Origin of the sequence: Nostoc sp. PA-18-2419 (assembly GCF_005869855.1) — a bacterium.
GTDB lineage: Bacteria > Cyanobacteriota > Cyanobacteriia > Cyanobacteriales > Nostocaceae > Nostoc.
Genome location: NZ_SZNH01000030.1, coordinates 1 through 57671 on the forward strand (window position 1 = coordinate 1; position 57671 = coordinate 57671).

The window sequence follows — 57671 nt, forward strand, 5'->3', positions numbered from 1 at the left end:
GTACATACAAATAGTCAGTTGCCTCACAAAAAACCTAGAGGAGGTAAGTTAACCAAAGAGCAAAAGCAATCTAACCGGACTTTAGCGAGTCGTCGAGTCCTGATTGAACATGTTAATCGGCAGTTAAAAGTTTTTCGGATTTTGAGTCAGCGCTACCGTAATCGCAGGAAACGTTTTGGATTGCGCTGTCATTTAATTGCTGGGCTTTATAACTACGAAATTCAAAAAGCCTAAATTCCTGTTGAATTTAACTCAATCCTCCACCATACCACAAAACTTTTTTGCAAGAGGTCTAATGTCTAAGCCCTATATTTTCCCCCTCAACCCTGGTCATATATGTTTTACTCACAATATGCTCTCCGGAATTAATAAATTGAGGGTAAACTTTCCATCCGTCTGTGACGTAGAAGTAGCATTGCCAGGAGGAGACGAATTCCCACAAAGGCTTAAATGTTTGTGCGCTATGGTCACCCAATAAGCTAATCAGCACTTAAGTTGCATCGTTGTTTTAATTCATCTACTGACCAATCTGAATTGGCTAAAAAATGATCTAATGACTGAGCTGAGTTTATACTTACCACCTTCACTATTTCTGGTAACGATTTTCTTTTTATCGTTGATATTATCCCCAAATGTAAATATTTAAAGCACTCATAATTTCTTACCTCTTTGAACAGGTCTTTATACTCTGTACAATATTCATCAATCATGGCAACTGTTGGGTGAGCATAAGAAAGCCAAATGTTTGAGAATTTGTAATTCTACATCCATTGCCCTGCCTACCTGAAGAGAGTTTTTTCTTTTAATCCTTTTATTCAGAATACTCGGAAACTCACATACAGCGGTTTTCAATTGAGTAGACTACAAAATGTATAAACTAGAAGAGTAATAAAAATACTCACAGTAATGCCTGCTGCCTACTCAAATGATCTACGCCAACGGGTAATTGATGCTTATACAGCCAAGGAAGGGTCACTTCGACAACTTGCAGACNGAATACTCGGAAACTCACATACAGCGGTTTTCAATTGAGTAGACTACAAAATGTATAAACTAGAAGAGTAATAAAAATACTCACAGTAATGCCTGCTGCCTACTCAAATGATCTACGCCAACGGGTAATTGATGCTTATACAGCCAAGGAAGGGTCACTTCGACAACTTGCAGACCGCTTTCAAGTAAGCTTATCGTTTGTCCAACGGTTAATTCGTCGCTACCGAAATATAGGACAAGTGACTCCAAAACCTCATGCAGGTGGAGCGATCGCTAAAATCACAGTCGAGAATTTATTAACAGTGCAGCAGCTAGTAGATGAACAACCAGATGCTTTACTAGAGGAATTGTGCGAGCGTTTGGCACAACGGAACGGGATTACCGTCAGTGTCCCAACCATGCATCGTGCAATTCAACGCTTAAGGTTGACCACTAAAAAAAACATTGTATGCCTGTGAGCAAGACAGCCGACGAGTCTGTTTGATGCGCTTTGAGTATAGGGATTGGGTATTGAACGTTGATCCACACAATTTAGTATTTGTAGACGAGTCAGGTCTAAACTTAGGAATGACACGGCTCTATGGACGTGCAAAACGTGGTGAGCGATTGTACGACTCTTGCCCCCGGAATCGAGGAAAAAACATCTCGTTAATTGGGGCGTTGAGTATGGATGGACTAATTGCCACTATGAGTATTCCTGGCAGCGTCAATACCGATGTATTCTTAACCTACATTCGAGAGATTCTGACACCTCAATTGTGGGTGGGAGCGGCTGTAGTCATGGATAATCTACCAGTACATCAAGCCCTAGTAATTCGAGAAGCTATTGAAGCTGTTGGTGCGCGGCTTGTCTTTTTACCTCCCTATTCGCCTGATTTGTCTCCTATCGAATTGTGTTGGTCAAAACTCAAACAGTGTTTACGTACTGCAAAAGCCCGTACTTGTGAGCAACTTAACCAAGTATTAACACAGATTGTGACTGAGCATATTTCCTCCGATGATGCTTGCGGCTGGTTTGCTCATTGTGGTCTATTCATTTGAAAACTGCTGTAACTTTTTCTGGATAGCGACGGCTATAGAGTAGCCCTAGTAATCCTCCTGTACTATGACCAATCAGGTGAACAGGTCGATTTGAAGATTTGAGGTGGTCATCAAGTAGAGCAACAGCATTATCTAGCGAACTTACTTCATCTTGGCTTTGGCTATATTTCCATTCTTGGATTGTCACTAAATCTGACAGGTAACAAAGTAGGGGTTGAGCAAAGTATTGCAAACTAGGGCTTGTATTTAACCAAAGAACATCCGGTAGTCTAGACATCCCGATTTTCCTGTAATTATAAAAATTCTTAATTTATAAATTAAGAATTTTTATAATTAATAATTACAAGCTGCTATATCGATTACAGCTAGAGTAACCACTATGTCAAACTTGCTGTAAATATTATTGAAAAATATATTCAATATGCTGGGAAAATCTTACAACATTACTCAAATTATTGCAAATTATTATTGTTAGTTCTTAAATAGGGTTTCTGGTTGAAATTCGTGAGTAGTATTTGGCTTTGATATAGCTTAACGTTGACTGCTAATGTTACATCTAGTATCGTTGAGCRGGGAAAAACCAACGTGAAAGCACAGGTATTTAGAGGTGTCAATCAACTGTCTTACGAAGATATCCCAGTTCCAATCCTGGAACCAGATGAAGTATTGGTACAAGTGCGGGTAGTGGGGTTGTGTCAGTCAGATATTAAAAAAATTCGTTATCCACTCTATGAACCGCCGCGCATTTTTGGGCATGAGACTGCTGGTACGATCGCAGCAGTAGGATCTCATGTACAAGGTTGGCAAGTTGGACAACGGGTAGCAGTAATGCACCACATCCCTTGTATGCATTGCGCCTACTGTCTAAATGATAATTTTTCCATGTGCAATGTCTACAAAAACATTTCCACAACCGCAGGCTTTAATGCTAGTGGTGGCGGTTTCGCCGATTATGTCAAAGTACCCGGACATATTGTCCAAAACGGCGGGTTAATTCCCATCCCCGACAATATTAGTTTTGAAGAAGCAAGTTTTGTTGAACCGACTAACTGCTGCTTGAAAGCAGTGAAAAAAGCCCAAATTGCTCCAGGACAAACTGTGTTAGTCACGGGTGCTGGGCCAATTGGATTAATGTTCATCATGTTGGTGAAGTATTTCGGAGCAAAAGCGATCGCCACGGATTTACTACCTTCTAGAATTGAAAAAGCTTTACATGTGGGTGCAGAGGCGGCTTTTGATGCCCGTGATACCGATTTAACCGCCAAAATTCATGCCTTGACTGGTGGACTAGGTGTTGATGTAACCCTGTTGGCTGTCCCTAGTGATAAAGCTTTCTTTCAAGCACTTGATTGCACGCGCAAAGGCGGTAAAATCTTATTTTTCGCTGAATTTCCTGATGAAGTAGAAATTCCGATCAACCCAAATATTCTCTACCGTCGAGAAATTGACTTAATGGGCAGTTACAGCTCATCTTATCGGCTTCAGAATTTGTCAGCTGATATTGTATTTAATCAGCTCATTGACGTGAAAGCATTAATAAGCGATCGCTATCCATTAAAAGATTTATCAGCAGCAGTAGAAGCGGCGATCGCACCTACGGCGGAAACTTATAAAATCTTGATTTATCCGTAAAAGCGAGATGAGGGGATGGGGAGATGCGGAGATAAGGAGGATGAGGAAGTGTTAAAACTAAAAGTTTAAAGTTCTGAGGTTCAACGACGAAGCTCAAAGGTTCAACGACAAAGCTTAAAGGTTCAACGACGAAGTTCACAGGTTCAATAATGAAGCTCACAGGTTTAAACTACTAATCTTAATACTCGCTCATCCGCCTTATCCCTCCATCTCCTCATCCCCCCATCCCTATATGCCCTATACTCTACTTTTCGTCGCTCTACTAGCTTTCTACGTCGCTTGGAATCTCGGAGCAAATGATGTTGCTAACGCGATGGGAACCTCTGTAGGTTCCAAAGCTATCACTCTCAAACAGGCACTAATAATTGCTGGGGTATTAGAGTTCACGGGTGCTGTCTTGTTTGGACATCAGGTAACGGAAACTCTGGCAACGAAAATTGCCAATCCCGGCTTATTTGCTGCTACACCCGAAATACTGGTTCTTGGGATGGCCACGGTGCTAGTTTCTTGTGGAGTGTGGTTGCAAATTGCTACATCACGCGGTTTACCAGTGTCATCTTCTCATGCAGTTGTAGGTGCGATCGCTGGATTTAGTTGGGTAGCTTTGGGAATAGACGCAATTGATTGGTCATCTATTGGCATGATTACCATTGGCTGGGTTTTAACGCCTGTAATCAGTGGTGCGATCGCAGCTTTATTCTATAGTCAAATCAAGTACTGGATTTTAGATCGACCGAATCAATTAGCGCAGTTACAAGAATGGATTCCCTGGTTGAGTACCGTACTACTGGGTATATTTGGTGTGATTGTTTTACCCTCGCTAACTCAACCTCTAACAAATTTTTTAATTGAGGAAGTTGGGTTCAACCTACCCGGTTATGACATTCCATTGTTAATCGGTGCTGTAGCAGCAGTTGGATTGACAATTGTTAGTTGGCGACAAATTGAACAGACGGGAGATGAAGGGCATAGGGACAGGGGGCAGGGAGATACAGGAGCGAATAATAATTCCTCGCTCAACAGTCCCCTAGAAAAACTATTTGCTCGATTCCAACTGCTAAGTGCTTGCTTTGTTGCTTTTGCTCATGGTTCTAATGATGTGGGAAATGCGATCGCTCCTTTAGCTGCGATCGTCTATATCAATACCACTGGTAGCGTACCCGTTGATGGTATCACTATCCCTATCTGGATTTTAATCCTTGGCGGTGCTGGTATTGTCGGGGGTTTAGCTGTCTGGGGGAAAAAAGTCATCGCTACCATTGGCGAAAACATCATTTCTTTGCAACCTAGTAGTGGATTTTGTGCAGAACTGGCTACTGCTACCACCATCTTGATTGCCTCGCGGCTTGGTTTGCCTGTCTCTACCTCCCACGCCCTTGTCGGTGGTGTAGTAGGTATTGGATTGGTGCAAAATATTAAATCGATTAAATTCAAAACTTTACAAGGTATTGCTGGTGCATGGCTAATTACAATCCCTGTTAGTGCCGTCCTTAGCGCTGCTATCTTCAGCATCGCTCGGATTTTATTTTTCTAAAAATTATTATATTTTCTTAATTTTTCCCTCTACTCGCTGTAAAACCTAAACTGCAACAACTTTAAAAAGCCTGTTTTTGCAGAATTGCTGCTCATTTATTAGAATGTTGTGCAGGGGATAGCGTAACTTAGAATTTCCACAGAAAGATACTTTAATCTCCATTAGAGATGTAAACTGTCACTCAAGTTACATTCCACAGTAATTTATAGCTCGTTTCGCAAGTCAGACAAATTTGTGGCGATCAGGCACTCACTTGTGAGTCTTTGATAATACTATTGCCACTAAAACAACAGGTATAGGACTTACACAATTGTAATGCGTGAATTTATTAAAAAACCTGAGGTCGGTTTTCGACCATCAGACGCTACTTGCTTTAACTCTCTTAACCAGAGCAATGCAGTGGCTCAAGTCTTGAGAACAAATTTTAAATTTCCTAAAGTGATAATGTTTTGCTAACCTTGTGTCCAGCATGACAAAATTACGTTGAAATGCGGAAGTGCTGTAACAGCATTTTTTGTTTATCTGACAAAATACAGGAAATCAGTATGATTGCCAATCAAGTCTACGAGAAGCAGCTTTATTGTCAAGGTGTTAGAGGTTAAAAGCTAATGGGGCGATTCGAGAAGCAACCAGAAAACCCGCGAGTCAGAGGCGAACTCTCCAGAGCAGCAGAAAATGCTCTCTGGGCTGTAGTTGAGGACTTAGAAAATCTCCAGCAGAATGTCCTTAGAACATTGCAAGAAGACATCAAGCGGCTTCAAGCAGAAAAAAATCGGTTATCTGACGACATTCAAAGCTTGCTAGATGAAAAAGAGCATTTGCAACAGGTGCGGCAAATTACTGAGCAACAAGCATTAATTCGTCAGTTGGCAGAAGTTCTGGCAAAGCATATATCTTCGCAACTGCAATCCTCTCTGGCAAATTTAGCTACGCAAAACATAGAGGGCAAATCTTACGAACAAGCTGCACTGAAATCTGCTGAGGTGAGCAGCAATGCAGTCAGTGAAATCAATGAAAAAGTCGAACACATGTTTGACAGTCTCGATGACACCGTTACTATCACTTTTAATTCCCTGCAACAAGAATTAAAAAATTATCAAAGCAATCTTTCCCAACAGCTGTCACGGATGTACAGCCAACAGCAGCAAGGGGAAGCAATTTTGACAGAGTTTGTGAATCGCTTGCATGGACGACTAGAAAAAACTATAGAAGAAAGTTCTCGCAAAGCATCAAAAACAGGTACACCTACTGTTTTGCAACCCAAGGAGCCAGAGAAGAATACTTTTTTCGAGAAATCCCCCCAGTTAGGTGAAGTAGTCAGAAATACCCCTGAGCCAATTTCTGTCCTCAGCAACGACTCGTCCCCAAAAACTCCACCCCAGCCAACTGCTGTACTTCTGACACCTCAGGAAAACACTACTGAGCCAACTTCTGTCCTCAGCAACGACTCGTCCCCAAAAACTCCACCCCAGCCAACTGCTGTACTTCTAACACCCCAGGAAAACACTACTGAGCCAACTTCTGTCCTCAGCAACGACTCGTCTCCAAAGACTCCACCCCAGCCAACTGCTGTACTTCTAACACCCCAGGAAAACACTACTGAGCCAACTTCTGTCCTCAGCAACGACTCGTCCCCAAAAACTCCACCCCAGCCAACTGCTGTACTTCTAACACCCCAGGAAAACACTACTGAGCCAATTTCTATCCTCAGCAACGACTCGTCTAAAAGCAAAACTAGATCAGAACCTCCTGCTGCATCAGTTCCACAGAGGGAAGCAACACAACCTTCATTAAAAATTAATGCTCCCGAACTAGCCTCTGTCCTGCGTAGAAGTGTGCCACAGAGCAAAACTAAATCCACACCTGTGACTACGCTAGATCTGCCTAAAGAAGCAAAACCGCCGCTACGCCGATCGCCTAACTCCTCGGGCTTATCCTCGATTCAAATCGGTTTATTGTTGATTGTGTTGTCCACAGTCATATCCTCGCTTTACAACGTAGCCATTAAGATAATTTTTCACGAAGGTTCCCAGATTTTTGGAGTACTTGAGGTAGAGCAGTTACTACCCCCCACTTTGGGCAATACTTTCTTAATTTTGACGATGCGATTTATGGTGGTAGTACCACTGTTAGTATTGTTGTCTCCCATACTGCATCCTAGACTGTGGCAAGATTTGGAAAACTTGGCTGATTCAGTCCGAGGAAATCCCACACCTACGAATGCAGCGACAAAGCAAATTTTGCTGTTATCAATTGTCAGTGGGTGCTTTTTATTTTTATCTCAAGTACTAATTTATATTGCCATCGCTCAAGTCCCCACTGGAATCGCGATCGCGCTTTTCTTTATCTATCCAATGATTACCGGTCTATTCTCCTGGTTTCTATTGGGCGATCGCCCAACCATATTTCGTGTAGGAGCGATCGCGGCTATTTGCTGCGGTGAATTATTGGTTTTAGGAGTTTCTCCTACCACTAGTATTGGTAATACTTCACTAGGAAGCAGTGCTGCGATTATTTCGGGTGTAGCTTTTGCTGCTTACATAATTCTGACGCGAGTCTGTGCTAGTAAACTACATCCGGTGACTTTTACTTTAATTAACTTCGCGACGATGTTGCTGTTAAGTTTTATTTGCTTGATGTTACCTTTACCAAGCAACTGGAACTTGCTAATTGACCCCACAAAAATGCTGGAACTGATTTTAAGTGCATTTATTTTGGGTGTGTTGACTCTTTCTGGCTATTTGCTCAACAATGCTGGGATTACCAAGCTAGGTGCCTCACGTTCAGCCCTCATCGGTGGTAGCATTCCAGTTTTAACCGTAATTTTCGCTGGGTTAATCATTCAAGAAAATTTGGATATTGTGCAAATTCTGGGAGTATTGTTCGTAACTTTTGGCGCCGCAGCCTTCAGCTTTGAAACAATGCGAAATCAAATTAAACCCTCTACTCCCACTAATTAAGGGACTGATAAATAAAAAATGCCCCATTGTTCGCAGTCATCAGTCAGCAGCAATATGATGGTAGCTAGTGTAGCTGCTGACTTTACGGGAAGTCCTAAAACCTCTGTCAAGAGGGAGGGTAGGGTGTAGGGAAAAGAAGAAAAGCTCACTACACCCTAACTACGTAACCCCACACCCTCACTCATCAATCCACATAACGTGAAAAGTCAGGTGTAGCTGCCATCAATTTCACCGTGAATGGTGACAGTATTTAATTCGTAAGTCATAATTCCTAATTTTTAAGATTCAAAGGGAATAGGCAATAGGGAAATCCTCGTCATTAAAATTAAGGAATTTCCAAAGGACGTATTAAAACATTACGGCTTGCTGTCTCATTTCAAATATTTAATTTTCTAGATTAGTAAATTCACACAAAAGTTGTAGCGTCAGCGTCCCGCAAGTCAAACTTACAAGGGCTTGTATTCAATTATGCGTGTGAGCTTCTATTGCTCTTTGCCTATTCCCAACGCGAAGGGCTTGGTGAGATTTATAGCGCTTTTGCACTAATTGAACTACATTACTCCCTACTCTCCACACCTATAGGGAAGTTGTATTTTTAGAAATTTAGCCTGATACAGATCAGAAAACACGTATATATGAGCAGTGTGAGTAGTACTGACTCAAGCAATTGAGCATGAGTACTTACCCACAAAGAAGACTTGCAAGGAGTTAAGACGATTGCAGCGCATTTTTGAAGTTAATAGCACCAATGTCTAGACTAACTTATTTTTTTAGCTTGGCAGCCTATTGTTACTACAGGAATATATACAGCGATCGCCCTTGATAAGCTACTAACAGATGTTTAAAAATCTACCGTTGTGATCGATATTCCCCATACCCTGCTTTTTCAGAAGGAAAACCTTCTTCAAGTCCTCGTTTTAAGGAGGATTTACCAGGGTATAAGGTTTTTAATACATCAGGTATCACTTTGAAAACATTCTCTAAGCTGTTCCTTGTTTATTGGACATAGGCAAGTTTCATAGTTTTCTTTCTAGAAGATGCTCACAATCAAAAATCAAGAGTTAAAAAAACTGGCTTTTGAACAATGACTATTGATCTCAAAATTACAATTTAAACTACTTTCATGAAAAAAATATAAATTAATCTCCAAAAAATCTCTAAAAAATTATCAAATACCATTCAATATGTTTTATTATATTTTTGAATAATTGCTAATTTTGGAGTTAAATCGAGCTTAATAGCTATCCAGTTAATTTTACTGTGTTGCTGCTTTAAGGTCATTTTTGTAACATACAACAATAAATTAAACTTCCAATTAGATATTTTTCAATATAAGTAAATATTGATTTTTTGAAAAGTCAATTATTTTAGTAAATCTTAGCTATTAATCTTAAAATATATGAATATATTCTCAAAGCAAAAAACAATGATACAATCATTAACGATGTTTGAAAAAGTAGGCATTTGGAAATTGAAATTGTTTATTTTACTTGATATCTACGATTTTTTATCAAGACAACGAACTATATTATCGAAATATCACTGGAGGTTGTGAACAAGATGATAGTTCGCAATGAGCTATTTAGCTCAAGTTGTGAATGTTGGGACACTTGGCAAACGCTTTCCTTCTAAATCGCTATTATTTCCGGTCAATTATGTACTACAAATAATTTATCAAAGCTAAACACAAACTATCTTTTTCAAGTTTTATAGATATCCCAGATGAACCCTGCAAACTAGTTTTATATCTTCGAGCTACATAATGTCATAATTAGCTATAAGCAGGTTGACGCTATTATCCTTGAAGTATAAAAAACTAGAAAAACCTAAAGAACTTAAAAAGCTTTGTAAATTACTTGCAACACAGTTGACTTTGAGGATATAAGTCACTCTCAAGCTAAACTTGGTGATGTCTTTTAATTTTCTGAACATATATATAGGAACAGTTGTAATAACAACACTTAATCTCCTTATGTACCAGAAAATATGCGATAATAGTAGGTTGAGTTACCACTAAGATTGTATTTATCGCATACGAATATAGTCTCAAGTGAAGACATTGTCTTCAGCCAGGTGTATACTACCTATTTTCAGTCGATTAAAAACTGTGTAAACGTGCTATTCAATTGTCTGTAATATGAGTAACGACATAGATCTGATCAAACGTCTTGACCCCAGTGCGATGGATCAGATCATGCTTTATCTGGCTTTCAGTGCCATGCGGACGAGTGGGCACAGGCATGGGGCATTTTTAGACGCAGCCGCAACAGCAGCCAAGTGTGCAATTTATATGACCTATCTAGAGCAGGGACAAAACCTGCGAATGACAGGGCATTTGCACCATTTAGAGCCGAAACGGGTAAAAATTATTGTAGAGGAAGTTAGACAAGCGCTAACTGAAGGGAAACTGCTGAAGATGCTTGGTTCTCAAGAACCTCGCTATCTAATTCAATTGCCTTATGTTTGGTTAGAAAAATACCCTTGGCAACCAGGGCGATCGCGCGTTCCTGGTACCAGTCTAACAAGTGAAGAAAAAAGACAAATAGAGCAAAAACTGCCAAGTAATCTACCTGATGCCCAGTTAGTCAGTTCTTTTGAGTTTCTGGATTTGATCGAGTTTTTGCACAAGCGATCGCAAGAAGACTTGCCACTCGAACATCAAATGCCTTTGAGTGAAGCTTTAGGTGAGCATATCAAGCGCCGTCTGCTGTATTCAGGTACGGTAACACGCGTTGATTCTCCTTGGGGAATGCCCTTCTACGCTCTTACCCGTCCTTTTTATGCTCCAGCAGACGATCAAGAACGTACTTACATTATGGTGGAAGATACCGCTCGGTATTTCCGGATGATGAAAAATTGGGCAGAACGGCGACGAAATGCCATGCGTTTATTGGAAGAACTTGATATCCTTCCAGAAAAAATGGAACAGGCTATGGAAGAATTGGATGAAGTTATTCGTGCTTGGGCAGATAAATACCACCAAGACGGAGGTATTGCAGTGATTTTACAGACAGCTTTTGGCGAAAGAGCCGATTAGTACAAATATACTAAATCGACAATTCCCAAAGCTGAATAACTAAAAGACTTCCAAATCAAAAATTATTCCACTGTTCACAAACGGTTAACACTCAACAGTCAGCAACTTCAAACGGGATAATTTATTTGTTAGAGTTTCCTAACCTGAGTTTGACTAACCTCTTTCGACTTCTCCGTGCATCAAAGAGGAGCATTGTAGTGTTTTGCATTTATTTGAACCAAAATACTTGGTAGGGTATTTTAATTACCTCAAAATTGCTCCGACATTCGATTTAAAGTCGGTTGAGTACACAATCGAAATCTCAAACCCTGGCATCAAGCCTATTTTACTTCCTAATTCTGATTTTTAACTTGTGACTACTGTAATTGAATAGAGTTGGTTATTAGCCAACTCTGTAGATAGTCACCCTCTATTTTAAATCAATTGCAAAGTACCTAATTTAATTAGTACCGGGCTGCACTGGAATAATCGGTTGTGTTGCAGGTGGCGTAGTCTCGAAACCAGGACTTGAACCGGCAGGTAATATAATGGGTGGTGTAGATGAAGATGAATCACCGATAACGCTGCTGTCGCTGCCATCAATACATGTATCTAAGGCCTGAGTCGGGGGAAGCTCAACTTTACTAAGTAAGCCGACTACACACTGACCAAAGCGCACCGGTAACAAACTGCGACCACAGTAATTTAGAACTGATGGATTAACTGCTTCCTTAGTCATGGAGCTGACACCAACTACACAGGTAGCTAACTCCTCAGGACGCCTAGCTCTGGCACAGTAAGAAAAAGCATCTGGAGCTGCAATTTGAGTTTGCTTGTTAATTTTGACGACGCAAGCACCAAAATCCCTGGGACGTAGTGCCTTTGCACAACCTTGTGATGCCGCTTGTTGTGTTATACCTACCTTTAGCAGGCCAGCCGCACACACACTGTAATCATTCCTGTAGGAGGCAGCGATCGCCATATCAGGTATCGTTGTCAACAATCCAGCTATTGCTAAAACTGGTACTGTTAAAATCCTCAAGGTAGAACTACTTTGTTTGTTCTCACCTTTGCTAACCGCTTTTTTGCTCTTTAACATTCCCATTCTCCAAACACCCAAAGTAATGCTAACTCAAATATTTTAAAAATCCTCAGTAATCAAGCACAATTGAGATGTCAGCATTCAAAATTCACCAATTAAGCAGTCACAATGCTTTTGGATTGAGCATTCAAACTAGTAATATCCAGACACGATTAATTATGCTCAAATTGTGTTAATATGAAAAATTGTGTTAATATGATGACTCTTTCAAAACAGAGCAGATTCAAGGAAAGTGAAGTACACAACCTGAGTTTAGTAGCCAAGCAAAAGGCTTGTTTTACTGCCGAGTTCTGAATTCACCAATTCTAAATTCTGCTCTAAGTAGGTAATGTCAAAAGTATTTCAGAGTAACAATACTGCGTAAACCAATTTAACGATTGAGTAACCTACTAAAACCAAATAAACACAAAAAACTAATTGGCAAGAATACGATACGGCACGTCGGAATTTACGCTTGGGGAGAGGATGCCTGTACTTTGATAAAATATGTCATACCACAAGCAACTTCGTAGAACCAAGAATCTCCTGATTTTTAATCAGTGGAGTGTCAAAATAAAATGTTTGGGTAAAGTTTAAATAGGATTAGATTAAGGAAACTCATGTCCCGATATAGAGGACCACGCCTCAGAATTATACGTCGCTTGGGCGACCTGCCAGGATTAACTCGTAAAAGTGCTAGACGCGCTTATCCGCCAGGTCAACATGGTCAGAACCGCAAGAAGCGCTCTGAGTATGCTATCCGTCTTGAAGAAAAGCAAAAGCTCCGCTTCAACTACGGTTTGACGGAAAAGCAACTGCTGCGTTATGTGCGGAAAGCTAGACGTGTTACTGGTTCTACCGGACAAGTGTTGCTGCAATTGCTAGAAATGCGTTTGGATAATACCGTTTTTCGCCTGGGTCTAGCTCCCACGATTCCAGCAGCCCGCCAATTGGTAAACCACGGTCACATCACTGTTAACGGTCGTGTCGTTAATATTGCCAGCTATCAGTGCCGTGCTGGTGAGGTAATTGCTGTCAGAGACCGGGAACAATCACGGAAGTTAGTAGAAAATAACTTGCAATATCCCGGTTTAGCCAATCTCCCCAGTCATCTGGAGTTTGACAAAAATAAATTGGTTGGTAAAGTCAACTCCATTATTGAGCGGGAATGGGTGGCACTGCAAATTAACGAACTGCTGGTGGTGGAGTACTACTCACGACAAGCGTAATAGTCATTTGTCTTTAATTATTTGCTTTAGGCAAGTCTCAAAGTTTGAGCGGAGGTTTTCTTTGCTCAGACTTTGTTGTAATATACCAGTCCTGAATAAGAAAGTGATATCAATTCAAAATTCAAAATTCAGGCATTAAGAAAGCGAGACAGAACAAAGGTATATTCGTATGTATCTCTCGCATTCTTTTTTCAAATTGGTATCAAATATCGCTGCTGTTAACAGTTGACCGTTGACTGTTAAGAATCAACAGCCACCACTGATATTTTTTATAACTTAAATAAATTGTTTTAGAGGGAAAATACCCTTAACTTCAGTTATTTCCAAAAGACAAACCGTAAAGTCTGAGCGCTGCTTTGGGGCGTAGAGGCTCGGAGGGCGGCTTGCTAGAGCTATGGCTGTATGATCTAGCCTTTGGGGGAGGGAACTAAGGTGTCAGGCTCCGTAGCAAGTGCGAGGATATTTGTGTGGCTATGACTTCAGGTTCTAGGTTTTGATTCTTGACAACGAGTAGATCGTAAAGAGTCCAATTAATCGTGCCAATAATGCTGTTGATAGCAATTTGAACATTGAGCACAGGTGGATTGAGAAATATCTCTTGAGCAATGCCATCCTCAATAATGGTCAATAAAATCTTGCGATAGTTTTGTCGCGCCGACTGAAGTTGTTCAGTTGCTGCCACATCACCATAACCGACTTGAATGAAGAATAGCTTGATTAGTCCTTGATGCTGATGGAAATAGCGCAACGTGAGCAAAACAACCATCTGGATTGACTCTTCTGGATGAGAACAGGCTTTGTGAGCTTGAGCAATTTGAAGATGTAATTTATTTAAATGCCTGACTATGATGGCGGTAAGCAATTCTTGCTTGCTTTTGAAATGCCGATAAAACAATCCAACTGATACACCATAAAAGTTCCTTTGGGTTCTCAATCACAAACACCCAAAGGCAAGATTGTCTGGCGCGAGGTGAAGATTGCCTTAGTAGCTCGCTTAGGTGAATATAAAAAGCGGTCTGGTGAAGAGGTATTGGAACTTTGTAAAGAGAACCAATCACCAATGACTATCCACCAATTTGGGACATAGTACGAATGTATGCATCTTTAGTACCAGAGTCGCGTGCCTTAAAATTAATTTCTGGCTTGATTGCTAGTAAACGCTTTACCTGCTCTTGTAGTTGAGCAGTACTAATACCAGAACGCAGAGCTGTTTTTAGGTCGAGTTGACCAATTTCATTCAATAAACACGGACGCAACCAACCATCAGCACTCAGGCGCATCCGGTTACAATGATCGCAAAAACATTCTGACATCTGACTAATAAATCCCACCGTTCCTTTAGCTCCAGGAATTTTAAACACATCAGCAGGCCCAAATCCACGAACTTGGGATTCTGTCAACCCCCAGCGTTCTCGGATACGTTGGCGTAATTCAGCTGAAGATACCCAACCGCGATCGCCAAATAAATTCAAATTGCCAATGGGCATAAACTCAATAAATCTAACATGCCACTGTCTATCAATTGTCAGGGCAGCTAAATCTAGAACTTCGCTATCGTTAATGCCAGGAATGACTACCACATTCAACTTCAGTGGGTCAAATCCAACTTCGTAGGCAACTTGAATTCCTTGCCAAACTTGTTGCCAACGAGAACGACCGCGATTGCCGATAATTCGATCAAATGTCTCGGGTTCGAGAGAGTCGAGACTAATATTAATTCGTCGCAGGCCTGCATCGTAGAGGTTTTGTGCCATCGAAGCCAGTAAAAACCCGTTAGTGGTCATTGACAAGTCTTGAGTTTGAGGAAAAGAAGCGATGGCGCTGACCAAATCTACCACGCGCGGACGTAATAATGGTTCACCGCCAGTCAAACGAAAGCGGCTAAAACCAAGAGGAATAAATACCTCTTGCACGAGAGTGAGCAGTTCTTCATCACTCAACATCTGTTGCTTAAGAATATAGTCCAGTTCTACTCCCTCTGGCATACAGTATTGACAACGGAAGTTGCAGCGATCGATTAAACTAATCCGGAGGTAGTCTACCTGGTTCATCATTTTATTTTTATTATCTTTGAATAAGAAAAATTTCACTGAGGTGGTTTACCCCTTTCTCAATTATTTTGTTGTAATTGTAAAWACCGTCTTACCCCTTAAGTTAGAATTCACAGATTGTGGCATAATAAGCCGGTCGTATATACTACTCTTTAGCCATCAATCGTGCAAGATACCGACTCCATCAACGACCTTGCTGCTGCTTTGCAACAGCCAGTAGATCTTACCTTTGAACTGCCCGATCCAGAAGATGAACAGATTCTAGAATCAGATTTTCAACAGCAGCTCGAAATAGCTTGGCAGGTATGCGATCGCTTCGATCTGCAAACTGAAATCTGGCGGGGGCGAATTTTACGGGCAATCCGCGACAGAGAGAAAGTTGGTGGTGACGGACGGGGTACGGGCTTTCTCAGATGGCTAAAAGAGCGAGAAATCAGCAAAAGTCAAGCTTATGCCTGGATTCAACTGGCTAATAGTGCTGATACCCTTTTAGAAGAAGGCAAACTAGACCCCAGTGCAGTGAATAACTTTAGCAAACGGGCATTTGTCGAAACCTCTAAAGCAGTCCCAGAAGTACAACACATGGTGAGTGAAGCTGCCCAAAAAGGCGATCGCATCACCAGGAGGGAAGTCCGACAACTGACTGATGAATGGACAGCTATGTCCTCGGAATTACTGCCCGAACCAGTCAAGGCAAAAGCCGCAGATAACACCCTTCCACCACGCTACATTGCTCCTCTGGTGAAGGAAATGGAAAAACTACCAGAATCGCACCAAAAGTTGATCCAAAAGGAAATAGCTGCCAATCCTGATGTAGATACTTTGAAACAGGTTACTACAGAAGCGCGTAACTTAGCAAAATACCTCAAAGGAGCAGCTCAAGTCCAAGCCTTAGTCCAAGAAAATATTGATATTGAAACAGCTTTAGAAGAAGCGCAAAGAGTCGGCTGTTTGAGCATTGCTGCTGATTTAGTCAATCAAGCATCTCAAATAGAACAAACCATCGCCAAACTCTACATGAGTTGGAAACGTATCGGCAATTTGGCAGATAGATTATATGTAGATACTGGTGCAAGTACACCCAACTTGCGATCGCTCCTCAATTGCTTAGAACCTCTAGGTGGTGAAATCATGGAATTGCAACTGAGTGGCACGACAGAACACACAGTACGTTTGCAAATTCAGGAGACGAATTAGGGCATCAGGTATGGAGTATTGAAAACAGGACACGAGGAAGCAAAGACGCGGGTAAGGAAGAAAATGGGCAAGGGGAAAAATCTATAGCAGCAAAGCTTTAGCAATTCTAATTAGCGGCGCAGGATCTAGAAGCAAGCAAGGCACTATGGGGTATCCCATCTGGGACTTCAGCAACCAAAACCACGTTACCATCGCTATCCATTATCCATCCTTGGGCTTCCACAATTTCAGTAGGTTCATTGATATAATTCACTTTTTGTGATGATTCTGTGTTTGGCTGCGATTGAACAACTACTTTACTCTTGATAGCCTCGGGATGATTCTCACTTTCTGAATTCGGTGTTATCCAATTTGCTAGCACTGCATCAGCCATCAACGGCTGTGTAGGATCGGCTGATATTCCTCCACGCCCAGTGTTAGTAAATGTACTCTTGGCCATTTTTGTACGAGAACCACAACCAGCAACAATTTGCTGGGAAGCATCAACTAGATTTACCGACAATTGCACTAATCCTTTACTAGGGTCAACATCTGGTGAGTTAATTTGTACTGTGCCACTTAATGAAGAGTTTTGCTGAGAAAATGCCGTGATGTCACTTGTTGGTAGATTATTCGGATTTACTTGTTGTGAATCTAACTTCTTTACGTCTGCACGGGTACGGGGTACAAATCCAAAAATATTTTTAGTAGTGATTGTAATTTTGCCACCAGAACCAGAGAAGCCATTAGCGGTGATATCGCTATTTCCAAAAATAGGGGTGACAAGAAAACCATTTGGTGCAGAGATAGTGATGTTACCACCAGTTTTGTCACCCCCACCATTAGTGGATATTTGACTGTTGCGGCGCATCAATAATAAGTCCCGCACCTGTAGCCCAATGTTACCACCTTTACCTGATTCACTATTAGATGTAAGTTTTCCTTGATTGTCCAGCAGAATAGAGTTAGCAGTTATATTTAAATCACCTGCTTTGCCGAGATTATTTGGATCTCCCACATAAATTACATTCTTTCGAGCTTGGCTGTTGACATTTATTGCAGCGCCATCTTTGACAATCAATTGCCCTGTAGTTGCTGTCAAGTTTCCTCCATCTCCTGGCCCTTGAGTGCCAGAAAACAAGCCACTAATCTTAGAACCATTTGGTGAGGTTCCAATTAGTTCTATAAACTCAGATGCGTTAACTGTTAAGTTTCCGCCTTTTCCGGCAGCTGGTGTAAACTGATTAACAAGAGACTCATAGAAGCCTTCAGTACTTGTTGATATTCTTGCCCCTCCCTGAATACGCAACTTTCCAGTGTTGATTATTATGTTGCCAGCATTTTGACTGCCATAAGTTTCACTAAATAGTCCGCTGGATACTATATCACTACCATCTGGTAACGGAGGAATGGGGATGCCGCTAATGAGTTCTACTGAATCTGAGGCGTTTATCGTCAATTCCCCTGGTAGTCCAGAGCCAAAATTGTACATTGATACTTGCGCTCCATCTTTGGCAATAAACTTTTTAGTTGTGATATTTATATTTCCAGAGTTTCCAGTGTTTAAAGTTCCAGTAAACAAAAATACATTTTCTCCAAGTTCTACAGACTCGGAAGCATTCACTGTCAAATTTCCTCCTGGTTGCCCTCCTAAGGTAATACCAAAGATATTTGAACCAGTAACCAGCACACGTTTGCCTTGCAAATTGATATTGCCGCCACTTTCACCACTAGTATCTATAGTGGTGAAAATTTGATTTAAATTGATTAGTTGGATATTCTGAAAATTTTTGACACCTTCATATCCAAATGTCCAAGCTTGATTAGTTGAACTCAGACTAACCAAACTATTCGGAGCAACGCTTCCTAACTCAATTATTCCTGCTTTTGCGGTTAAATTTCCCCCCTCTAGTGTTATGTCACCACCTATTAATGCTAAAGTTTTACCTGACTGCACCTGTAGACCAACACTTTGTCCAAAGAAGTTAGTTGCGCCTTCTGTGCTTGCTTGGGATTGATTGCGTATTGGAGCCGCAGTTGCTCCAAATTGTAAGCCAATGGGAGCACTTACTGTCAGCAGAGGTGCAGATTCAGGAGTCGTAGCACTAAACTTTATACCATCAGCAAAATTTAAGCTACTTGCTGTACTAGTGACAAATGAACCACCGATATTTAAAGAAGCATTTGCTCCAAAAATAATCCCATTAGGATTAATCAAAAATAGATTGGCGCTACCGTTAGCTTTCAAAATACCATCTATATTAGAAATAGAATTGCCGGTAACTCGAGCGATAATATTTTTAGTATCTATTGAATTGTTAAAATAGGCTGTGCTTCCTGTAGAGACAGAAAACTTGTCAAAGCTGTGAAACAAGTTTTCACCACGAATTGCCCCTCCATCAATCTGGTCTATAGGGTGACCATCGATTAACTTTGGTGTAATAATCGAACTTTCAGCTCCAAGGGTGGCATCTTTTTGAATTTGGGCTAAAGCATAATCCTGAAAGCAAGTAAGTACTCCAGCAATTGCTAGAGTACTCCCTATCCTCAAGTCCCAGTACCAACAGCTTCGATTTTGAGACATTACAAACTTGCGCTCAAAAAATCAGAGTCAATGACTAGGATAAACTTTTTACAGTAGAAAAATTAAATTATTTAGCGCTCTTCCATCACTCTGGTCAAAAAAATCTTAACCAACTTTTAAAGAAGATACAGAAACCGGGTTTAGAGCTTTATTTTCTAATATTATGCCTAAAATCAGCTTTTTTGGGGCTTAAAGTCTTGTATAATAAAGATTATTGGTTTTTTCTCCGGAGAGAGTGATTAGAGGATGTTTGAAAAGTCCTCTTGTCTGTATCAAAAGTTTTAGATCCCTCTAAATATCCCTTAAAAAGACAGAGTTTAATTCCGGCTCCCTCTTTTTAAGAGGAGTAGTGGGAAATCTAAAAGTGCTTAAAGTCACAGCAAAACACTTTTAWAACAACCTCTTAAAGAGTGTTAGCAGTTACAACCGAAAGGGCTGTTATTTGAAGGGCAAGGAACACACCATGCTTTTTTAACTAATACAATTTCTGGTATTGGAGCTTTTGGGGTTGTTGCCAACAATGTATTAGGTTGCTGTTCATCAGCTGCATTATCAGATTGGAGTTGATTTGGGTCAAGATTACACTGCCAATAAAGTCTCAAAACTCTATCTTCTAATATGCCGTATTTTTCAAGTACTGAATGTAAATCGGTATTTTCTAGAGTTTCAGCAAATTTTTGCTGAATCTCGTTTGTTAACTGCTCTAATATTTGAGGGTCTATGACTGCTTGAGAACTCATGATTGTTTGGTTTCCTTACGGAATATAGATGGATAATTATTTGTTCAAGTCGGCTTGTAAGAATTACGCAATCTGTAATAAAAGTTGACATTTTTATTCCGGATTTCTATTAACTATTAAAATTCGGAGAGTGGAGAGTAGGAGGAGTGCTTTTTTCTATGTTTAACGAGTGCCTAGCTACCTATGAGGCTTGGCATTCACAATGCAGTCCGATGCATTCACAATGCAGTCCGATGCATTCACAGATGAAACATCAGCCACCGCTAGCTGCACCGTCCTTAATTCTGTTCGGGTGGTAAACAGCGAAGGCTCAAACAAATCATTCCATTGGCTGATAAAAGCGAACAAAAACAGTGTTGACAACACCGGAGGCGCTAAAGGTAGGATTACTTCCTATAAAATTTATAGTTGGTTACCGTCATTTCTGGCTCCGGCTTGTTCTAACTTCAGGGAAATTGTCTAGAAATATTGATGTAAAAGGAAAATTCCAAAGCTGTCGAGTGCAGTGGGTAAAATTAGCACTCCATAAGTATTTATCATATGTTCCTACTTCAACACCAAAAAAATCACAATACCAACAATTGAAAGCAAATCACCAAAGTTGCCAAGACAACCAACAGCACTGCTGGGTGTCCCCAAAATTTCAGCCGTGGGAGGGAATAACTAGCCAAACTAAAAGTGAGAATCTCAAACGCCGTCACAGCGATCGCTACCAAGGTAGAATTAGCAAACGCCAGTAAAAATTTACCAGGCTGCATGGCAGCAAGGTAAATAGCTAAAGACCAGTTATTTTTCCATAAATCTTTTGGAGTTGCGATTGTCGGTGCAAAGGAGGTGACAAAAACTATAAATAGTGGTAGGACAACGATAAATGCTCCTAGCAGTAACACTACTAGGCTCACAAAATCGCCAAATTTGTAATTCTAGTTTGGTTTAGGCATGAGTTGCCAACGCAAAGCATTTGTTTCTCTAGTATTAGAGCATCTAGCCGAGCAACAGCTAATCTATAAACATAGTTATTTGTTAAGTTAAATTAAACCACAATAAATATTACCCTACCAACAGAGGGTAAATTGAATTGTGGTGTCAAATAATTCTTTCTTTACAGGAGAAAACATACCATGCAGCAGCTAAGAGACCAATTTTCAGAAATTGATTTCAAGAGCGAAAAATACAAAGACGCTTATAGCCGGATTAATGCGATCGTGATTGAAGGGGAACAAGAAGCCCATGAGAATTACATCCAACTAGCCCAACTGCTGCCAGAATCGGAAAAAGAATTGATTCGTTTATCTAAGATGGAAAGTCGTCACAAGAAAGGATTTGAAGCTTGTGGACGCAATTTGCAAGTCATCCCAGATTTAGTATTTGCCAAAGAATTTTTCTTGGGACTACACCAAAACTTCCAAACAGCAGCAGCTCAAGGCAAAGTCGTCACTTGTTTGTTGATTCAGTCTTTGATTATTGAATGTTTCGCGATCGCAGCATACAACATCTACAKTCCCGTTGCCGATGATTTTGCCCGCAAAATCACTGAGGGCGTAGTAAAAGATGAATATAGTCATCTCAACTTTGGAGAAGTTTGGTTGAAAGAACACTTTGGACAATCCAAAGCTGAATTAGAAGAAGCAAATCGCCAAAACCTGCCACTCGTTTGGAAAATGCTCAACCAAGTAGCGGATGATGCCAAAACTTTAGCAATGGAAAAAGATGCTTTAATAGAAGACTTTATGATTCAGTATGGTGAAGCATTGAGTAATATCGGGTTCAAAACTTTCGAGATTATGCGCTTGTCAGCCCACGGACTCACAGCCGCTTAGAAAAGTTTAGGAGTGATGGAATTATTAATTATACTCCCATCCTAATTCCTAACTCCGGACTCTCAATTCCCAACTTCCAACTTCCAACTAATTCTACGCGCTCAAGACAGCACAAGGCTAATAATCATTACATGTTTGGTCTAATTGGACATCTGACTAGTTTAGAACACGCTCAAGCGGTAGCTCAAGAATTGGGATACCCAGAATATGCCGATCAAGGGCTAGACTTTTGGTGCAGTGCCCCGCCACAAATTGTCGATAGCATTACTGTTACCAGTCTGACTGGACAGAAAATTGAAGGACGCTATGTAGAATCTTGCTTTTTGCCAGAGATGTTAGCTACTCGTCGCATCAAAGCAGCAACGCGTAAAGTGCTTAACGCTATGGCACATGCACAAAAACACGGTATTAATATTACGGCTTTAGGCGGATTTTCCTCGATTATTTTTGAAAATTTTAAGTTGGAACAGTTTAGCCAAGTCCGCAACATCAAACTGGAGTTTGAACGCTTCACCACGGGAAACACCCATACTGCTTATATTATTAGTCGGCAGGTAGAACAAGCATCAAAACAGCTAGGAATCGATCTCTCAAAAGCAACTGTTGCGATATGTGGTGCAACAGGCGATATTGGCAGTGCAGTTACACGTTGGCTAGATGCGAGAACAGATGTTAAAGAACTTCTACTAATAGCACGTGACCAAGAACGTCTCAAAGAGTTACAAAGCGAACTGGGGCGAGGAAAAGTCATGACTTTGAGCGAAGCATTACCCCAAGCTGATATTGTGGTTTGGGTTGCTAGTATGCCCAAAGGCATGGAAATTGAACCTACCGTTTTGAAACAACCATGTTTGTTAATTGATGGTGGTTATCCTAAAAATTTAGCAACAAAAATTCAGCATCCGGGCGTACATGTGTTAAATGGTGGAATTGTAGAGCATTCCCTGGATATTGACTGGAAAATTATGAAAATTGTCAATATGGACGTACCAGCACGCCAGTTGTTTGCTTGTTTTGCTGAATCGATGTTGCTGGAATTTGAGAAGTTGTACACGAACTTTTCATGGGGACGCAATCAGATTACCGTAGACAAAATGGAGCAGATTGGTCGGGTGTCAGTGAAGCATGGATTTAGACCGTTGTTGGTTTAATGATTGGTCATTGGTTATTGGTCATTGGTCATTTGCTTTACACAAAGCGCAAAGTCTGGGCGCTGGCTTCCGGCGTAGACGCCTGCAAGGCGGCTTGCCTGAGGCATCAGTTAGCGCCGCGTTAGCGACGCAGCGAAAAGTCGGAGCGGCGGCTTTTGCCCTTAGCACAGCGGTAGCAAGTCCGCGAGCGTCTCTGAACTTTTCAAGACAGGAGCGTCACTTTGTACGAGAGGACAAATGACTAATGACAAAAAATAGATATTTCATAACTCATAACTCCTACGATGGCAACTACTGAACGTAAACCGCTACTGTTGGATTTTGAAAAGCCCCTAGCAGAACTTGCAACCCGAATCGATCAAATTCGGCAACTTGCTGAAGAAAATGGCGTTGATGTTTCTGGTCAAATTCGTCAACTAGAAACACGCGCTATGCAACTGCGTGAGGAAATTTTTAGTAGTTTATCCCCAGCTCAGCGTTTGCAAGTCGCTCGTCATCCGCGTCGCCCCAGTACTCTCGATTACATTCAAGCAATTAGTGATGAATGGATGGAGTTGCATGGCGATCGCTGTGGCGGTGACGATCCGGCTTTAGTTGGTGGTGTTGGGCGTCTGAGTGGACAACCTGTGGTGATGTTGGGTCATCAAAAAGGCCGCGATACCAAAGATAATATTGCCCGCAATTTTGGTATGCCTTATCCTGGTGGCTATCGCAAAGCATTGCGGTTGATGGAACATGCCAATAAGTTTGGGATGCCGATTTTAACTTTTATCGACACGCCGGGGGCTTGGTCTGGGGTGGAAGCGGAACACCAAGGTCAAGGAGAAGCGATCGCCTATAATTTACGGGAAATGTTTTGCCTAGATGTGCCAATTATCTGCACAGTCATCGGTGAAGGCGGTTCCGGGGGCGCACTCGGCATCGGTGTTGGCGATCGTCTATTGATGTTTGAACACTCAGTTTATACTGTCGCTACGCCTGAAGCCTGTGCCGCCATTTTGTGGAAAGATGCTGCCAAAGCTCCCCAAGCCGCCGTCGCTCTCAAAATTATTTCCCACGACCTCAAAAATTTAGGAATTATTGACCAGATATTGCCTGAACCCATCGGTGGTGCTCATGCTGACCCCTTGAAAGCTGCTACCACGCTCAAGCAAGTGTTGTTAGAAAATTTGGAGGAACTTAACCGTTTAACCGCTCCCGAACGCCGCCAACTGCGCTACGAAAAATTCCGCAAAATTGGTATTTTTACAGAAGTTGCCTATTAGCAGTTGATAATGATTAATTAGCCGAATAGCAATGCTATAATTGCCTATGGTGCTTAAAGATTTTTTAACAATCTGATTAGCCATAGGCATTGGCATGTTTGGCAAATCTACTTAATTTGATTGAGTGGCTTTTTATATTATTAAGTAATTTACTTCGACTGTAGTGGGTGATTTCTCAGGTAATAATTTGTAGCCTTTACTGGGAAAACCCATAAAATAATAACTACTGCATAGCAAAGTAGCAGTTGCTCTCTAAAAATCTAATGATTTTTAAATTCCTTTAATCTATCGAAACTCAAAGATGAGAATAATTGGGTAGTAATAGAGTTTGGGAATTGCCAAAAAATTGAGAGACACCATGAGTGCTGAGCAAAAACGACGCGCCCTAATTACAGGGGCAAGTAGTGGAATTGGCAGAGCGGCGGCTTTAGCCTTTGCAAAGGCGGGAATCGATGTTGCTTTAGTTAGTCGTTCTTTGGATAAGTTGGAGGCGGTAAGAGAAGCTCTAGAGCATACTGGGGTAGAAGCAAAAGCTTACGTTTTAGATTTAGGGCAAATCTCCCAAGTAAAAGAAAAGATTCAAGCGATCGCCCTTGACTTTGGTGATATAGATATTTTAGTAAACAATGCTGGCATAGCGTATACAGGTAGTTTGAGTGAAACTCCCCTTTGCGAATGGCAGCAAGTAATTAACCTGAATCTCACCAGTGTATTTCAGTGTATTACGGGGATATTGCCATTAATGCGCGATCGGGGCAGAGGCACAATTATCAACGTCGCCTCCATTGCCGGCAAGCAACCATTTCCCTATTGGGGAGTATACAACGTCAGCAAAGCTGGTTTGATTGCTCTCTCCCAAACCTTGGCACAAGAAGAACGCACCTACGGCATTCGTGTCACAACCATCTGTCCTGGGGCAGTCAATACCGAAATTTGGGACACACAGACACTCAATGCCAATTTAGACCGTTCCAAAATGTTAACTGCGGAAACTGTAGCCCAGTCAATCCTCTACACAGTTGTGTTACCACAACAGGCAGTTATTGATGAATTGATCATAATGCCTAGTACAGGCACACTCTAACTTGTCATTTGTTCTTTGTATAAAGCAAATAACCAATGACAAATGACCAATGACCAATGACAAAATCATAACCAAGACTGAATCATGACTACCGCTAGTTCCAACGGTTCCAATTACTCTCAATCGCCTTTAATTCCCGACTTAGCAGAAGCCATAACTCCACGACCCGATCGCAATACCCACAATGGGAGACAGGTAGATCTATTCCCGCCAAAAGAGGAACAGATGGAGCAAATGATGGATGCTGTGCGGACACTTATATTGGGCGTTGGAGAAGATCCGGAACGTKAGGGACTCCTCAAAACACCAAAACGAGTAGCTGAGGCAATGCGATTTCTAACTAGCGGCTACAACCAATCCCTCGAAGAACTCGTTAACGATGCCATCTTTGATGAAGGGCATAACGAGATGGTACTAGTGCGAGATATTAATTTCTTTAGTCTGTGCGAACATCACATGTTGCCATTTATGGGTAGAGCGCACGTTGCTTATATTCCCAATCAAAAAGTTGTGGGACTGAGTAAATTAGCCAGGATTGTCGAGATGTATTCCCGCCGCCTCCAAGTCCAAGAAAGATTAACCCGCCAAATTGCTGAAGCGATTCAGACTATTCTCGAACCTAAAGGTGTTGCCGTTGTCATAGAAGCTACTCATATGTGCATGGTAATGCGGGGAGTCCAGAAACCAGGTTCTTCAACTGTCACTAGCGCAATGGTCGGTGTGTTTCAAGAAGAACACAAAACCCGTGAAGAATTGTTTAATTTGATTCGCCACCAAGCAACGTTTTTTTAGCAAATGGGGCATTGGGCTAAGAAGAAGTGTGGGGAGATGGGGTGATGAAATTCTCTCCCCATCTTCCTCATCCCCCTACTCTCTACTCCTTAGTCGCTCAAACAAGAGTGCTACTTTATCTAAATCCTTATCTCCAGGTGCGCTCTCTAGCCCACTAGATAAATCAATGCCGCTAGGATTTACCTGACTTAAAGCTTGGACAATATTATCTGCTGTTAATCCTCCAGCTAAAAACCAAGGGCAATTGGGATTAAATTGCTGTAGCATCGTCCAATCTAAGGTTTTGCCTGTACCACCGAGCTGTTGTGGATGGTAGGCATCAAGTAGTAAAGTATCTACGTATTGTAGGTAATCAGTCGTTGTTTGAAGATGCTCAAAATTACGAATTCTGAATGCTTTAAGTATTTCAATCTTAGGCAAAGCTTGACGTAATCTGTAGCAGAATGCTGGCGATTCATCTCCGTGTAACTGGACACCAGTTAACCCACAATCAACAACTATCTGCTTGATTTCGCCAAGAAGAATGTTGGCAAAAACGCCAATTTTGTCAATATTTTCGGGTAATTGTGCCACTAATGCTCGAATTTTGCTTGTGGTAACGTAGCGAGGGGAGGTAGGCACACAAATAAACCCTAGCGCCGTTGCGCCAAGAGAGGCGATCGCTATAGATTGCTCTGGTTGAGTGATACCGCAAATCTTAACGCGCATGAAAACTTCACAAATTTTAAATAATTATTAGAAAAGTCTAGACTATCTAAAAAACTTTTGTACCTGCTAATTTTATAATCTTGTAGGTCTAGATTAACTTTTCCATTTAGGAGACAAAAGGTTGATTTTATCTACTTTACTAGCAGTGGCGGCATCTGTTCCTCCAACACCCGCATGGACTCCCAAAACAGCGATCGCTATCAGCATTAGTAGCTTAGTAGTTCTTTTACTAAGTACTAAAATTGAAAAACCCCTAGTTGGCCCCAAATTCCCAATTCTGCCGATCAGTGTTCCAACATTCGTTGCTGCAATGGCTTTAGGTCACATTATCGGCATTGGCATCATTTTGGGATTGACTAACATCAGTGGTCGCCTGTAGGTAGTGAATCAAACAAGCCTTGTTTCTAAGTTGCATTCACGATTTTGGTTCTCTCTCCAGTAAAAAAGAGATGAGGGAGTGAAGAGTGTGGTGAATGTGGGGAGTGTGAGGGGGTGGGAGATGATAAAAAAGCTTCCTAGCAGCCCTGTGACGCTTCCCACTCACCTACCTCTTTCCCCTTCTCACAGTTCTACTCCCAGGCATAATTGTCTATTTTAGAAATTAGAGCATTTGATAACTCAGGATGAATTCAGGGACGTTTAGATATATCTAAGAAATTTTACAAAATATTACGGAGTTAAAGCTATTAGAAATATTTAGTTTTAGGACAATATAATGCAAACAAATTGGAAAATTGGGTCTTTATTTGGAATTCCCCTATTTTTAGACCCGTTGTGGTTTGTGATTTTGGCATTGGCAACTCTGAATTTTGGGGTAGCTTACCAAGAATGGGGGAGTGCTATAGCTTGGAGTGCAGGAATAGTCATGGCACTGCTGCTATTTGGTTCAGTGCTGTTGCATGAGTTGGGTCACAGCTTGGTAGCCCGATCGCAAGGAATTAAAGTTAACTCTATTACCTTGTTTTTGTTTGGCGGCATTGCGGCGATCGAAGAAGAATCTAAAACTCCAGCACAAGCGTTTCAAGTAGCGATCGCTGGTCCTTTGGTGAGTATCATACTCTTCTTCCTGCTGCGTTTAGTAGCTAGTGTTTTACCCGATACTAGTCCAGTCAGTATGATGGTAGGAGATTTGGCAAGAATTAACTTGGTAGTAGCGCTATTTAACATGATTCCCGGTTTACCTCTAGATGGAGGACAAGTGTTAAAAGCAGCACTATGGCAAGTAACAGGTAATCGTTTCCAAGCCGTACACTGGGCTGCAAGAGCAGGGCAAATTTTGGGATACGGGGCGATCGCTTTCGGATTTGTTATAGATTTTGTTACTAGGGAGTTAGTACTTGGTTTGTGGATTGCCCTGTTGGGTTGGTTTGCTGTTCGCAACGCCAGCACCTATGACAATGTGACCACATTGCAAGAAAGCTTGTTAAAGGTGGTAGCAGGCGATGCCATGACCCGCGACTATCGGGTAGTTGATGCTGACCAGACATTGCGTTCCTTTGCCGATTTATATCTATTAGAAACTGCCCCTTTACAAATTTATTTTGCTGCTTCTGATGGACGTTATCGGGGTTTGGTTTCTATCGACGATTTGCGTTTAATCGAAAGGAGTCAATGGGAAACCCAAACTGTACACAACATCGCGCGTCCCTTAACGGAAATACCTCATGTTGCCGAATCCACATCTTTAGCAGAGGTAATTAACAAGCTAGAAAATCAGCCCTTACCTTGGATTACCGTACTTTCTCCTGCTGGCGCCGTCGCTGGTGTCATTGACCGGGGAGATATTGTGTGGGCATTAGCGCAAAAATTAAATTTGCGGATAACCGATGCTGAAATCAAACGTATAAAACAAGAAGGTAGCTATCCGCCTGGATTGCAACTTGGATCGATTGCCAAATCCACTAAAAATTAACTGTCATACCTTTGTCATAGTTTTGCAATAGATTCGTCAAAAACCTGTGTGATATTTAATTTGGTATTTGGTTACAAAATGCTTTTTTTGGGTTCGAGGTAGGGTCACCTACCTTTTTTCATTTTTAACTAGCTTGAAAATAGGAAATGGGGAGTTTTGACCGTTAACTGTTGAGTGTTGAGTTAACGAGTTATTCTCTGCTCCAACTTCTCTTCCGCTCCCTGCCCCCTGCTCCTGCTCCCCCGACTCCCTGATATAACTTAAAGTAAGTAAAATGGAAGTACGTGATATACTACGTCTCTTACTTACCCTGGTTTTATGGGACTGCCAATTGTTGCTATTATCGGACGCCCAAATGTGGGCAAATCCACCCTAGTTAATCGTCTCGCCGGGGAACAAACGGCGATTGTCCATGATGAACCAGGAGTGACACGCGATCGCACTTACATCCGAGCTTATTGGAATGATCGCGACTTTTTGGTGGTAGACACTGGTGGTTTAGTTTTTAATGATGATACTGAATTTTTGCCACTGATTCGCCAACAGGCATTGACAGCCCTTACAGAAGCGAGTGCCGCTATCTTTGTAGTCGATGGTCAAATTGGCCCCACCTCAGCAGATCAGGAAATTGCTGAATGGTTGCGCCAACAACCTGTACCAGTCTTACTAGCTGTAAATAAATGTGAATCACCAGAACAAGGTTTAATCCAAGCTGCGGAATTTTGGGAATTGGGATTAAACGAACCGTACCCGGTCTCTGCCATTCATGGCAGTGGTACAGGAGATTTACTTGATGAGTTAATTAATCACATACCTCCCGTTGGGGAAGTCCCAGAAAATAACGAAATTAAAGTAGCAATTGTGGGACGCCCAAATGTAGGTAAGTCTAGTTTACTCAATGCTTTTGTGGGAAATGAAAGGGCAATTGTTAGCCCAATTTCTGGTACAACCCGCGATGCAATTGATACTGTAGTTGAGCGGGATGGACAAACCTATCGCTTGATTGACACTGCTGGCATTCGCAAAAAGAAACAAATAGAATACGGCACAGAATTTTTTAGTATTAACCGCGCTTTCAAAGCAATTCGCCGCGCTGACGTGGTTTTATTAGTACTAGATGCTTTAGATGGAGTCACTGAGCAAGACCAAAAATTAGCTGGACGGATTATCGAAGAAGGTCGAGCTTGCATCATCGTAGTTAATAAGTGGGATGCAGTGGAAAAAGATTCTTACACAATCTACGACTACGAAAAAAGTTTACAAGCGCGGTTACATTTTACTGAATGGGCAGAAACAATATTTGTCAGTGCTTTAAAAGGGCAACGGGTAGAAAAGATTTTAGATTTCGTCAAAACTGCGGCTGAATCACACAAACGCCGTGTTAGCACATCAGTGATTAATGAAGTTTTAACAGACGCATTAAGCTGGCATTCACCCCCAGCATCGCGTGGTGGGCGTCAAGGCAAAATTTATTATGGTACACAAGTAAGTACCCAACCACCCACCATCGCCTTATTTGTCAACGATGCCAAACGCTTTAACGACAACTACCGTCGCTACATTGAGCGACAATTTCGGCAACAGCTAGGATTTAAAGGTAGCCCCATTCGTTTACTCTGGCGGAGTAAAAAAGTTCGCGATTTTGAAAGTGGTAATGTCAATCGAGCAACACGCGTGTAATAATCGTCACTTGTCATTAGTCATTTTTTTGCCTAATGACTAATGACTAATGACTAATGACTAATGACAAAACATGGATTTACTGCGATCGCTGCCACTTGGACTATATTTAGAACAACCCCAAACTTGGTTACATAAAATCGATCCGCGAGTCAAGTTTGCCTGGTTGATGAGTTTTTTAACCAGTTATATATTAGCCAACAACTATTGGCGGGTGTTGCTGGTGGTAATATTAATCGTTACGACCTTATTTGCAAGGATTCCCCAACGAGTATGGCGGCAGCAAATGGGATGGTTATTGATGCTATCATTTTTTGTCTTAGCGATCGCAGCCATCAGTCCTGATGCAATGGGTATAGATTATCAGCCACGACTGCCAGCGAACGAACAAATATTAACCCAGCCAGCAAACTCGAATAATCCTATTCAACAAGCAAGCACTCATCAAAAATATAGCTATGTGCTATTTCAAAAAGGTGCACTTAGAATAACTCGCCACTCCTTAGATTTGGCGGTAAGCCTGAGTACGATTATATTTACTGTGATTTACAGCACCAACCTATATCTACTGACAACCGCGCCAGAAGAAATTACATCTGGCATAGAAAGCTTAATGCAACCCCTGCGGCGTTTGAAGCTGCCCGTTACAGAAATTATTTTAACTTTAACTTTATCTTTGCGCTTTATTCCCCTGGTTTTAGAAGAAGTACAAAACTTATTTCGCTCTGTAATGACAAGGGCAATTAATTGGAAAAAGCTGGGATTAAAAGGAGCATTTAAGCTTTGGATGACAGTTGCAGAAAGATTGTTAGATAATCTACTCTTACGAGCCGAACAAATGGCCAATGCAATGGTCGTAAGAGGTTTTACCACTCCCAACGAACATCGAGTGCAGTGGCATGATTTACGATTAAAAGCCCTTGACTGGTTTGCTATTGCGACTTTAGTCTTATTCTGGGGAATACGACTAGCTGTCGGAACTAAAGTCTAATTTGCCATCCTTGAAAATGGAAAGTTTCTAAATAGTATGATGAAGGCTTGGTATTGGCGATCGCTACCCTTAAAAAAGCGCACGGGTTCGGAAGTTTTTACTGCCTTGTTTGGCCCCACCACCGGAACGGGAATTGCTACCCTACTGGAAAGTCCCTACCCAACACCAATCGAACATCCCCAGCTGAGTCGATATTCTATCTGTGCAGGTGCTCCTCGCCTAGTGGATGGGGTTCCACAGATGTGGACACCAAAGCTAGGACAGGTTTTTCCTTTCTTAGAACAGTTGTTGGATGAAGGAGATAAGGAGATGAGGAGATGGGGAGATGAAAAAGATGAGGGAGATGAGGGAGTGTGGGGAAAGAGGGGGGAAAGATTTCTTCCCCATCCTCCCATACCTCCCACCCCTCCCACACTTCCAATGCCCAATGCCCCACCTCACCTTCCTTTTAGCGGTGGTTGGTTGGGTTGGCTGGGCTACGATGTCGCATGGGAAATCGAACAGCTACCCGTTAATAAAATTGATCCCTTGCCATTTCCTGTAGCTTTTTGGTATGAACCAGATTGTTTTACTGTTTTAGATCACGCAGAACAAATTCTTTGGTTAGCCGCCAGCGATCACAATGGACTCAATAAGTTACAGGAAAAATTGGATCACAGCCAAGCAGACAGCGACAACAACGTAGGATTGTCTCCCTCATCTGGCTCATGTGCTCCTCTGTTTTTGACATCAAAACCAGATTATGAGACAACTGTCAACCAGGTGAAAAAATATATTCAAGCTGGAGACATTTTTCAGGCAAATCTTTCATTACGATTTCAAGCGTCTACAGCAGCTTCTGGTTGGGAAATTTACCAAGCCTTGCAAAAAATCAATCCTTCTCCATTTGCCAGCTATTGGCAAACGCCTTGGGGGGAGGTGATGAGTTGTTCCCCGGAACGATTAGTATTGTTGCAAAATCGACAAGCACAAACCAGACCGATCGCTGGGACGCGATCGCGTGGTGCAAACCCAGAACAAGATAGCCAACTGGCACAAGATTTACTCAGCAACAGCAAAGAACGTGCAGAACACATCATGCTCGTGGATTTGGAACGCAATGATCTAGGGCGAGTTTGTGAATGGGGAAGCGTTGTTGTAGACGAATTGCTGACAATTGAGCGATATAGCCATGTGATGCATCTTGTCAGCAACATCATAGGCACTTTAAAAAACGAATCCCTACAGCACGGCGAAGCCGAACGCACCGTCATTGATTTGATTCGCGCCACCTTCCCAGGCGGCACAATTACAGGTTGTCCCAAAATCCGTTGCATGGAAATTATCGAAGAATTAGAACCCGTGCGACGCAGCTTATTCTACGGTTCCTGTGGCTATTTAGATTGGCGTGGTAATTTAGACTTAAATATCTTAATCCGTACCCTGCTACTAGCCCCTGAGAAGGAAGATGGAGGAGATGGGGCAATGGGGAGACGGCAAGAAAATTTCAGCTCATCTCCTCACCACCCCACCACCTCATCCCTCCCTCGCTCTCCACTCAACATTGTTTGGGGACAAGTTGGCGCGGGAATTGTTGCAGACAGCGATCCTGAGAGAGAATGGTATGAATGTCTGCATAAAGCTCAGGCGCAGTTGGCAGCGCTGAAAATATTGAATAATCAATCAGGCAATTCCGAGAAATAAGTAAGTCGGCACAATAAAACCAAACTATGTGAATAAAAATTAATTAGGCTAAAACCCTCTCTCCTCTTGCCTCCTGCCTCATCTCAACGATAAATTTTCCTACTCACGTACTTAAATTATCTTCTTTGAAGTTGCTCGCTGATGACTGATGGGTGTGAACAGTGGGATATTTTTTAGAAACGAAGTCCTTAAGGGAATGGAGAATAGGCAATACATAATAGGGCATTTTTCATTCTCTGCGTCAGAGTGTCTCCACTCCTCATTCCCCGTTCATATGACCTAATTTTGCTCCATTAAGCCACAGTTGTGGCAGTATGGAAAGAAGTTAGAAAGTTGGCTTTTGCCCTTGGGATGTTTATCGGGTGTTTTCCCATACTACGCCAAACTTTCAACAACCTCCGCCTCACTACCACTAGCTTAATTTGCTCCTTTAAAAATAGATCGAGGTCTTCAAAACCACAGTTTCGCATCTTAAGAAAATATTCTGACGAATGTTGATATTATCGTCTGAATGTTTGGAATCAACTGTGAAAGCATAAACATACTCCCACCTTGACTCTTAAATGAATCCAGAAAACGCAGAAACTTACATAAATCATCCAACTTGGGGTTTACTTTACAAAATCTGTATGGTTGATGAAAACCAGGATCTGTTCACGACACTTTATGCCCAACGGTTATTTTTTTTGGTAGCAAATGACATTAAAGGTATTAAGTTCCAGCCTATAGGACGCACCGAAGCTAGAATGATGTTGGAAAATCGCTTGCGTACTCTGCGTCGCGGTGGGCAATCTCAGGAGTACGATCAGCTTCAGAGTGTTTTCCAACGCACCTTCCAATGAACAGTTCGATTTACGAACGTATTGTTACCATTCGCTCCTCATTGCCAACTTCAGTCAGATTGATTGCTGTTAGCAAGCAAGTTTCTGCTGAAGCGATTCGGTCTGCCTATGCCGCAGGAATTCGTGATTTTGCAGAGAGTCGTATCCAAGAAGCCAGCATTAAGCAAGCCCAGTTGCAAGACTTATCGGATATTACTTGGCACTTTATTGGACATTTGCAAAGCAATAAAGCCAAAAAAGCCATTGAACAATTCCACTGGATTCACTCCGTAGATAATTTAAAGTTGGCAGTGCGCTTAGAACAATTGGCGCAACAGTTGGGAGTGAGTCCCCAAGTTTGCTTGCAAGTAAAAATTCTCCCAGATGCCAACAAGTCAGGTTGGAGTGTGCCAGAACTTTTGGCTGATTTACCCGCCCTGAATCAATGCAAAACTTTACAAATTCAAGGTTTGATGACAATTCCGCCTTCAGGATTGGATGAGGCGGAAATTCTGAGTGTGTTTAATCGATGTCGTCAACTGGCAAAAGAAATCCAAGAACAAAACTGGTCGCAGATAAAAATGCAGCACCTATCTATGGGTATGTCAGGAGACTACGAACTAGCAGTGCAAGCAGGCACAACGATGGTACGATTAGGAACCATCTTGTTTGGCGATCGCCTTTAGCATACTGGTCATCAGCCTTATAGTTGAGTATTAATTAGAGATCAGGATTTGATGACAAGAATTTTGTGACAGACTGGTGCAATTGGAAACAAAGGATATAGTATTGACAAGAGCAATCGCCAAGTAAAATTCGGGTGATAAAGAACTTTCCTTCGGACAAACCTTAGGATATAATCTTGACTCATTATTATGTTTAGGCGATCCACAGACCTTGCTACAAGTGTCCGTCTATTGCCAAAGCCCGTAGTACAGGCTACAAATAGCAATATATTTGCTGAAGTATCCACCCATGTAGCGATCGCAGATGGCTAAATTAATTTGAAGCCAAGTCAATACCGGCTATTCGCACCAGGAGAGTACACAATGAACAACATTTTTTCCAAACTCAGAGACTTTGTAGGTCTAAATGAGCAAGTGGAATACGAATACTACGAAGAAGAACCAGATACAGATAATAATTACCAAAATCTGTATCAGCAAGAAAATCCCCAATCAGTGCCACAAGAAACCCCAGCAACTCCAAATCGACGTTGGCGGGAACCAGTGCCTACAATGGGAGAAGAAATCGCAACAGGGTCAAAGCCAATGGGGAATGTGATTGGTATGCCAGGAGCAATTAACGGAATTTCGGAAGTTTTAGTACTCGAACCACGAACCTTTGAAGAAATGCCTCAGGCAATTCAAGCGCTGCGAGAACGCAAGTCAGTGGTATTAAACCTGACAATCATGGACCCAGATCAAGCTCAGCGAGCAGTCGATTTTGTCGCAGGTGGTACTTACGCCCTAGATGGACATCAAGAGCGCATCGGTGAGAGCATCTTTTTGTTTACGCCCAGCTGTGTACAAGTTAGCACCCAAGGTGGGGTTCTTCATGAAGTACCGCAACCACCAGCCCGTCCTTCTCGTCCCCCAAGTTCTTCATCTTCAAATCAAAATTGGGGCAACGAACCTAACCGGATGGCACAATAAAGTTAAATTAGTCTTTTGTCCTTCGTCCTTTGTCATTTGTTAGTTAACAATAAACAATGACTAATGACCAATGACAAATGACTAATGACCAATGACAAATGACTAATGACTATTAAATTTGGTTTAATTGGTGGCGGGGTAATGGGAGAATCGCTCTTATCCCGCCTTATCGCGCTTGGAATTTATCAATCCTCAGAAGTCATAGTTAGCGAACCGCTACCCTCACGCCAGAATTTTTTAAAACAGCACTATAATGTTGCTGTAACTACGGATAGTAGCGAAGTTTTCACCCAAGCCAAAGAAGTTATCTTTTTGGCAATAAAACCCCAAGTCTTGAGCACGATCGCTCAAGAATTAGCACACATTGAAATTCGGAATCCAGAACACTCACCGTTGATTATTTCCATCTTAGCGGGTGTACCTTTAAGTCAGTTAGAAGCTGCATTTTTGCAATTGCCAGTAATCAGAGCAATGCCCAACACGCCAGCAACAGTGGGAGCAGGAGTTACCGCGATTTGTTCGGGTGCATACACCAACTATAAGCATTACCAAATAGCACATCAAGTTTTTGAAGCGGTGGGGGAAGTCGTAGAAGTTCCAGAAGTGCTGATGGACGCAGTTACAGGGCTATCTGGTAGCGGCCCAGCTTACGTGGCACTCTTGATAGAAGCACTTGCTGACGGTGGAGTAGCCGCAGGTTTACCCAGAGTCATTGCCAATCAACTAGCTTTGCAAACTGTATTAGGAACAGCCAAACTGTTGCAGGAAACCAAAATACACCCAGCAGAACTTAAAGACCGCGTTACTAGTCCTGGCGGTACAACAATCGCTGGGGTTGCCAAGCTAGAACAAGCAGGATTTCGCTCAGGTTTAATTGAAGCAGTTAAAGCTGCTACAGAGCGATCGCAAGAACTGGGAAAATGAGGAGTCAGAAGTAGAAAGATGGGGAGATGGGCAGAGAATTTCAGCCCATCTCCCCACCCTTCCCACACTCCCAATCCCCAATACCCCTAACGAAGTTGACAAAAGACTCGTTAGTATAGTAGACAATCTGGTTGCAAATGTGATTGAGTGAATTATCCCGCGCCGTCTCCTGAACTTGACCTCAGGTCGATATTTCCCTTTGAACTGGATCTGTTCCAGAAAGATGCGATCGCATCCCTCAATGCTGGACGTTCCGTAGTAGTATGTGCGCCTACAGGTTCGGGCAAAACGTTAGTAGGGGAATATGCCATTTATCGCGCCCTATCGCGAGGAAAACGTGTGTTTTACACTACTCCCCTGAAGGCGCTGTCGAATCAAAAATTACGTGATTTTCGAGAAAAATTCGGATTTGATCTGGTGGGACTGTTAACTGGAGATGCTTCTATTAACAGAGATGCACCAATTTTGGTGATGACCACAGAAATTTTCCGAAATATGCTTTATGGTACGCCCATTGGGCAAGTCGGCATCTCATTAGTAGACGTTGAGGCAGTGGTGCTAGATGAGTGCCACTACATGAACGATCGCCAACGTGGTACAGTTTGGGAAGAATCAATCATTTACTGTCCCCGTGAAATTCAACTAGCAGCCCTTTCAGCCACGGTTGCCAATAGCGATCAACTCACCGACTGGCTCAATCGCGTTCACGGGCCAACAGACCTGATTTACTCAGATTTTCGCCCGGTACCTTTGGAATTCCACTTTTGCAATCCCAAAGGATTATTTCCTTTGTTGAATGATAGCAAAACCAAAATTAACCCCCGTTTGGCAAATCGTGGTAAAAGAAGACAAGGCGATCGGGGGAAAGCTGGTAGACCAGAAGCTCCTGGCATAATTTATACCTTGAGCCATTTGCAGCAACGGGATATGTTGCCAGCTATTTACTTTATCTTCAGCCGTCGAGGATGCGATAAAGCAGTAGCAGAAGTGGGTGATTTATGGTTGGTAAATAATGAAGAGTCCCAAATTTTACGGGAACAAATTGATGAGTTTTTAAACCGTAATCCCGAAGCAGGACGTTCTGGACAAATTGCTCCCTTGTACCGCGGAATTGCCGCCCACCACGCTGGGATTTTGCCTGCATGGAAAGCACTGGTAGAAGAACTATTTCAGCAAGGGCTGATTAAAGTCGTATTCGCTACTGAGACACTGGCAGCTGGAATTAATATGCCCGCCCGGACAACAGTAATTTCTACCCTTTCCAAGCGTACTGACACCGGACACCGCCTGCTGAACGCTTCCGAATTTCTGCAAATGGCGGGACGCGCCGGCCGCAGGGGAATGGATAAACAAGGTCATGTGGTGACAGTGCAAACTCCCTTTGAAGGAGCTAAAGAAGCTGCGTATTTAGCAACATCCAAGCCAGATCCCCTAGTCAGCCAGTTTACCCCCAGTTACGGCATGGTACTCAACTTGCTGCAAACCCATACCATAGAGCAAGCCAGGGAACTGATAGAACGCAGTTTTGGGCAGTACATGGCCACCTTACATTTAAGGCCAGAATACGATGAAATTGCAGAATTACAAGCGCAATTAGCCCAATTACACGAGCAAATCGCCGCTGTTGATGAAAATGAACTGGCTATTTATGAGAAATTGCGGCAACGCTTGAAAGTGGAACGCCAAATATTGAAAACCCTGCAACAACAAGCGCACTCAGATAGACAAGAACAATTGGCGATGATGTTGGGCTTTGCAGTTTCAGGAACTCTGTTGAGTCTCAAAGGTAAAAATATCCCAGTGTCTTCACCCATAACCGCAGTGTTAGTCGGAAAAACGCCTGATTCTGGTGAAGCTCCTTACTTGGTATGCTTAGGATACGATAACCGTTGGTATGTAGCAACCACAACAGATGTAGTCGATTTGTATGCGGAATTGCCACGAGTTGAAGTGCCTCCTGAAGTGCTACCACCAGCAGAAATGCCGTTGAAACCAGGACAGTCAATCCTTGGTAGTCAAGAAACATTTGCGATCGCCACCCAGATTCCCAATCCGGTAGAGTCTTTATATATGGCACCAGAAGTAGCCGAACAACTCAGTCGTGTTACTGCTATTCAAGAGCAAGTTGAAGCTCATCCGGTACATCAATCAGGTAATGTGGCAACGATTTTCAAACGCCGCGCCCGCTATGTCGAACTAGAAGCCGAACTCGAAGAGTTGCAAGGGGTTGTTGAGCAACAGTCACAACGTCATTGGGAAGAGTTTCTCAATTTAATTGCAATTCTGCAACACTTTGGTGCATTGGAGAACTTACTACCCACACAATTAGGACAAATCGCTGCTGCCATTCGCGGTGAAAATGAATTGTGGCTGGGTTTAGTATTCGCTAGTGGTGAATTGGACAACTTAGATCCGCATCATTTAGCGGCCGCCGCTGCCGCTTTGGTGACAGAAACTCCGCGCCCAGATAGTAAGGTTAACTTTGACCTCAGTAATGAAGTCACAGAAGCTTTAGCAAAATTGCGGGGAATTCGCCGCCAGATGTTCCAACTACAACGGCGGTATAACGTAGCATTACCTATATGGCTGGAGTTTGAGTTAATTGCCTTAGTGGAACAATGGGCGTTGGGTATCGAGTGGACACAACTGTGCCAAAACACCAGCTTGGATGAAGGTGATGTGGTGAGAATTTTACGCCGGACATTGGATTTGTTATCGCAGATACCCCATGTTCCCCATTTGCCAGACTCCTTCCAACGTAATGCTTATCGGGCAATGCAGCTGATTGATAGATTCCCTGTGAATGAAGTGGTTGAATGAAGAGGAGGTTGGGACGTGGAGACACGAGGATAAAAGGACACAAGGACATATTTAATCCCGTACTGTCTCTATTTTTGCGTCCCCGCGTCTTGTTCTCTCTGGTGTATAATTAAAAATGCTTTTTTGGTTTTTATATTTTATACCAAGATTAGGATAGGTAGTAGTGCTTTAAATTCCTGGAATAGCTTTGTGATTTAGGCTTTTAATCCAAAATCTCAAATCTCAAATCCCAAATTGGTATTAGATATAGTCACATCTATGAAGCTATCAAGATGTTGTTAACAGTCTTTTAGGAGTTATTGCCAGCCATCTACGCTTTTGAAGCCTAATACACTAAGTTTCCAGTACCGCGTAACTGACGTAAAGAATTGATGCAATATGGACAGTCACAACCAAATAATTTAATTGCTGCATCACTTTCCTCATCAGTAAAGTTCAACATGGCAATATTTTGATCTGACATTGAAGTGACAATGGTTGTGGAACGTTGTTTAGAAGTATAGGGTTGCTTTCTTTCTGAATCTCGAATGCATATAAAATCGGTTCCACCATGTGGGTTAGTGATACAGGTACGACCGTCTTGTGTATGCATTAATCGCTGACTGATACTAGCATGGGCAGGATGAAATACTCCTAGGGTGGAGATCAGCGAAGTAAAAATTGTGGAAGTGGAAAACAAATTGAGGATTAATTTTCTGTTCATCGGTTTCCCAATAAAATGTTTCTGAACGCTAAGGCTATCCGATTAATAGTTAGAGGTCAAGTGACCTTTTATCTATTTTTATCTCTACAATCAAAAATTTATCAGATTTTTAACTCTCAATTCATCAGAATTCGGGACTAGTATTTTTGCTTAGTGTTAGTACTTTCAAGTCAGAAGATAAAAGGTGATGATTTTACTGATTGAAATTTGACATTTAATTATGTTTATCTACTTAATTTTGTATGTTTATTATTCCCAGTTTTCACGTTTTTTTATCAAATAAATGCGTAATTTGATACTAAAAACGGGTATTACAAATAAGTGTTTGAGATAAAACAGGATTGTAATGATGATTTTAAGCTTGAGAAAGATTGCTGCTGTGTGTGCTCTATTTTCATTAGTCAGCGTTAGCGGCTTTCAAAAGTCAGCAGTAGCCACTCTCAACAATCAGTCCCAACTGATAGCACAAGGACAGGCTAGGATCCAGTCGCATCAAGTTTTTAAATCGATTTTGCCTAAACTAAAGCAAAAAACTCAAATCAAGATTTTATTACCGAAGTTTATTCCTGAGTCGAATGGTGAAAATCCAATTTACGCAATTATAGAAACTGCTAGCCCAAAAAAGTACGACATCTTAATTGGTTTCAGTCCTGACTGTAATGGTGGAACTGCTTGTCGTTTGGGTGTGCTTTCAGCTGAAGCGGTAACCCGCAAAACACCACGCCTGACTGGTAAACCTGTGTCTTTAGCTAAGGGCATTACTGGATACTTTGTAGATTTTAGTTGTGGTGCTAATTGTTCAGATGCTACCTTGACTTGGCGACAACAGGGTGTGCAATATACTGTGGGATTGAAAGCAGGCGATCGCACTTCTTTGATGAAAATGGCTAATTCTGCAATTAATCCGTGAATACGCACTATCAATTACTCAACAGCCGTAACAGTTGAGTTTCCTAGTGTTCTTGTATGAATATCTACCCCTGAACCGATAGCCCATTCTCCACTTTCTCACCCATCACCGTTTCATCTCCACTTATCCTCAAAAATTAGCCCCATCCTTGCTTGCAAGGAAAGGGCTGAACTTATCTAAGATATAATTCGTAATTTTTGGCTTAAATTACGAATTACGAATTACGAATTACGAATTACGAATTAGTTAATATCCGCCTTCTTCTTCGTATTCTGGCTGTCTTTCCTTGACTTTCTTGGGAATATTCACTGGCTTTGGGGCGTCTTCCCAAGCATCAGTCTCGAGGTCATCATAATCATCGTAATCATCAACGTATGGCTTGCTATAAGGCTGGGGTTCAGATTTTCGGGGTTGCGCTTGTTTATACCTGTCGCTACCTGTTGCTTCACTCCAGTTATCTTCTTCGTCGTCTTCTTCGTATTGAATAGACTCATACTGCTGCGCCTTCATCACTTGGCGCTGTGGTCTGACTTCTTCCACATAGTCTTCTGTCCATTCCTCTTCTTCCCGCGCTACGGGTTGGGGTGCGCGGACTCTCGGCTTAGGTGGCTGCAATGGCACTCCACTTGGCAGTTGATTGGGTGGTGCAATTGTCCGTGGTGGAGTATAGCCATATTCTTCTTCTGCATCGCGTTCCCAGGGTGCTTTGCCAATACCCAAACGCTCTAGTAAACCGACTGTCAACTGGTTCACCCGTTCTTCGGCTCCCTCAAACACAATCAATCGATTGGGGCCTGTACTGACAATTTCCTCGACTGAGAACTCGTAAGTACTTACAAATTGGTCAGGAATTTGGGGCAATCCTAAAGAGGCAATGAGTATGGAATCAAGTTTACCTGTTTCACCGTTGAACTTGAAGCCCCGAACTTTGCCTAATACTTCACCTGTTTCTGTAATTACTTCCCAGTTGATTAAGTTACTGAGAGATTCAACTTCAATATCTTCAATTACATCTTCATTATCAACCAGGATGACATCACCAATCTGGTTGATGTTGTTGAGGTACATATAGCGCGGTATGCCCGAAATAGAGATCAGGCTGTCTCGCAAACCAAGAGCCACAACCTCTCGTTGATCGATATCTACCCAGACTTGACTGACTATACCAAGCCGCTTGCCGTTGTCGCGGGTAATTACCTGAGTATTTAATATGTCGGAACGCCTAATTATTTGTTCAGAGGTCATTCTATACCGAGTCCTGATCTCGAATCCGGTTTGTCTATACACTATTATTAACAAAAACTCAAGCAGATGTATTGGATGATTATAATTTAATCCCCAAAACTTGAGTATAAGCTCCTCGTGCTTGAGTAACGCCAATTGTGCGTTCGGCTGATTCTATCATCGGACGACGCAAACTCACAACTATAAATTGTGCTTGTTGTGACTGTTGCTCGATCATTCTAGCTAATCGCTCGACGTTTGCCCCATCCAAAAACATATCTACTTCGTCAAACGCATAAAATGGCGATGGGCGGTAACGTTGCAAGGCAAAGATAAAACTCAAGGCTGTGAGTGATTTTTCTCCCCCAGACATGGAAGCTAGACGCTGTACTGGTTTACCTTTAGGATGGGCAACTAAATTTAAGCCACTACTAAATGGATCTTCGGGATTTTCTAGTTGTAGGTAGCCGTCACCGTCAGATAGGATGGCGAAAATCGATTGAAAGTTTTCATTGACGGCATCGAAAGCTTCTTTAAAAGCAAGTTGCCGCAATGTGGTAAAGTTTTCAATCCGCAAGAGTAATTCCGTGCGTTCGGCTTCTAACGTCTCTAATTTTTGCGTTAGTTCTTGAAGGCGGTTTTGGGTGCGTTCGTATTCTTCCAACGCCAACATATTCACAGGTTCCATCGCCTGCAAGCGTTTGGTAAGCGATCGCAATTCTTTCTGCAATTCTTCCAAGTCTACTTTATCTGGAACTTCTGGCAGCGGATTGGGTAATTCTGCTCCCATATCGCGCAGTTGACTTTGCAATGTAACTAGTTCTTCCCGCCGCTTTTCTTGGGTTTCCTGGAGTTTTTGGATTTCCCATTCTAATTGTTGTTGGCGCAAAAGTTGCGATCGCACTTCCTGTTCTGTGGTATCGCGTTTTTGTTTTTGTTCGCCTAATTTTTGCTCCATTTGGGTCAATGATAAACGGGTTTGGGCGATTTGGTCGTTTATCGTTGTGATCTGGCTGGAGACGTGATGAATCGCGTCTCTACAAGAGGTTTGTTGGGTTTCGTATTCTGTGATTCGGGTTTCGGCTTCTTGGGTTTTTTCTTGTAGGCGCTGTTGCTGGTTTTCTAAATTTTTTAATTTTTGTTCGGCTTCCCTTAAAGCTGCTTCACGTTGTTGTAATTGTTGCTCTTGAATTTTAATCGTTGCTTGGATTTGTTGCCATTCACTGGGGGTTTGGGAGGCTTCTAACTCTGCTAAGGCATGTCGTAATTGTTGCAGTTTAGTTTCTTGTCCTGGTAATTCCTGCTCCAAAACCTCTAGACGAGATTGAGCAACGGCTAATTTTTCCGTGTTTTGGATTAATTGCGATCGCGTCCCCTCTAATTGTCCAGTTAAATTCTTAATATCCTTGTGCAACTGTTCCAATTGCAACTGTTGTTCCCGCCGCGCCTGTCGCGTTTCTGTTAATTCTTGCGTCAATTGTTTGGTTTTAGTTGACAAAGTAGCGATCGCTTCAGTGCAACGCTGTAAAATTCGCTCAATGTCCAACAAACGATTTCTTAAACCAATAGCTTCATCAGATTCCGCCGCTTCCCCGGTACCAAACCGCAACGCCGAACGTTGAGTATTACTACCACCAGTCATTGCACCGCTGGTTTCCAACAATTCCCCGTCTAAAGTAACGATGCGATACAGTCCTAAATTTTTCCGCGCCGCCTCAAGGTTGGCAAACACCACCGTATTACCGAAAACATAGCTGAATACATCTTGATAACGGCGATCGCAATCAACTAAATTCACAGCGTAGTTAACAAAACCACTAGCAAAACGCAGCGTTGCATCTTGGGTAAATTTGGGAGCGTGAATTTTATTCAGCGGTAAAAAAGTCGCCCTCCCTGCACGTTTCTGTTTAAGCAGTTCAATACCCGCTGCGGCGATACTGTCATCTTCCACCACAATATGTCCCAAGCGTCCACCAGCAGCCATTTCCAAGGCTAGCTGATGGCGGGGTTCCACTAGTCCCAACTGCACAACTAAGCCGCAAACACCAGGCATTCCTGATTGTAAGATAACTTTACTAGCTTGGGTTCCTTGGACTTCTTGCTGTGCTTGCGCTTGCGCCTCGATTTTATCCAACTGGCGTTGTTTTTCTCGTTGTTCAGAAAGTAACCGTTTTTGGGTTTCTTGTTGGATTTGCAGTTCTTGTTCTGTGGCTGAGAGATTTTGGGCTAAATTTTGGATGGGTTCGCTAGAGGTGTTAAATTCCGTTTCAACTCCACTACACTGAGTTTGTTTTTCTGCTAATAGCGGTTCGTCGCGTTCAATTAACTGGGTTTGCTCTTGGATGAGTTGTTGTAACTGGTTATTGCGTTCCCTCAGTTGTGCTTGTTCCGTGCGTTGCGGTTCGAGAGTTTGCAGCAAAGTTTCAATTTGACGGTTATACGCCGTTTGTTGCTGCACCCAGGCCTCCGAAGCCGAGGCGATTTCTGCGGCTGCTTCGCGGGAGGTTTCTAAAGCTTGCTGTGCTTCATTTCTCTGCTGTTGTGAAGACGCGATGAATCGCGTCTCTACAAGTTGGGTTTCGGCAATTTCTTGGAGGGAATGGCGGTGTTGTTGAATCTCCTGCTGAGTTTGAGCTAGACGCTTAGCAGTTTCTTGGGAAGTTGTTTGTAATTCCGTTTGCTGACGCAATAATTGTTTGCGTTCTGCCTCTTGGGTAGCCAGGGTAGATTGTACCGCCAAAAGCTCATCTTCTCCCAAAGCCTTAACATGGGCATTGAGTTCTTCCAATTGGGCAGTTTTTTGAACAATCTCGGAATTCAAAGTTGTCAGTTGCGTATTCAGTTCCCCAGAATTGCGATCGCCACTTTGAATTTCACCAACCAACTTTTCTTGTTGTGCTTGCAGCGAACGCCAAGATAAAACAGCTTCCCAAGATTGCTTGGCGAGAAATTCTGCCCGAAGTTTTTGATACTTCTCAGCTTTAGCCCGATCTTGAGAAAGGCGATCGCGTTGTGCAGTTAATTCCGTCTCAATAATCCGACAGCTATCTTCCTTTTCCTTCACCTCATCTAAAGTGCCTTTGGCTTGATTAATCTTGCGATCAAACGCCGCCACCCCAGCCAATTCATCAATAATCTCTCGCCTCTCCCGCCCATTCATCGAGATAATACTGGTGACATCCCCCTGCAACACCACATTGTATCCTTCAGGATAAATCCGCAGATTATCTAATTCCTCGTGCAACTCGGTGAGCGTACAACTGACACCATTGATATAGTAATTCGACGTATAAGTTCCCTGGTGAGTTACTCGCAACTTCCGAGTCACACTCCACTCAGCCAACTTTGGATTTTGAACTTGAGATTTAAGAATCTCTTCCCCAATTTCCCCAACTTCCTCCTCTTCCTCCTCTTCTCCTCTCTGCGCCTCTGCGCCCACCGTTCGCGAAGCGTCTCCCTTAGGAGAAGTTTTAATCGGCACAAGCCCCCGCTCAAACTTTTCTCTGCGTGAAACTTCATCCGACAAATCAAACGTCACCGTAACACTAGCCTCAATCGCAGCCCGCCCCTTAGCTGTTTGAGTATTATTTACCAAATCCGGCAAGCGATCGGCTCGCATTCCCTTAGAACTAGCGAGTCCCAAACAAAACAGCAGCGCATCCAAAATATTTGATTTACCCGAACCATTCGGCCCAGATATGACAGTAAACCCCGGCAGCAAAGGGACTTGGGTAGTACCGCCGAAGGATTTGAAGTTGCTAAGTTCCACGCGCTTGATATGCACCATAGGCGCTGGTTAACTGGACTAATGGCTATTGAAGAACAAGTGTATCAACTAATTCCAGATCCGCAAGAGGGTAGGGGAGAGAATTTAGGATTATTAAGCCACACGAGCCAACAGAGAACCCAGAGGAGGGAGTTGAATAACTATACCTGTTTCTTTAGTTATATTCCAATACGGTTCAGTTAAGCCTCAAAAATAAAACTGGTGTAGGTTAGGTTGAACAACAAAACCCAACATTATCGAGGCTGTGTTGAGTTTTACTTCGTACCAGTTAGTGGAAGCATTTATTGCAACATTTTAGCTTTGCCATACCGATAGGGTGCGTTGTCGCTCAGCGCAACGCACCATCTTAATATAGTCTACCGAGATACCGCACCTTCAGCAGTAACTACATCTTACGTTTTTTAAGTTGAGCTACTTAACTAGAAGTTCAGCTATTCTCCTATGGCTTTTTCACAGCATCGACTTTTGCTTCTACCTTCACTGTTTTCACACCTTGAACTTCCTTAGTCAAAGTTTCAGCTTTTTTAAGTTCATCAACAGAAGCCGCTGTACCTTTGAGGATAATTTCACTTCCTTTATTTTCAACTTGTAACTTATTCCCTGGTAAACCTGTATTCAACTCTTTACTAACTTCAGTTTTTAAATTGCTTTCAGTTTTTGTTGCTGCGGTTTTTGGGGAATCGGTTTTAACTTTAGTGTCTATAGAAGGTGGTGTAACAGTGGTTGGTTGTGCTGGAACATTAACAGTTTTATCGATAGTTGGATTGGTTTCGGAAGCGGGTGTAGCTGATGTTTGAGGCGCTTCGTTGGTAGTGCTAGGAGTTTCCGAACCAGTTTTAGTAGCTTCTTGGCAGCCCACAGCACCAATTACTAAAATACCACTTACTAGAAATAGAATTAGCTTTTTCATTGTTTATCTCCGAATTCAGTACTTGAAGCGATTAATTAAGGTGTGTAATGGTGAGGAGCAAATGTTAAAAATTTTTATTTGTTGTTTGTCATTTGTCCTCTGTCATTTGTCTTTTGCCATTTGTACTTTGCAAATGACTAATGACCAATAACTAATGACTAAAAAATTTGGAGAAGCACCAATTCAATTTCTTTAGGGCTGCTGACTAATATAGCTCTACATCAGTCTGCGGCTGTCTGTCAATTCCAGGTAGATGCGAACTAGTTTTTTGGAATGAGATTATGCTGCCCTATAGTAGTGATTTGATGTTATCAGATTTGAGCAAATTTGGCGATATCTACAATAACCTCGCCTATGCAACTGAAAATTTTAGCGTTTTTCCAATTCTCTGCCAGCAAAATTACCAACAAAATGTTACTTTAAAAAACTATGGCTTGCTGAGAATGCCCAAAATATCAGGAAAAATTAGCTAATGCCCTACCTTACTTCCCCCCGCGAAATTCACGCCATTGTTGCTGAATATACTCAAGCTAAAACACTGTGGATAGATACAGAAGTGGCTGACTATAAAAGCCGCAATCCCAAACTGTCGCTAATTCAGGTATTGGATAATCCTGATGATATGAGTGGCGATCGCGTTTACCTTTTAGATGTCTTAGAACAGCCTGATATTATAGCTGAATTTATTCAAGAAATCATGTTAAATTCTCGCATTGAAAAAGTTTTTCATAATGCCAGTTACGATCTAAAATTTCTCGGTAATAAGAAAGCAAAAAATATTACTTGTACTTTGGAAATAGCCAAGAAAATTCCTTATTATCTCTTGCCATTACCAAATTACCAACTCCAAACTTTAGCTACTGCACTTTGTAGTTTTAATAATATCGATAAACAAGAACAACAAAGCGATTGGGGAAAACGTCCTCTAACTGAAGAACAAATAGAGTATGCTTATCTAGATTGTATTTATCTAGCTCAAATCCACTCAAATTTGTTAAATTTACAAGCCAAAACCAGCCCTGAGCCGACAACGGAAGATTTAAAAATGCTCAGTGCTAGATATTCGCAACTTGAGCAGCAATGCAAACTGTTAAATTCAGAATTTGAGCATTTACAAGAACGTATAAAAAAAGCAATGCAAGCTCAGAATATATCTGAGACTATTGATTGCAAACTGAGTAGTTACGAACGTACCACAGTCAAAACTACGTTTACAGAATTGGTAAATTTAGCACAAACCCAAGGTCTAAATTTAGATTTTTCGATTACACTAACTCAGAAACTCCAAAAAGATTTAGGGCAAAATTTAGAACAATTGTCTGTAGATATAGATAAAACAACTGCTTGGCGACTAACTCCCAAAACTCAAGATAGTGAAACGGAGAGTGAGTAATATCAAGTTTGGTTAAAAATTTATCTCATGTCCGCTGAAATAACCGTCATGGCGACGCATATTGAGAAAGGTACAGGGCTTGAGGATTTTAAATTTTGCATGAAAGGATTTGTTTTGCCCACTAGGATTAGCCATTGCGGTGGATGAATTTTGGCATAAACCAAGTGGCATCAACGCATGTATCTTGCTTTTTTGCAAGAGCAGAGAAATAATTTTTAATCTAAAATCTCAAATCTAAAATTGGTATGGTCAATTAACCAAATTTATTGAAAGCTGTATCAAAAGTTAGAAAAATTATGCTCGTAAAGAATTAAAATCTAGATTTTGGTATTACTTTATTTCAGGTGTTCTCAAGAAAGAATGAAGACATTAGTAACCAGATTTTCTTGTTCTGATTTCTGAATTGTGAATTGGTGGATTCTTCTTCAAGGCATATCTTAACTTATGATACGGCGTTTATTTGGGCAAAAGCGAACAAAGGTAAATAAAGTATTTACCATAGCTGTTTTTACTACATTGACAGCAATTAGTAGCGTTTCTTGCAGTAAGAATGATAATGTATTGGTAACCGAAATCGGAGTTAGTACACCTAGCCGTCGTTCACCCATCAGATCCAAAGCTGAAGCTTTTTATGTTCAGGGAAAGAATCAGCATGTCAACGGCGATTTGCAAGCGGCGATCGCTTCCTATAATAAGGCAATAGATCAGAATTCCGAATATGTCGCTGCATACAATGGCCGGGGATTAGCCTACTTTGATTTGGGAGACAAGGAAAAAGCGATCGCAGATTACAATCAAGCGCTGCGGATCAATCCCAATGACGCCGAAGCCTACAATAACCGAGGAAATGCCCGCGCCTCACTAGGAAATAACCGAGAAGCAGTTAAAGATTACAGTGAAGCGATTCGCCTAAATCCCAATTATGCCGAAGCCTATAATAACCGGGGAAATGCCCGCGCTTCATTAGGAGACAAAAAAGGGGCGCTAGATGATTTTGACCAAACCATTGCCCTCAACCCCAGATATGCAATTGCCTACAATAACCGAGGAAATGCCCGCGCTGCCAATGGAGATCCCCAAGGAGCGATCGCAGATTACAATGAAGCAATTCGCCTCAATCCTAACTTTGCCCCCGCTTACAATAATCGAGGAAATGCCCGCGCTACCAATGGAGACAAAGAGGGAGCATTAAAGGACTTGGAACAAGCAGCAAACATGTTTCAAACTCAAGGCAATAATGATTTATATCAACAAGTGACAAAAAACATTAAAGAACTTGGAAGTAGATAAAACCAGGGTTTTAGTTACAATACTCGCCTTTGATGAAAAGTAAGTTACGTAATTCGTAATCAAGAATTAAATTACGAATTACGAATTACTAATTATATCGATAAAATCACATCCCAGAACCAATGTGGATACGATCCTCAACTTCTGCAAATTTTTCCTGTGCCTGCCGTTCAGTACTCAAAAGTGAAACAACAATTGCCACAATAAATGCTAGAGGAATAGTGACTAATCCAGGATTTTTCAGTGGGAAGGGTGCAGAAGCGTGCTTGAGAATTGTTACCTGAATAGTAGGTGACAAATAAATTAGTATTAATGAGGAGAAAGTACCTACTACCATACTTGCAACCGCCCCATTGGTAGTGAAGCGTCGCCAAAGCATTGATAGCAGCAAGGCTGGGAAGTTGGCACTAGCAGCGATCGCAAATGCTAAACCTACCATATATGCCACATTTTGTCCTTTAAACAAGATGCCCAAGAGTATAGCTACTAACCCCAAAAGCATTGTTGCACCACGAGCCACCTTCAGCTGTTCTGACTCATCAGCATGACCGGAGCGCACCACATTCACCCACAAATCATGAGACAATGCAGCTGCACCTGAAAGTGTCAACCCAGCGACAACCGCCAAAATCGTTGCAAAAGAAACAGCGGCTATAAAGCCTAAGAAAGCATCACCACCGAGAAATTCTGCCAACATCGGTGCAGCCATATTACCACCAGTACCAATTTGCTTGATGGCATCTTGACCTACTAGCACCATCGCTCCAAAGCCTAAGATGAAGGTCAAAAGATAAAAAACGCCAATAATAGCTGTGGCGTAACTAACAGATACTCGTGCTGCTTTGGCATCGGGTACTGTATAGAAACGCATCAGAATGTGGGGTAATCCAGCAGTGCCAAACATCAACGACATCCCCAAAGAGATAGCATCGAAGGGGTCAGAAACCTGTTTGCCGGGAGCTAATACACCTGTATACTTTTCAGATGCAGCGGCGAAAAGAGCGATCGGGTTAAAGCCAAATCGTGCCAGTACTAAGATAGATAGTAAAATAGTTCCGCCAAGCAACAGAACTGCTTTGATAATTTGTACCCAAGTCGTGGCAATCATGCCGCCAAAAATTACATAAGCCATCATCACACAACCGACGATGACCACAGCTAATTCGTAATCAAAGCCAAACAATAGTTTGATTAGTTCGCCAGCACCTACCATCTGGGCAATTAAATAGAAGCTAATCACTGCCAACGTTCCAATTGCAGATGCTATGCGTACAGGTTTTTGTCGCAACCGATAAGCTACCACATCGGCAAAGGTGTATTTGCCTAAGTTACGTAGTGGTTCCGCAATCAGAAACATCACAATTGGCCAGCCCACCAAGAAGCCGATAGAATAAATCAAGCCGTCAAAGCCGTTGAGTGCCACTAACCCAGCGATACCTAAAAAGCTAGCTGCACTCATGAAGTCTCCCGCTAAGGCTACCCCATTTTGGAAACCGCTGATTTTACCGTCAGCTGTGTAAAAGTGTGACGTACTTTTGGTGAGCTTTGCCGCCCAATAGGTAATGCCTAAAGAACTTACAACAAACACAAAAAAGAAAGCGATCGCCAACGGGTTAAACTGGCCAAGTCTGGAAATATCCGCTGCCGCTACTGGCAGATCGCACCAAAATACAATATTCATGCTTATTTGGGTTTAATATTTGGGATTTTGGACTAGAAATTGCTAATAATTAATTCACTTGCGCGTCAGGTTTGCAATTTGGTCATCGTAACTGCTGTTTGCCCAACGTACGTAAATAAAAATTAATATCCATGCTGAGACTATTACCAGCGCCCCTAGTAAAATTCCCAGACTCAGACCTGGAACTACTAATGACCCCAACAGGGGCTTATTGAAGGCGATTAACAGGATAAAACCAAAGTAAATTAACATCATGGCTCCGCTCAGAATCAGGGATACTCGCCAACGTTCAGCCGCGAGAGCCTGGAGAGCCTTTGTGCGATTGTTCATGTCTTCCTTGAGGTTGAGAAGATTAGGTCAGATTGTCTCATTGAAGTTGATTTCTGGATAATTTTCTTAAAGATTATTAGTAAATCTATTGCAGCATCAGGTAATAAAATTAACTTTTAAAAAAAATATACAAAGTAAAAAGACAGTAGTGACTATATTTTCATATACGTGAAACTACAGTTGGCATTAAATATCAAAAAAGCTGAAATATCGATGATTTATTATCTAGTTATTGACTCAGGAGTAGTTTCTTCTCTTGAAATACCTAAGTAAGGGCTAAAAATATCAAATCTTTATCTCTAAAAACTTAAACTTAATCCGTATCTACTGGTACTTGTTTCACCTTTAAAGTGTTATCAAAAATTTTTTATTAGCTAGATAATCAATTAAAAATAATTTGCTTTTTTAAGTTTTCTTTATCGTAAATACCAAATAATACCGGAGATTATTACGTGTTAAATTAGTAAAATTTATATCATTAATTTGTAAATATGCAGATGGGCACTATTAAAATATAGTAAATTATGATACTAAAATTATCTGACTCAGCTTTGCTATGCGTTGCAATTGGCAGAGATAAGAACTCGATGGTTGTAGTGAGAAAAAGCTGACTTTGAAGAAGTGTCTGGCTTGGCGATCGCTCATATCAACTAATTTGGAATATCTCGTTTTGCAAAATATTTCGGAAAGAATGCGAAAAGCATCAACTTCAGTTTGTAGATCCGTATATATCTACAAAGGTGAGATGCACGTTTTAACCTAGTCCTTAAAAAGCCCAAATTTTAGCTTCTACCATACCAAAAACCAAAATATATGTTTATTGAAACATTAATTACAGAGCCGATTTATTTTTTCCGAATCATTATAATTGTCATATTTTCTATCACTTTACATGAACTTGCTCACGGCTGGGCTGCTATGACTCAGGGAGATAACACTCCCCAAAAAACTGGTCATCTCACGCTTAATCCTATAGTTCATATGGGCAAGGAATCAATCATATTTCTCTGTCTCATGGGTATAGCTTGGGGACAAATGCCGATCAATCCTTCTAAGTTTCGTTCTCCTAAGTTCGGCAATATTTTAGTATCCGCAGCTGGGCCATTATCAAATCTGACTTTAGGTATTCTATTTATTGTGATGCTCAAACTTCTTTCTAATTTGAGTTTTTCAGGACTCTTTAGTGTCGAATTTATTTACTTAGCGGCTCGAATCAATTTGACCTTATTTCTGTTTAATCTCTTACCAATTCCACCACTTGATGGCTTTCATGTCTTCAGTGAAATTTTCCCAAAGCTAAAACCATTAGAACATACCCAATTCGGACTTTTTGCACTGATGCTTCTATTCATAATTCCAGAATTTGGCACGGGACTTGGTGAGATTGCTGATTTAGTTATTCAGTCCGCAGTGGGAACACAAACATTAGCATTTTAGATAAATCTAAAGGACAATTTGAATTAAATTTAAATTAGAACTTGTGGTTTTTGCGAATGCGTTACGCTTTGCTAACGTACTACGACTCTACTCAATTGGGGAAACCCACTGTTACAAGGCTGGCTTCCCTAAATATACTTAAATTTTCTCCCCAATAAAATCAGATTGCTAGATATAATGACTTCAGTAATCTTAACATTGAAGTTAGTGGATATGCTTAGTTACCTTGAAGGCAGAACTTGAGTGGTAAGATTACTGTGTTTGATCTGGAAGACTTTTTTTACCTTTCATCTGACCTATTCTGTATTATCGGACAAGATGGTTTTTACCAGCAAGTGAATCCAGCATGGGAACGAATGTTGGGATGGAAAGCCGAAAACTTGATCGGACATCCGTGGTTGGAATTAGTGCATCCAGAGGATATCACAAGCAGTCAGCTGCCAACAGAACCACAGCAGCAGTTACACTGGGATAGTCGTTATCTTCATAAAGATGGCAGTTATCGCTGGCTGTGTTGGAGTTTATCAACTTCTCAAAAGGGACTCATCTATGCAGTAGGTAAAGACATCAGTCAACAACTGCGGCGAATAGAAGCGCTACAAACTGAACGCCAAAGCCTTTATAACCTACTTAATCAGTTACCAGCCTTTCTCTATCTTCAACCCAAGGATTACGGGGTGGGATTTTTTAACCAACGCTTTCGCGAGGTATTTGGAGACCCCACAGGTAAACGTTGTTACGAGGCGATCGCTGGATTAAAACAACCTTGTCCTGAATGTCCTACCTTTCGTGTTTTTAACAGCAACGCTCCGCAACTCTGGGAATGGGTAGATAGTAAAACAGATCGGGTATATCAGATTTATGATTATCCATTCAAGGATATGAATGGTGAGCCGATGGTTGTAGAAATGGGTTTAGATATTACTGCTGTCAAAAAAGCCGAGGCTGCTTTGCGAGAGCGGGAGCAGGAATTAATCCTAAAAAATCAACAACTTCAAGAAACCCTTGAACAATTACAAAAAACCCAAACACAATTAATTCAAACAGAGAAGATGTCTTCTTTGGGACAATTGGTCGCAGGTGTAGCTCATGAAATTAATAATCCGATTAACTTTATCAATGGGAATATCACTCATGCTAAAGAATATATCCGACAATTATTAAAAATACTGCAACTTTACCAAAAAGAATATCCCCAACCAACACCAGTGATTCAGGAAGAAATAGAAGCGATAGAGTTAGATTTTTTAATTGAAGACCTAAAGAAATTACTAAATTCAATGCAAATTGGTAGCGATCGCATTAGTAACATTGTACTTTCATTGCGGAACTTTTCGCGACTAGATGAAGCAGAAATGAAAGCAGTCAATATCCACGAGGGAATTGATAGTACGCTAATGATTTTGCAAAATCGCCTCAAAGCTAAGCCTGATAGTTCCCAAATCCAAATTATTAAAGAGTATGCTCAACTTCCTCTAATAGAGTGTTACGCAGGTCAACTTAACCAGGTATTTATAAATATTATTACTAATGCGATTGATGCTTTGGAAGAGTTACATATTAAAAATCAGCAGTCAAGTTGCAATCCACAAATCACTATTCGTACTGAGTTACTCAACTCAAATAGGGTTGCTATTGAGATTGCTGACAACGGAGGGGGTATGTCTCAAGAAATTCAACAACGTCTATTCGATCCCTTCTTCACGACTAAAGTAGTAGGTAAAGGAACTGGTTTGGGGATGTCAATTAGCTATCAAATTATCACAGAAAAACATCGGGGACAACTGCGATGTTTTTCATCTTTAGGAAAAGGAGCAAAGTTGATAATTGAAATTCCTATTCAGCAAAATAAACGTATAAAAGTAAATTTATTGAGTAAACATATAAAATAATCAAGCTGCTGATAATAATTAATATTTTTGATATATAAGTTTTTTAAAAATTATCAATTAGATTTGTAATATATCTTTTTAGTGGTACAAGCTTTTGTACCACTACTATCTAATCAGTAAAATTAGAATTGCTTTGCTATGCAATCTAATTTTATATACCAACCGAAACAAGTTTACTGTAATATTCTATTTTTGTATAAAGACTTATAATACTATTACCAACTGCAAAAAGAGTACCTTTTTGCTCATTTTTAGAAAATTGCAAATTGGGATATTTAGCAGCAGCTTCTTCAGCAGTCATGGCTTTTACTTGTATTGTTTCTGGTAATACTCCAGTACAACCAATGTAAAATACTAAGGGAGAAATCTTATATTGGTAAATTTTTTCGATATATTGCTCTAACTTGGTATTTGCAGTTGTTAAAGCTGTAACCATTTCTTCTTTACTGATTTGTTTGCCAGTTTGTTTATCCTGCAATAACTGTACCAAACTATCAGCACCAACTTTCGTAAGAAGATTTACGACTATACCATTTTGTTCAAGTCCAAGAAAATTATCAAAAATTGGGAACATCAACTCATCTACTTTTGTAATCTTAATGCGTGATGATAGTAGCCTCTGCCTAACGGTAAGGTTTTCATTAAATACCATCTCAAAACTTGGCTTAGTGATAATTTCTCCAGTCTTTTTATCATAAAGACGATACATTCTATTTAGAAATTTGTTAGCAGAATGTAACTTACTCAAATTCAGAATATCTTGACTACCAATGTCTATTTTATAACTCAATCTCGATTCAAGAGTACCATTTACTAAAGCCTGCTGGATATCTGTGTATTCATTAGTTGTCGGAAAGTTGATGTAAACATTCTTGGAGAGATAGTGATTTTTAAGCTCATCTAACTGTTCTGGTACAAATAGATCTGATTGCTTTTTCAAATGAGCAGAAATAATACTATTAAGTATTTTAATTTCTGCAAGGTGGTTGAATAGTCCATCAATGTTGCTGTAATCACTATCAGCAGCTACAAGCGGCAAGTTATCTAGCCGGATACTATATTTAACACGAAAGTCAAAATCTTTTGCATCCAACACACCTTTTTCTTTAAGCAAATCAAAAAGTTTTTTACTACTAATTTTGACTTTTAAGGATTTGATGTTGATTTTGCCGTCCCTGACAACGGTATAATTGTTAAAGCTATTGAGGTTATTGACTAACAAACCTGCTATTTCAAGAGTTGGAGTTTTATCAACCACTTTCGCAAGTTTGACTTGACGTTTGATTAGCATATTAATAGTAGCGGTATTGCGATTAAAATGAAACTCGCCCATACCAATATATTCAGCATTATCTATATTTTCTATTCGCAACCAAGGTTGGAGTAGTTTCCCTTTTTCGTCTCTCACACCTTTAACACGCTTGATACCTGTTCTCTGATAATTTTCTTCCAGGTCTTTAATATTAACGATAATATTGTTGCGATATTCTCCAAGAATTTGGATGAGTTCTACTAGAGAAATCTTATTATTTTTCATCTTATCACCTTTGAGGAAAACTGTAGTTAATCAAATTGATTAATTTGCCAAAATAAGCTATTTAAACTGTGCAAAATAGAAGAGTAAACAGATAAGAAATTGATGCCAATTGGCATATTCCACACAAACAAATACTGTGCGATCGCAATTGCTTCACTAACTAGCTACTATGGGCGTTCAGTGATTACAAAGTTTGGGTATTTCCTACCAAACTTAAAGTTACATACTCACCGGATCTTCATTTATAGTACGATTGTACCATAAGCTTGTCAAGTTGTGTAGCCGTTGAGCTATAAGACGTGAGAATAAACCAGTTCCACATCCAATATCAAGAACGTTGTCGCAGTGTAATGGTAACTATTTGAGAAGAAAATTGTGATAATGACTGTTGTGATTCCAATCTTGTTGCCCATGCAAAGCAATTGGGTTAAAATCAACGGCGAATTTTTTCAATTAAGGTATGATTTTTGCACATTTAGGCTCCAGGTTTGAAATAATCAAAAAGGCGATCGCCTGAATCAGCGCGAATCAATGCTACAACTACATCTGGTAAAGCAGCTAAACTGGGGTACACTAAATAGCGTGCTTCCCAACGGGGATGGAACTTCTCTTTATAGGCGTGCAATCCTTGGAAATTGTAGAAGCGACTCAAATGCTCGTAAAGATAGTGCAATATTTTCTCTAAGCGGCGTGATTCTGGGTTATCTCCAACTCCTGCTAGGGCAGAAAGACCAAAATTAAAGCTATCATAACCATATTCTTTAAAATGCTGGAGCAGCGAAATAAATAAAAAGTCCATTGTGCCATTTTCAATGGACGGGCGGTAGCGCATCATATCAATAGTTGCTTCGTTGAGTTGATACTCTGGGATAATATTAGCAAAGGCGATGATTTGACCTTCTGGACTATGCATCACAGCAATTTCGCACCCTCGCAAATAAGCTTCATCAAACCAACCTAAAGAAAAGTGTTTTTCCGAACCTTGTACCATATTTAGCCATTCATCGCTTACAGGTTTAAGTAAGTGCAATAAATCATTATCAATTGGTGGTTGGTAAAAGTTAATTCGGTATCCTAATTTAGTTAAACGATTGATTGATGGTCTAAAATTTTTCCCCGCTTTACCTTGTAAAGTAAAACTTTTCAAGTCAACGATCGCTTCTTCTCCAATCTTGAGTACTCGAAATCCCAATAATTTGTAAAGTTCAACATCTTCGGGCAAAGTTTGGTAAAA

Annotated in this window: 48 protein-coding genes and 3 pseudogenes (1 of these 51 running past the window's edge); 33 read left to right on the forward strand and 18 right to left on the reverse strand. The window is 41.3% G+C overall.

Annotated features, from left to right (window positions below; translation table 11 throughout):
* A partial coding sequence (locus tag FCR06_RS24165; RefSeq protein WP_138499596.1) for a transposase family protein occupies nucleotides 1-234 on the forward strand: 234 nt, incomplete at its 5' end.
* 61 nt (nucleotides 235-295) lie between these two features.
* Here FCR06_RS24165 and FCR06_RS24170 read toward each other — a convergent pair.
* Together FCR06_RS24170 and FCR06_RS24175 are read right to left on the reverse strand one after the other, a co-directional pair.
* Nucleotides 296-478 (reverse strand): annotated as a pseudogene (locus tag FCR06_RS24170) (IS1 family transposase); the annotation flags it as partial.
* A gap of 22 nt (nucleotides 479-500) precedes the next feature.
* Nucleotides 501-771 (reverse strand): annotated as a pseudogene (locus tag FCR06_RS24175) (IS701 family transposase); the annotation flags it as partial.
* A gap of 311 nt (nucleotides 772-1082) precedes the next feature.
* On the opposite strand from FCR06_RS24175, the gene FCR06_RS24185 reads away from it, so the two are divergent.
* Both FCR06_RS24185 and FCR06_RS24190 read left to right on the forward strand, forming a co-directional pair.
* Entirely contained in the window at nucleotides 1083-1451 is a 369-nt protein-coding gene (locus tag FCR06_RS24185; RefSeq protein ID WP_138504271.1) for a helix-turn-helix domain-containing protein, read from the forward strand.
* Nucleotides 1438-2034 (forward strand): IS630 family transposase, encoded by a 597-nt coding sequence (locus FCR06_RS24190; protein WP_138504272.1) that lies wholly within the window; start codon nucleotides 1438-1440, stop codon nucleotides 2032-2034. The genes FCR06_RS24185 and FCR06_RS24190 overlap by 14 nt, the downstream gene beginning before the upstream one ends.
* On the opposite strand, the gene FCR06_RS24195 is transcribed toward FCR06_RS24190, so the two are convergent.
* On the reverse strand, nucleotides 2027-2311 hold the full coding sequence (locus FCR06_RS24195) for an alpha/beta fold hydrolase (RefSeq protein WP_223280267.1): 285 nt from the start codon (nucleotides 2309-2311) through the stop codon (nucleotides 2027-2029). The genes FCR06_RS24190 and FCR06_RS24195 overlap by 8 nt on opposite strands.
* Nucleotides 2312-2619: 308 nt before the next feature.
* Here FCR06_RS24195 and FCR06_RS24200 point away from each other — a divergent pair, with 308 nt between their 5' ends.
* The 4 genes from FCR06_RS24200 to hetR all read left to right on the forward strand — a co-directional run bounded on the left by FCR06_RS24200 (nucleotide 2620) and on the right by hetR (nucleotide 11197).
* Nucleotides 2620-3666, forward strand: a complete 1047-nt coding sequence (locus FCR06_RS24200; RefSeq protein WP_138504274.1) for a zinc-dependent dehydrogenase — start codon at nucleotides 2620-2622, stop codon at nucleotides 3664-3666.
* Between the two features lie 232 nt (nucleotides 3667-3898).
* Nucleotides 3899-5200, forward strand: coding sequence for an inorganic phosphate transporter (locus FCR06_RS24205; RefSeq protein ID WP_138504275.1), 1302 nt, complete (start codon nucleotides 3899-3901; stop codon nucleotides 5198-5200).
* Between the two features lie 608 nt (nucleotides 5201-5808).
* A complete protein-coding gene (locus FCR06_RS24210) occupies nucleotides 5809-8160 on the forward strand; it encodes an EamA family transporter (protein ID WP_138504277.1) in 2352 nt (783 codons plus the stop codon).
* Between the two features lie 2137 nt (nucleotides 8161-10297).
* Entirely contained in the window at nucleotides 10298-11197 is a 900-nt protein-coding gene (gene hetR, locus FCR06_RS24215; protein WP_138504279.1) for a heterocyst differentiation master regulator HetR, read from the forward strand.
* Between the two features lie 439 nt (nucleotides 11198-11636).
* Here the strand turns inward: hetR and FCR06_RS24220 are convergent, their stop codons facing one another.
* Nucleotides 11637-12275 (reverse strand): hypothetical protein, encoded by a 639-nt coding sequence (locus tag FCR06_RS24220; RefSeq protein WP_189523556.1) that lies wholly within the window; start codon nucleotides 12273-12275, stop codon nucleotides 11637-11639.
* Nucleotides 12276-12877: 602 nt separating this feature from the next.
* On the opposite strand from FCR06_RS24220, the gene rpsD reads away from it, so the two are divergent.
* Complete coding sequence (gene rpsD / locus FCR06_RS24225) at nucleotides 12878-13486, forward strand: 30S ribosomal protein S4 (RefSeq protein WP_138504283.1); 609 nt, start codon at nucleotides 12878-12880, stop codon at nucleotides 13484-13486.
* A gap of 427 nt (nucleotides 13487-13913) precedes the next feature.
* On the opposite strand, the gene FCR06_RS24230 is transcribed toward rpsD, so the two are convergent.
* On the reverse strand, nucleotides 13914-14420 hold the full coding sequence (locus FCR06_RS24230) for a TetR/AcrR family transcriptional regulator (protein ID WP_138504285.1): 507 nt from the start codon (nucleotides 14418-14420) through the stop codon (nucleotides 13914-13916).
* On the opposite strand from FCR06_RS24230, the gene FCR06_RS32955 reads away from it, so the two are divergent.
* Nucleotides 14409-14573 carry a hypothetical protein gene (locus FCR06_RS32955; protein ID WP_189523557.1) on the forward strand — a complete coding sequence of 55 codons (165 nt, stop codon included), beginning with the start codon at nucleotides 14409-14411 and terminating at the stop codon, nucleotides 14571-14573. The two genes, FCR06_RS24230 and FCR06_RS32955, sit on opposite strands and share 12 nt — an antisense overlap.
* Here the strand turns inward: FCR06_RS32955 and moaA are convergent.
* The gene (moaA, locus tag FCR06_RS24235) at nucleotides 14551-15537 is read right to left on the reverse strand and encodes a GTP 3',8-cyclase MoaA (protein WP_138504372.1); all 987 of its coding nucleotides are present in this window, start codon (nucleotides 15535-15537) and stop codon (nucleotides 14551-14553) included. The genes FCR06_RS32955 and moaA overlap by 23 nt on opposite strands.
* Nucleotides 15538-15702: 165 nt before the next feature.
* On the opposite strand from moaA, the gene FCR06_RS24240 reads away from it, so the two are divergent.
* Nucleotides 15703-16734 carry a hypothetical protein gene (locus tag FCR06_RS24240; protein ID WP_138504287.1) on the forward strand — a complete coding sequence of 344 codons (1032 nt, stop codon included), beginning with the start codon at nucleotides 15703-15705 and terminating at the stop codon, nucleotides 16732-16734.
* 106 nt (nucleotides 16735-16840) lie between these two features.
* Here FCR06_RS24240 and FCR06_RS24245 read toward each other — a convergent pair whose 3' ends face one another.
* The 3 genes and pseudogenes from FCR06_RS24245 to FCR06_RS33810 form a co-directional block, all read right to left on the reverse strand.
* Nucleotides 16841-19297 carry a filamentous hemagglutinin N-terminal domain-containing protein gene (locus FCR06_RS24245; RefSeq protein WP_138504289.1) on the reverse strand — a complete coding sequence of 819 codons (2457 nt, stop codon included), beginning with the start codon at nucleotides 19295-19297 and terminating at the stop codon, nucleotides 16841-16843.
* Nucleotides 19298-19710: 413 nt separating this feature from the next.
* Nucleotides 19711-20037: a hypothetical protein gene (locus FCR06_RS24250; RefSeq protein WP_138504291.1), complete on the reverse strand. Its 327-nt coding sequence runs from the start codon at nucleotides 20035-20037 to the stop codon at nucleotides 19711-19713.
* A gap of 252 nt (nucleotides 20038-20289) precedes the next feature.
* Nucleotides 20290-20939: pseudogene (locus FCR06_RS33810) on the reverse strand (carbohydrate ABC transporter permease); the annotation flags it as partial.
* Nucleotides 20940-21158: 219 nt separating this feature from the next.
* On the opposite strand from FCR06_RS33810, the gene FCR06_RS24265 reads away from it, so the two are divergent.
* The 6 genes from FCR06_RS24265 (at nucleotide 21159) to folE (ending at nucleotide 26149) form a co-directional block, all read left to right on the forward strand.
* Nucleotides 21159-21857, forward strand: a complete 699-nt coding sequence (locus FCR06_RS24265) for an aldehyde oxygenase (deformylating) (protein ID WP_138504297.1) — start codon at nucleotides 21159-21161, stop codon at nucleotides 21855-21857.
* A gap of 131 nt (nucleotides 21858-21988) precedes the next feature.
* Entirely contained in the window at nucleotides 21989-23008 is a 1020-nt protein-coding gene (locus tag FCR06_RS24270) for a long-chain acyl-[acyl-carrier-protein] reductase (RefSeq protein ID WP_138504299.1), read from the forward strand.
* Nucleotides 22983-23249: a hypothetical protein gene (locus FCR06_RS24275; protein ID WP_138504301.1), complete on the forward strand. Its 267-nt coding sequence runs from the start codon at nucleotides 22983-22985 to the stop codon at nucleotides 23247-23249. The genes FCR06_RS24270 and FCR06_RS24275 overlap by 26 nt, the downstream gene beginning before the upstream one ends.
* Nucleotides 23250-23292: 43 nt before the next feature.
* Complete coding sequence (locus FCR06_RS24280; RefSeq protein ID WP_138504303.1) at nucleotides 23293-24273, forward strand: acetyl-CoA carboxylase carboxyltransferase subunit alpha; 981 nt, start codon at nucleotides 23293-23295, stop codon at nucleotides 24271-24273.
* Nucleotides 24274-24631: 358 nt separating this feature from the next.
* A complete protein-coding gene (locus FCR06_RS24285; protein ID WP_138504305.1) occupies nucleotides 24632-25357 on the forward strand; it encodes an SDR family oxidoreductase in 726 nt (241 codons plus the stop codon).
* A gap of 84 nt (nucleotides 25358-25441) precedes the next feature.
* Nucleotides 25442-26149: a GTP cyclohydrolase I FolE gene (gene folE, locus FCR06_RS24290; protein ID WP_138504307.1), complete on the forward strand. Its 708-nt coding sequence runs from the start codon at nucleotides 25442-25444 to the stop codon at nucleotides 26147-26149.
* A gap of 75 nt (nucleotides 26150-26224) precedes the next feature.
* On the opposite strand, the gene FCR06_RS24295 is transcribed toward folE, so the two are convergent.
* Nucleotides 26225-26857, reverse strand: a complete 633-nt coding sequence (locus FCR06_RS24295) for a phosphoribosylanthranilate isomerase (RefSeq protein WP_138504309.1) — start codon at nucleotides 26855-26857, stop codon at nucleotides 26225-26227.
* A gap of 121 nt (nucleotides 26858-26978) precedes the next feature.
* On the opposite strand from FCR06_RS24295, the gene FCR06_RS24300 reads away from it, so the two are divergent.
* The 11 genes from FCR06_RS24300 to FCR06_RS24345 all read left to right on the forward strand — a co-directional run bounded on the left by FCR06_RS24300 (nucleotide 26979) and on the right by FCR06_RS24345 (nucleotide 39343).
* The gene (locus FCR06_RS24300) at nucleotides 26979-27236 is read left to right on the forward strand and encodes a photosystem I reaction center subunit PsaK (RefSeq protein WP_411268019.1); all 258 of its coding nucleotides are present in this window, start codon (nucleotides 26979-26981) and stop codon (nucleotides 27234-27236) included.
* 336 nt (nucleotides 27237-27572) lie between these two features.
* Complete coding sequence (locus FCR06_RS24305) at nucleotides 27573-28769, forward strand: site-2 protease family protein (protein ID WP_138504311.1); 1197 nt, start codon at nucleotides 27573-27575, stop codon at nucleotides 28767-28769.
* 318 nt (nucleotides 28770-29087) lie between these two features.
* Nucleotides 29088-30449 (forward strand): ribosome biogenesis GTPase Der, encoded by a 1362-nt coding sequence (der, locus tag FCR06_RS24310; protein WP_138504313.1) that lies wholly within the window; start codon nucleotides 29088-29090, stop codon nucleotides 30447-30449.
* Between the two features lie 73 nt (nucleotides 30450-30522).
* A complete protein-coding gene (locus FCR06_RS24315; RefSeq protein ID WP_138504315.1) occupies nucleotides 30523-31440 on the forward strand; it encodes an energy-coupling factor transporter transmembrane component T family protein in 918 nt (305 codons plus the stop codon).
* A 36-nt stretch (nucleotides 31441-31476) separates the two neighbouring features.
* Nucleotides 31477-33123: an anthranilate synthase component I gene (locus FCR06_RS24320; protein WP_138504317.1), complete on the forward strand. Its 1647-nt coding sequence runs from the start codon at nucleotides 31477-31479 to the stop codon at nucleotides 33121-33123.
* 563 nt (nucleotides 33124-33686) lie between these two features.
* On the forward strand, nucleotides 33687-33965 hold the full coding sequence (gene pipX / locus FCR06_RS24325) for a transcriptional coactivator PipX (RefSeq protein ID WP_138504319.1): 279 nt from the start codon (nucleotides 33687-33689) through the stop codon (nucleotides 33963-33965).
* Nucleotides 33962-34630: a YggS family pyridoxal phosphate-dependent enzyme gene (locus FCR06_RS24330; protein ID WP_138504321.1), complete on the forward strand. Its 669-nt coding sequence runs from the start codon at nucleotides 33962-33964 to the stop codon at nucleotides 34628-34630. The genes pipX and FCR06_RS24330 overlap by 4 nt, the downstream gene beginning before the upstream one ends.
* Before the next feature lie 189 nt (nucleotides 34631-34819).
* The gene (locus FCR06_RS34405) at nucleotides 34820-34942 is read left to right on the forward strand and encodes a hypothetical protein (protein WP_262984709.1); all 123 of its coding nucleotides are present in this window, start codon (nucleotides 34820-34822) and stop codon (nucleotides 34940-34942) included.
* 51 nt (nucleotides 34943-34993) lie between these two features.
* Nucleotides 34994-35599 carry a cell division protein SepF gene (locus FCR06_RS24335; protein WP_138504323.1) on the forward strand — a complete coding sequence of 202 codons (606 nt, stop codon included), beginning with the start codon at nucleotides 34994-34996 and terminating at the stop codon, nucleotides 35597-35599.
* A 105-nt stretch (nucleotides 35600-35704) separates the two neighbouring features.
* Nucleotides 35705-36523 carry a pyrroline-5-carboxylate reductase gene (gene proC, locus FCR06_RS24340; RefSeq protein ID WP_138504324.1) on the forward strand — a complete coding sequence of 273 codons (819 nt, stop codon included), beginning with the start codon at nucleotides 35705-35707 and terminating at the stop codon, nucleotides 36521-36523.
* Nucleotides 36524-36670: 147 nt separating this feature from the next.
* Nucleotides 36671-39343, forward strand: a complete 2673-nt coding sequence (locus tag FCR06_RS24345) for a DEAD/DEAH box helicase (protein ID WP_138504326.1) — start codon at nucleotides 36671-36673, stop codon at nucleotides 39341-39343.
* A 325-nt stretch (nucleotides 39344-39668) separates the two neighbouring features.
* Here FCR06_RS24345 and FCR06_RS24350 read toward each other — a convergent pair whose 3' ends face one another.
* Nucleotides 39669-40046 (reverse strand): hypothetical protein, encoded by a 378-nt coding sequence (locus FCR06_RS24350; RefSeq protein WP_138504328.1) that lies wholly within the window; start codon nucleotides 40044-40046, stop codon nucleotides 39669-39671.
* Nucleotides 40047-40395: 349 nt separating this feature from the next.
* On the opposite strand from FCR06_RS24350, the gene FCR06_RS24355 reads away from it, so the two are divergent.
* Nucleotides 40396-40956 carry a hypothetical protein gene (locus FCR06_RS24355; protein WP_138504376.1) on the forward strand — a complete coding sequence of 187 codons (561 nt, stop codon included), beginning with the start codon at nucleotides 40396-40398 and terminating at the stop codon, nucleotides 40954-40956.
* A gap of 246 nt (nucleotides 40957-41202) precedes the next feature.
* On the opposite strand, the gene FCR06_RS24360 is transcribed toward FCR06_RS24355, so the two are convergent.
* The 3 genes from FCR06_RS24360 to FCR06_RS24370 form a co-directional block, all read right to left on the reverse strand.
* Nucleotides 41203-42201, reverse strand: coding sequence for a PRC-barrel domain-containing protein (locus FCR06_RS24360; RefSeq protein WP_138504330.1), 999 nt, complete (start codon nucleotides 42199-42201; stop codon nucleotides 41203-41205).
* A gap of 79 nt (nucleotides 42202-42280) precedes the next feature.
* Nucleotides 42281-45967, reverse strand: a complete 3687-nt coding sequence (gene smc / locus FCR06_RS24365) for a chromosome segregation protein SMC (protein WP_138504332.1) — start codon at nucleotides 45965-45967, stop codon at nucleotides 42281-42283.
* Between the two features lie 439 nt (nucleotides 45968-46406).
* On the reverse strand, nucleotides 46407-46877 hold the full coding sequence (locus FCR06_RS24370) for a BON domain-containing protein (RefSeq protein ID WP_138504334.1): 471 nt from the start codon (nucleotides 46875-46877) through the stop codon (nucleotides 46407-46409).
* A gap of 281 nt (nucleotides 46878-47158) precedes the next feature.
* On the opposite strand from FCR06_RS24370, the gene FCR06_RS24375 reads away from it, so the two are divergent.
* From FCR06_RS24375 to FCR06_RS24385, 3 genes are all read left to right on the forward strand, one after another.
* Nucleotides 47159-47350, forward strand: a complete 192-nt coding sequence (locus FCR06_RS24375; RefSeq protein ID WP_138504336.1) for a hypothetical protein — start codon at nucleotides 47159-47161, stop codon at nucleotides 47348-47350.
* Complete coding sequence (locus FCR06_RS24380) at nucleotides 47350-48270, forward strand: ribonuclease D (RefSeq protein WP_138504338.1); 921 nt, start codon at nucleotides 47350-47352, stop codon at nucleotides 48268-48270. The genes FCR06_RS24375 and FCR06_RS24380 overlap by 1 nt, the downstream gene beginning before the upstream one ends.
* A 444-nt stretch (nucleotides 48271-48714) precedes the next feature.
* A complete protein-coding gene (locus tag FCR06_RS24385; protein ID WP_138504340.1) occupies nucleotides 48715-49560 on the forward strand; it encodes a tetratricopeptide repeat protein in 846 nt (281 codons plus the stop codon).
* Nucleotides 49561-49666: 106 nt separating this feature from the next.
* Here FCR06_RS24385 and FCR06_RS24390 read toward each other — a convergent pair whose 3' ends face one another.
* Both FCR06_RS24390 and FCR06_RS24395 read right to left on the reverse strand, forming a co-directional pair.
* The gene (locus tag FCR06_RS24390; protein WP_138504342.1) at nucleotides 49667-51241 is read right to left on the reverse strand and encodes a sodium:solute symporter family transporter; all 1575 of its coding nucleotides are present in this window, start codon (nucleotides 51239-51241) and stop codon (nucleotides 49667-49669) included.
* A 54-nt stretch (nucleotides 51242-51295) separates the two neighbouring features.
* Nucleotides 51296-51571, reverse strand: coding sequence for a DUF485 domain-containing protein (locus FCR06_RS24395; protein ID WP_138504344.1), 276 nt, complete (start codon nucleotides 51569-51571; stop codon nucleotides 51296-51298).
* Between the two features lie 813 nt (nucleotides 51572-52384).
* Here FCR06_RS24395 and FCR06_RS24400 point away from each other — a divergent pair.
* The gene (locus FCR06_RS24400) at nucleotides 52385-53008 is read left to right on the forward strand and encodes a site-2 protease family protein (protein ID WP_138504346.1); all 624 of its coding nucleotides are present in this window, start codon (nucleotides 52385-52387) and stop codon (nucleotides 53006-53008) included.
* Between the two features lie 257 nt (nucleotides 53009-53265).
* Nucleotides 53266-54900 (forward strand): ATP-binding protein, encoded by a 1635-nt coding sequence (locus FCR06_RS24405; RefSeq protein ID WP_223280268.1) that lies wholly within the window; start codon nucleotides 53266-53268, stop codon nucleotides 54898-54900.
* Between the two features lie 151 nt (nucleotides 54901-55051).
* On the opposite strand, the gene FCR06_RS24410 is transcribed toward FCR06_RS24405, so the two are convergent.
* A complete protein-coding gene (locus FCR06_RS24410; RefSeq protein ID WP_138504350.1) occupies nucleotides 55052-56437 on the reverse strand; it encodes a hypothetical protein in 1386 nt (461 codons plus the stop codon).
* Nucleotides 56438-56912: 475 nt separating this feature from the next.
* A protein-coding gene (locus tag FCR06_RS24420; protein ID WP_138504352.1) for a phosphatidylglycerol lysyltransferase domain-containing protein crosses the window boundary here: on the reverse strand, nucleotides 56913-57671 show its final stretch. The gene runs 912 nt beyond the window's last position; the window shows 759 of its 1671 coding nt (coding positions 913-1671); its start codon lies beyond the right edge, outside the window; the stop codon is at nucleotides 56913-56915.

Excerpts from the sequence above, each read along its gene's own strand:
- FCR06_RS24185 (WP_138504271.1), top strand. The coding sequence starts at position 1,083 with ATGCCTGCTGCCTACTCAAATGATCTACGCCAACGGGTAATTGATGCT.
- FCR06_RS24195 (WP_223280267.1), bottom strand. The coding sequence starts at position 2,311 with ATGTCTAGACTACCGGATGTTCTTTGGTTAAATACAAGCCCTAGTTTG.
- FCR06_RS24205 (WP_138504275.1), top strand. The coding sequence starts at position 3,899 with ATGCCCTATACTCTACTTTTCGTCGCTCTACTAGCTTTCTACGTCGCT.
- FCR06_RS24210 (WP_138504277.1), top strand. The coding sequence starts at position 5,809 with ATGGGGCGATTCGAGAAGCAACCAGAAAACCCGCGAGTCAGAGGCGAA.
- hetR (WP_138504279.1), top strand. The coding sequence starts at position 10,298 with ATGAGTAACGACATAGATCTGATCAAACGTCTTGACCCCAGTGCGATG.
- FCR06_RS24220 (WP_189523556.1), bottom strand. The coding sequence starts at position 12,275 with ATGTTAAAGAGCAAAAAAGCGGTTAGCAAAGGTGAGAACAAACAAAGT.
- rpsD (WP_138504283.1), top strand. The coding sequence starts at position 12,878 with ATGTCCCGATATAGAGGACCACGCCTCAGAATTATACGTCGCTTGGGC.
- moaA (WP_138504372.1), bottom strand. The coding sequence starts at position 15,537 with ATGAACCAGGTAGACTACCTCCGGATTAGTTTAATCGATCGCTGCAAC.
- FCR06_RS24245 (WP_138504289.1), bottom strand. The coding sequence starts at position 19,297 with ATGTCTCAAAATCGAAGCTGTTGGTACTGGGACTTGAGGATAGGGAGT.
- FCR06_RS24250 (WP_138504291.1), bottom strand. The coding sequence starts at position 20,037 with ATGAGTTCTCAAGCAGTCATAGACCCTCAAATATTAGAGCAGTTAACA.
- FCR06_RS24270 (WP_138504299.1), top strand. The coding sequence starts at position 21,989 with ATGTTTGGTCTAATTGGACATCTGACTAGTTTAGAACACGCTCAAGCG.
- FCR06_RS24275 (WP_138504301.1), top strand. The coding sequence starts at position 22,983 with ATGGATTTAGACCGTTGTTGGTTTAATGATTGGTCATTGGTTATTGGT.
- FCR06_RS24280 (WP_138504303.1), top strand. The coding sequence starts at position 23,293 with ATGGCAACTACTGAACGTAAACCGCTACTGTTGGATTTTGAAAAGCCC.
- FCR06_RS24285 (WP_138504305.1), top strand. The coding sequence starts at position 24,632 with ATGAGTGCTGAGCAAAAACGACGCGCCCTAATTACAGGGGCAAGTAGT.
- FCR06_RS24295 (WP_138504309.1), bottom strand. The coding sequence starts at position 26,857 with ATGCGCGTTAAGATTTGCGGTATCACTCAACCAGAGCAATCTATAGCG.
- FCR06_RS24305 (WP_138504311.1), top strand. The coding sequence starts at position 27,573 with ATGCAAACAAATTGGAAAATTGGGTCTTTATTTGGAATTCCCCTATTT.
- der (WP_138504313.1), top strand. The coding sequence starts at position 29,088 with ATGGGACTGCCAATTGTTGCTATTATCGGACGCCCAAATGTGGGCAAA.
- FCR06_RS24315 (WP_138504315.1), top strand. The coding sequence starts at position 30,523 with ATGGATTTACTGCGATCGCTGCCACTTGGACTATATTTAGAACAACCC.
- FCR06_RS24320 (WP_138504317.1), top strand. The coding sequence starts at position 31,477 with ATGATGAAGGCTTGGTATTGGCGATCGCTACCCTTAAAAAAGCGCACG.
- pipX (WP_138504319.1), top strand. The coding sequence starts at position 33,687 with ATGAATCCAGAAAACGCAGAAACTTACATAAATCATCCAACTTGGGGT.
- FCR06_RS24330 (WP_138504321.1), top strand. The coding sequence starts at position 33,962 with ATGAACAGTTCGATTTACGAACGTATTGTTACCATTCGCTCCTCATTG.
- FCR06_RS34405 (WP_262984709.1), top strand. The coding sequence starts at position 34,820 with ATGTTTAGGCGATCCACAGACCTTGCTACAAGTGTCCGTCTATTGCCA.
- FCR06_RS24335 (WP_138504323.1), top strand. The coding sequence starts at position 34,994 with ATGAACAACATTTTTTCCAAACTCAGAGACTTTGTAGGTCTAAATGAG.
- proC (WP_138504324.1), top strand. The coding sequence starts at position 35,705 with ATGACTATTAAATTTGGTTTAATTGGTGGCGGGGTAATGGGAGAATCG.
- FCR06_RS24350 (WP_138504328.1), bottom strand. The coding sequence starts at position 40,046 with ATGAACAGAAAATTAATCCTCAATTTGTTTTCCACTTCCACAATTTTT.
- FCR06_RS24355 (WP_138504376.1), top strand. The coding sequence starts at position 40,396 with ATGATTTTAAGCTTGAGAAAGATTGCTGCTGTGTGTGCTCTATTTTCA.
- FCR06_RS24360 (WP_138504330.1), bottom strand. The coding sequence starts at position 42,201 with ATGACCTCTGAACAAATAATTAGGCGTTCCGACATATTAAATACTCAG.
- smc (WP_138504332.1), bottom strand. The coding sequence starts at position 45,967 with ATGGTGCATATCAAGCGCGTGGAACTTAGCAACTTCAAATCCTTCGGC.
- FCR06_RS24370 (WP_138504334.1), bottom strand. The coding sequence starts at position 46,877 with ATGAAAAAGCTAATTCTATTTCTAGTAAGTGGTATTTTAGTAATTGGT.
- FCR06_RS24375 (WP_138504336.1), top strand. The coding sequence starts at position 47,159 with ATGCTGCCCTATAGTAGTGATTTGATGTTATCAGATTTGAGCAAATTT.
- FCR06_RS24380 (WP_138504338.1), top strand. The coding sequence starts at position 47,350 with ATGCCCTACCTTACTTCCCCCCGCGAAATTCACGCCATTGTTGCTGAA.
- FCR06_RS24385 (WP_138504340.1), top strand. The coding sequence starts at position 48,715 with ATGATACGGCGTTTATTTGGGCAAAAGCGAACAAAGGTAAATAAAGTA.
- FCR06_RS24390 (WP_138504342.1), bottom strand. The coding sequence starts at position 51,241 with ATGAATATTGTATTTTGGTGCGATCTGCCAGTAGCGGCAGCGGATATT.
- FCR06_RS24395 (WP_138504344.1), bottom strand. The coding sequence starts at position 51,571 with ATGAACAATCGCACAAAGGCTCTCCAGGCTCTCGCGGCTGAACGTTGG.
- FCR06_RS24400 (WP_138504346.1), top strand. The coding sequence starts at position 52,385 with ATGTTTATTGAAACATTAATTACAGAGCCGATTTATTTTTTCCGAATC.
- FCR06_RS24410 (WP_138504350.1), bottom strand. The coding sequence starts at position 56,437 with ATGAAAAATAATAAGATTTCTCTAGTAGAACTCATCCAAATTCTTGGA.